General features: G+C 48.3%; 54 protein-coding genes and 2 riboswitches (1 of these 56 running past the window's edge). Of the genes, 20 read left to right on the top strand and 34 right to left on the bottom strand.

Going from position 1 to position 57,671, the window contains the following annotated elements:
- Both htpG and B3M90_RS05880 read right to left on the bottom strand, forming a co-directional pair.
- Positions 1-975 carry the 5' portion of a molecular chaperone HtpG gene (htpG, locus tag B3M90_RS05885; RefSeq protein WP_133208455.1) on the bottom strand. The gene continues 888 nt to the left of window position 1, outside the view, so 975 of the gene's 1,863 nt are visible here — the first part of the coding sequence; it begins with the start codon at positions 973-975; the stop codon falls past the left edge of the window.
- 83 nt (positions 976-1,058) lie between these two features.
- A complete protein-coding gene (locus tag B3M90_RS05880) occupies positions 1,059-1,928 on the bottom strand; it encodes a hypothetical protein (RefSeq protein ID WP_290782958.1) in 870 nt (289 codons plus the stop codon).
- A gap of 135 nt (positions 1,929-2,063) precedes the next feature.
- Between B3M90_RS05880 and B3M90_RS05875 the strand changes: the two genes are divergently transcribed.
- Both B3M90_RS05875 and B3M90_RS05870 read left to right on the top strand, forming a co-directional pair.
- Positions 2,064-2,894 carry an SDR family oxidoreductase gene (locus B3M90_RS05875; RefSeq protein WP_056064722.1) on the top strand — a complete coding sequence of 277 codons (831 nt, stop codon included), beginning with the start codon at positions 2,064-2,066 and terminating at the stop codon, positions 2,892-2,894.
- A gap of 140 nt (positions 2,895-3,034) precedes the next feature.
- Positions 3,035-4,237 carry a M20 family metallopeptidase gene (locus B3M90_RS05870; RefSeq protein WP_290782956.1) on the top strand — a complete coding sequence of 401 codons (1,203 nt, stop codon included), beginning with the start codon at positions 3,035-3,037 and terminating at the stop codon, positions 4,235-4,237.
- A 47-nt stretch (positions 4,238-4,284) separates the two neighbouring features.
- Here the strand turns inward: B3M90_RS05870 and B3M90_RS05865 are convergent, their stop codons facing one another.
- The gene (locus tag B3M90_RS05865; protein WP_290756017.1) at positions 4,285-4,632 is read right to left on the bottom strand and encodes a hypothetical protein; all 348 of its coding nucleotides are present in this window, start codon (positions 4,630-4,632) and stop codon (positions 4,285-4,287) included.
- An 85-nt stretch (positions 4,633-4,717) separates the two neighbouring features.
- Between B3M90_RS05865 and B3M90_RS05860 the strand changes: the two genes are divergently transcribed.
- On the top strand, positions 4,718-5,143 hold the full coding sequence (locus B3M90_RS05860; protein WP_290756015.1) for a DUF1801 domain-containing protein: 426 nt from the start codon (positions 4,718-4,720) through the stop codon (positions 5,141-5,143).
- A 52-nt stretch (positions 5,144-5,195) separates the two neighbouring features.
- On the opposite strand, the gene B3M90_RS05855 is transcribed toward B3M90_RS05860, so the two are convergent.
- On the bottom strand, positions 5,196-6,434 hold the full coding sequence (locus tag B3M90_RS05855) for an MFS transporter (RefSeq protein WP_290780645.1): 1,239 nt from the start codon (positions 6,432-6,434) through the stop codon (positions 5,196-5,198).
- A gap of 26 nt (positions 6,435-6,460) precedes the next feature.
- Positions 6,461-6,916, bottom strand: a complete 456-nt coding sequence (locus B3M90_RS05850) for a CBS domain-containing protein (protein WP_035395501.1) — start codon at positions 6,914-6,916, stop codon at positions 6,461-6,463.
- Positions 6,917-7,098: 182 nt separating this feature from the next.
- Between B3M90_RS05850 and B3M90_RS05845 the strand changes: the two genes are divergently transcribed.
- Entirely contained in the window at positions 7,099-7,521 is a 423-nt protein-coding gene (locus B3M90_RS05845; protein ID WP_035411811.1) for a MarR family winged helix-turn-helix transcriptional regulator, read from the top strand.
- Between the two features lie 70 nt (positions 7,522-7,591).
- Here B3M90_RS05845 and mmuM read toward each other — a convergent pair whose 3' ends face one another.
- The 4 genes from mmuM to B3M90_RS05825 all read right to left on the bottom strand — a co-directional run bounded on the left by mmuM (position 7,592) and on the right by B3M90_RS05825 (position 12,779).
- On the bottom strand, positions 7,592-8,527 hold the full coding sequence (gene mmuM / locus B3M90_RS05840) for a homocysteine S-methyltransferase (RefSeq protein ID WP_290756009.1): 936 nt from the start codon (positions 8,525-8,527) through the stop codon (positions 7,592-7,594).
- The gene (locus B3M90_RS05835) at positions 8,502-9,905 is read right to left on the bottom strand and encodes an amino acid permease (RefSeq protein ID WP_290782954.1); all 1,404 of its coding nucleotides are present in this window, start codon (positions 9,903-9,905) and stop codon (positions 8,502-8,504) included. The genes mmuM and B3M90_RS05835 overlap by 26 nt, the downstream gene beginning before the upstream one ends.
- A 77-nt stretch (positions 9,906-9,982) precedes the next feature.
- Positions 9,983-10,084: riboswitch (SAM riboswitch) on the bottom strand.
- Positions 10,085-10,192: 108 nt separating this feature from the next.
- Positions 10,193-11,659: a polysaccharide pyruvyl transferase family protein gene (locus B3M90_RS05830; RefSeq protein WP_290782952.1), complete on the bottom strand. Its 1,467-nt coding sequence runs from the start codon at positions 11,657-11,659 to the stop codon at positions 10,193-10,195.
- Positions 11,660-11,864: 205 nt separating this feature from the next.
- Positions 11,865-12,779, bottom strand: coding sequence for a ketopantoate reductase family protein (locus B3M90_RS05825; protein ID WP_290782950.1), 915 nt, complete (start codon positions 12,777-12,779; stop codon positions 11,865-11,867).
- Between the two features lie 182 nt (positions 12,780-12,961).
- Between B3M90_RS05825 and B3M90_RS05820 the strand changes: the two genes are divergently transcribed.
- The 6 genes from B3M90_RS05820 to ahpF all read left to right on the top strand — a co-directional run bounded on the left by B3M90_RS05820 (position 12,962) and on the right by ahpF (position 20,333).
- Positions 12,962-13,678: a GntR family transcriptional regulator gene (locus B3M90_RS05820; protein ID WP_290782948.1), complete on the top strand. Its 717-nt coding sequence runs from the start codon at positions 12,962-12,964 to the stop codon at positions 13,676-13,678.
- On the top strand, positions 13,671-15,212 hold the full coding sequence (gene gntK / locus B3M90_RS05815) for a gluconokinase (protein ID WP_290782946.1): 1,542 nt from the start codon (positions 13,671-13,673) through the stop codon (positions 15,210-15,212). Before B3M90_RS05820 ends, gntK begins: the two co-directional genes overlap by 8 nt.
- Before the next feature lie 24 nt (positions 15,213-15,236).
- The gene (locus tag B3M90_RS05810) at positions 15,237-16,583 is read left to right on the top strand and encodes a GntP family permease (protein ID WP_290782944.1); all 1,347 of its coding nucleotides are present in this window, start codon (positions 15,237-15,239) and stop codon (positions 16,581-16,583) included.
- Between the two features lie 20 nt (positions 16,584-16,603).
- On the top strand, positions 16,604-18,004 hold the full coding sequence (gnd, locus tag B3M90_RS05805; RefSeq protein ID WP_290753718.1) for a decarboxylating NADP(+)-dependent phosphogluconate dehydrogenase: 1,401 nt from the start codon (positions 16,604-16,606) through the stop codon (positions 18,002-18,004).
- 221 nt (positions 18,005-18,225) lie between these two features.
- Positions 18,226-18,789 carry an alkyl hydroperoxide reductase subunit C gene (ahpC, locus tag B3M90_RS05800; protein ID WP_012371860.1) on the top strand — a complete coding sequence of 188 codons (564 nt, stop codon included), beginning with the start codon at positions 18,226-18,228 and terminating at the stop codon, positions 18,787-18,789.
- A gap of 14 nt (positions 18,790-18,803) precedes the next feature.
- On the top strand, positions 18,804-20,333 hold the full coding sequence (gene ahpF / locus B3M90_RS05795) for an alkyl hydroperoxide reductase subunit F (RefSeq protein WP_290782942.1): 1,530 nt from the start codon (positions 18,804-18,806) through the stop codon (positions 20,331-20,333).
- Positions 20,334-20,375: 42 nt separating this feature from the next.
- Here ahpF and B3M90_RS05790 read toward each other — a convergent pair whose 3' ends face one another.
- Positions 20,376-20,948, bottom strand: coding sequence for a hypothetical protein (locus B3M90_RS05790; protein WP_290782940.1), 573 nt, complete (start codon positions 20,946-20,948; stop codon positions 20,376-20,378).
- A 250-nt stretch (positions 20,949-21,198) separates the two neighbouring features.
- Here B3M90_RS05790 and B3M90_RS05785 point away from each other — a divergent pair, with 250 nt between their 5' ends.
- On the top strand, positions 21,199-21,741 hold the full coding sequence (locus tag B3M90_RS05785) for an ECF transporter S component (RefSeq protein WP_050678560.1): 543 nt from the start codon (positions 21,199-21,201) through the stop codon (positions 21,739-21,741).
- Between the two features lie 44 nt (positions 21,742-21,785).
- On the opposite strand, the gene B3M90_RS05780 is transcribed toward B3M90_RS05785, so the two are convergent.
- Positions 21,786-23,279, bottom strand: a complete 1,494-nt coding sequence (locus B3M90_RS05780) for a malate:quinone oxidoreductase (protein ID WP_290782938.1) — start codon at positions 23,277-23,279, stop codon at positions 21,786-21,788.
- Positions 23,280-23,523: 244 nt separating this feature from the next.
- Here B3M90_RS05780 and B3M90_RS05775 point away from each other — a divergent pair, with 244 nt between their 5' ends.
- The gene (locus B3M90_RS05775) at positions 23,524-25,053 is read left to right on the top strand and encodes a cryptochrome/photolyase family protein (RefSeq protein WP_290782937.1); all 1,530 of its coding nucleotides are present in this window, start codon (positions 23,524-23,526) and stop codon (positions 25,051-25,053) included.
- Positions 25,054-25,093: 40 nt separating this feature from the next.
- Here B3M90_RS05775 and B3M90_RS05770 read toward each other — a convergent pair whose 3' ends face one another.
- A complete protein-coding gene (locus B3M90_RS05770; protein ID WP_290782935.1) occupies positions 25,094-26,461 on the bottom strand; it encodes an amino acid permease in 1,368 nt (455 codons plus the stop codon).
- A gap of 160 nt (positions 26,462-26,621) precedes the next feature.
- Positions 26,622-26,699: riboswitch (glycine riboswitch) on the bottom strand.
- Between the two features lie 209 nt (positions 26,700-26,908).
- On the opposite strand from B3M90_RS05770, the gene B3M90_RS05765 reads away from it, so the two are divergent.
- Entirely contained in the window at positions 26,909-27,448 is a 540-nt protein-coding gene (locus tag B3M90_RS05765) for a histidine phosphatase family protein (protein WP_290782933.1), read from the top strand.
- 213 nt (positions 27,449-27,661) lie between these two features.
- Here B3M90_RS05765 and B3M90_RS05760 read toward each other — a convergent pair whose 3' ends face one another.
- Together B3M90_RS05760 and B3M90_RS05755 are read right to left on the bottom strand one after the other, a co-directional pair.
- Positions 27,662-28,183, bottom strand: a complete 522-nt coding sequence (locus tag B3M90_RS05760; protein WP_290755984.1) for an NUDIX hydrolase — start codon at positions 28,181-28,183, stop codon at positions 27,662-27,664.
- An 18-nt stretch (positions 28,184-28,201) separates the two neighbouring features.
- The gene (locus B3M90_RS05755) at positions 28,202-28,696 is read right to left on the bottom strand and encodes an LURP-one-related/scramblase family protein (RefSeq protein WP_290755982.1); all 495 of its coding nucleotides are present in this window, start codon (positions 28,694-28,696) and stop codon (positions 28,202-28,204) included.
- A 153-nt stretch (positions 28,697-28,849) separates the two neighbouring features.
- Here B3M90_RS05755 and B3M90_RS05750 point away from each other — a divergent pair, with 153 nt between their 5' ends.
- Together B3M90_RS05750 and B3M90_RS05745 are read left to right on the top strand one after the other, a co-directional pair.
- Positions 28,850-30,457 (top strand): FMN-binding glutamate synthase family protein, encoded by a 1,608-nt coding sequence (locus tag B3M90_RS05750; RefSeq protein ID WP_290782931.1) that lies wholly within the window; start codon positions 28,850-28,852, stop codon positions 30,455-30,457.
- Between the two features lie 107 nt (positions 30,458-30,564).
- Positions 30,565-31,560: a tRNA dihydrouridine synthase gene (locus B3M90_RS05745; protein ID WP_029343007.1), complete on the top strand. Its 996-nt coding sequence runs from the start codon at positions 30,565-30,567 to the stop codon at positions 31,558-31,560.
- 46 nt (positions 31,561-31,606) lie between these two features.
- Here B3M90_RS05745 and B3M90_RS05740 read toward each other — a convergent pair whose 3' ends face one another.
- The 4 genes from B3M90_RS05740 to B3M90_RS05725 form a co-directional block, all read right to left on the bottom strand.
- Positions 31,607-32,119, bottom strand: coding sequence for an SF0329 family protein (locus B3M90_RS05740; RefSeq protein WP_290782929.1), 513 nt, complete (start codon positions 32,117-32,119; stop codon positions 31,607-31,609).
- Between the two features lie 31 nt (positions 32,120-32,150).
- Positions 32,151-34,910 carry a glycoside hydrolase family 3 protein gene (locus tag B3M90_RS05735; protein WP_290782928.1) on the bottom strand — a complete coding sequence of 920 codons (2,760 nt, stop codon included), beginning with the start codon at positions 34,908-34,910 and terminating at the stop codon, positions 32,151-32,153.
- Positions 34,911-34,926: 16 nt separating this feature from the next.
- Positions 34,927-35,991 (bottom strand): alpha/beta hydrolase, encoded by a 1,065-nt coding sequence (locus tag B3M90_RS05730; protein ID WP_290782926.1) that lies wholly within the window; start codon positions 35,989-35,991, stop codon positions 34,927-34,929.
- Positions 35,992-36,183: 192 nt separating this feature from the next.
- Positions 36,184-37,371 carry a DUF4317 domain-containing protein gene (locus tag B3M90_RS05725; protein WP_290755971.1) on the bottom strand — a complete coding sequence of 396 codons (1,188 nt, stop codon included), beginning with the start codon at positions 37,369-37,371 and terminating at the stop codon, positions 36,184-36,186.
- Between the two features lie 206 nt (positions 37,372-37,577).
- Here B3M90_RS05725 and tnpB point away from each other — a divergent pair, with 206 nt between their 5' ends.
- The 4 genes from tnpB (at position 37,578) to B3M90_RS05705 (ending at position 40,553) form a co-directional block, all read left to right on the top strand.
- The gene (tnpB, locus tag B3M90_RS05720; RefSeq protein WP_290782924.1) at positions 37,578-38,750 is read left to right on the top strand and encodes an IS200/IS605 family element RNA-guided endonuclease TnpB; all 1,173 of its coding nucleotides are present in this window, start codon (positions 37,578-37,580) and stop codon (positions 38,748-38,750) included.
- Between the two features lie 204 nt (positions 38,751-38,954).
- Positions 38,955-39,587, top strand: coding sequence for an HNH endonuclease family protein (locus B3M90_RS05715; RefSeq protein ID WP_290782922.1), 633 nt, complete (start codon positions 38,955-38,957; stop codon positions 39,585-39,587).
- Between the two features lie 15 nt (positions 39,588-39,602).
- Positions 39,603-39,842, top strand: a complete 240-nt coding sequence (locus B3M90_RS05710; protein WP_290782920.1) for a hypothetical protein — start codon at positions 39,603-39,605, stop codon at positions 39,840-39,842.
- Positions 39,843-40,178: 336 nt separating this feature from the next.
- Positions 40,179-40,553: a hypothetical protein gene (locus tag B3M90_RS05705; RefSeq protein WP_290782918.1), complete on the top strand. Its 375-nt coding sequence runs from the start codon at positions 40,179-40,181 to the stop codon at positions 40,551-40,553.
- 157 nt (positions 40,554-40,710) lie between these two features.
- Here the strand turns inward: B3M90_RS05705 and B3M90_RS14535 are convergent, their stop codons facing one another.
- The 3 genes from B3M90_RS14535 to B3M90_RS05690 form a co-directional block, all read right to left on the bottom strand.
- The gene (locus B3M90_RS14535) at positions 40,711-40,953 is read right to left on the bottom strand and encodes a GNAT family N-acetyltransferase (protein WP_414655226.1); all 243 of its coding nucleotides are present in this window, start codon (positions 40,951-40,953) and stop codon (positions 40,711-40,713) included.
- Between the two features lie 240 nt (positions 40,954-41,193).
- Positions 41,194-41,907 carry a Fic family protein gene (locus B3M90_RS05695; protein WP_290782916.1) on the bottom strand — a complete coding sequence of 238 codons (714 nt, stop codon included), beginning with the start codon at positions 41,905-41,907 and terminating at the stop codon, positions 41,194-41,196.
- Between the two features lie 42 nt (positions 41,908-41,949).
- Entirely contained in the window at positions 41,950-42,612 is a 663-nt protein-coding gene (locus B3M90_RS05690; protein ID WP_290782914.1) for an SAM-dependent methyltransferase, read from the bottom strand.
- Positions 42,613-42,811: 199 nt separating this feature from the next.
- Here B3M90_RS05690 and B3M90_RS05685 point away from each other — a divergent pair, with 199 nt between their 5' ends.
- Positions 42,812-43,396 carry a helix-turn-helix domain-containing protein gene (locus B3M90_RS05685; RefSeq protein ID WP_214684918.1) on the top strand — a complete coding sequence of 195 codons (585 nt, stop codon included), beginning with the start codon at positions 42,812-42,814 and terminating at the stop codon, positions 43,394-43,396.
- 374 nt (positions 43,397-43,770) lie between these two features.
- Here the strand turns inward: B3M90_RS05685 and rlmH are convergent, their stop codons facing one another.
- The 13 genes from rlmH to rpsR all read right to left on the bottom strand — a co-directional run bounded on the left by rlmH (position 43,771) and on the right by rpsR (position 57,652).
- On the bottom strand, positions 43,771-44,250 hold the full coding sequence (gene rlmH / locus B3M90_RS05680) for a 23S rRNA (pseudouridine(1915)-N(3))-methyltransferase RlmH (RefSeq protein WP_290755957.1): 480 nt from the start codon (positions 44,248-44,250) through the stop codon (positions 43,771-43,773).
- A 72-nt stretch (positions 44,251-44,322) separates the two neighbouring features.
- On the bottom strand, positions 44,323-44,484 hold the full coding sequence (locus tag B3M90_RS05675) for a CxxH/CxxC protein (protein WP_069201504.1): 162 nt from the start codon (positions 44,482-44,484) through the stop codon (positions 44,323-44,325).
- Positions 44,485-44,628: 144 nt separating this feature from the next.
- A complete protein-coding gene (locus tag B3M90_RS05670) occupies positions 44,629-45,918 on the bottom strand; it encodes a S1C family serine protease (RefSeq protein WP_214856543.1) in 1,290 nt (429 codons plus the stop codon).
- 106 nt (positions 45,919-46,024) lie between these two features.
- Positions 46,025-46,816 (bottom strand): MBL fold metallo-hydrolase, encoded by a 792-nt coding sequence (locus B3M90_RS05665; protein ID WP_023469840.1) that lies wholly within the window; start codon positions 46,814-46,816, stop codon positions 46,025-46,027.
- A gap of 10 nt (positions 46,817-46,826) precedes the next feature.
- The gene (locus B3M90_RS05660; protein ID WP_214856542.1) at positions 46,827-47,663 is read right to left on the bottom strand and encodes a two-component system regulatory protein YycI; all 837 of its coding nucleotides are present in this window, start codon (positions 47,661-47,663) and stop codon (positions 46,827-46,829) included.
- Positions 47,664-47,669: 6 nt separating this feature from the next.
- The gene (gene yycH, locus B3M90_RS05655; protein WP_290782912.1) at positions 47,670-48,986 is read right to left on the bottom strand and encodes a two-component system activity regulator YycH; all 1,317 of its coding nucleotides are present in this window, start codon (positions 48,984-48,986) and stop codon (positions 47,670-47,672) included.
- Complete coding sequence (gene walK, locus B3M90_RS05650; RefSeq protein WP_035411745.1) at positions 48,983-50,833, bottom strand: cell wall metabolism sensor histidine kinase WalK; 1,851 nt, start codon at positions 50,831-50,833, stop codon at positions 48,983-48,985. Before walK ends, yycH begins: the two co-directional genes overlap by 4 nt.
- A gap of 2 nt (positions 50,834-50,835) precedes the next feature.
- Positions 50,836-51,543: a response regulator YycF gene (gene yycF / locus B3M90_RS05645; RefSeq protein WP_023469844.1), complete on the bottom strand. Its 708-nt coding sequence runs from the start codon at positions 51,541-51,543 to the stop codon at positions 50,836-50,838.
- 441 nt (positions 51,544-51,984) lie between these two features.
- A complete protein-coding gene (locus B3M90_RS05640; protein WP_056064628.1) occupies positions 51,985-53,277 on the bottom strand; it encodes an adenylosuccinate synthase in 1,293 nt (430 codons plus the stop codon).
- A gap of 212 nt (positions 53,278-53,489) precedes the next feature.
- Positions 53,490-54,842 carry a replicative DNA helicase gene (gene dnaB, locus B3M90_RS05635; protein ID WP_023469846.1) on the bottom strand — a complete coding sequence of 451 codons (1,353 nt, stop codon included), beginning with the start codon at positions 54,840-54,842 and terminating at the stop codon, positions 53,490-53,492.
- Positions 54,843-54,861: 19 nt separating this feature from the next.
- Positions 54,862-55,305 (bottom strand): 50S ribosomal protein L9, encoded by a 444-nt coding sequence (gene rplI, locus B3M90_RS05630; protein ID WP_023469847.1) that lies wholly within the window; start codon positions 55,303-55,305, stop codon positions 54,862-54,864.
- Positions 55,302-57,287, bottom strand: coding sequence for a DHH family phosphoesterase (locus B3M90_RS05625; RefSeq protein ID WP_214856538.1), 1,986 nt, complete (start codon positions 57,285-57,287; stop codon positions 55,302-55,304). The genes rplI and B3M90_RS05625 overlap by 4 nt, the downstream gene beginning before the upstream one ends.
- Positions 57,288-57,421: 134 nt before the next feature.
- The gene (rpsR, locus tag B3M90_RS05620) at positions 57,422-57,652 is read right to left on the bottom strand and encodes a 30S ribosomal protein S18 (protein WP_023469849.1); all 231 of its coding nucleotides are present in this window, start codon (positions 57,650-57,652) and stop codon (positions 57,422-57,424) included.
- Between the last annotated feature and the right edge of the window lie 19 nt (positions 57,653-57,671).

The raw sequence follows: 57,671 nt of genomic DNA, 5'->3' as shown, positions 1-57,671 counted from the left end.
GACGAAACTGAAGTGATCCGGCAACAAGTCGCTGCATTTTTCCATGATCAAGACACCGTTGGCATAGAGTTCAAGACCCTTTTCAAATTCCTTCGAATAATAATCGTACGGTGCCTGCTCTGGAATGAATAAGATCGATTGATAACGAACAGCGCCGTCGACACTGATATGAATGTGTTTCGCTGGTGTGTCGAAACCATAACGCTTCTCTTGGTAGAAGTTCGTATAGTCCTCGTCTGTCAATTCCCGTTTGTTCTTCCGCCAGATCGGCACCATGCTGTTGATCGTCTTGACGACTTCGACCTCTTCCGTCTCGTCACTGCCTTCGATCGGCTGACGTTCGAGTTCCTTCATCTCGATCGGATAACGAATGAAATCTGAGTATTTTTTGATGATACTGCGCAAACGATACGTCTCGAGGTATTCGTCATACGATTCTTCTTCCTCGTTCGCCTTGATGTGGAGTGTAATCTCCGTTCCGACGGTTTCCTTGTCGACTTCCTCGATCGTATAACCTTCGACACCACGCGATTCCCATTTATAAGCGACTGCACTGCCGAACGGTTTCGTAACGACAGTGACGACGTCTGCGACCATGAAGGCAGAATAGAATCCGACACCGAATTGTCCGATGATATCATGACCATCTTGTGCTTCATTCTCTGCCTTGAAGGCAAGCGATCCACTTTTTGCGATCGTACCGAGATTCTCTTCTAGTTCTTCCTTCGTCATTCCGATTCCCGTATCACGAATGATGAGTTGACGCGCTTCTTTATTTGGTTCGATCGTAATTTTGTAGTGTTCCTTTTCGAACGAAATCGTCTCGTCCGTCAATGCTTTGTAGTACATCTTATCCATGGCGTCACTTGCATTCGAGATCAATTCGCGCAGGAAAATCTCCTTATGCGTATAGATGGAATGAATCATCATCTCCAGCAATCGTTTTGATTCCGCCTTAAATTGTTTCGTTTCCATGCTCATTCTGCCTCCCCTTTTTTAGCACTCATTCATATAGAGTGCTAATTCATCTCCTATTATTAGGGAGTTCGAAATATCTGTCAATCTTCTTTCCCGCTATTTTTTACGACTTTTTCACGGACGATTTTTCCGATTTGACGTAAGTGCTCTGCTGACCCGTAGGTGCCATGGCTGACGCCGTTTTCATCTTTTCGATTACCGAGACCGATGAATTGCTCACTTGGTTTGAAGTGGAGACCGACCACGGGCACCTGAAATCGTGACGAAAAGCCGACTTGAAAAATCGCGTCCGGATAATCTGTTGGTTGATACATATGCCAATCGATTGCTGGTTCAAGCTTTGCAAATCGTTTCGTATGTTCCTTCCCGAGCAGGATGATTCCTTTTATCGAAAATAGTTCAAGCAGGCGCATTAGAAATGTTTGACCAAACGGACTATCTTCCAACACGCTGCGTTCTTTGATCGCTCCCATGTAGTGGTGCGTCGGAAACGGAAAAAAGTCCAGATGAACGACTGGATCAAGCGCCTCCTCGTAAAACGACGCACCGAGTCCGTTCAAGAATCCTTCAAGCTTACCGCCACCCGGTCGACCGAACCATGTCCGGTAAATGTTCGGTTGTTTGAAATAATCATTGAAGCGCCGGATTGAATCTGTCAGCGTCTCCTCCTGGAGATAATCCTCCCATGACATCGACTTCGGACGAATAAAGAGCGGACCGGTCTCGTCGAATCGTAATGCGCCCGTCCGGTCTAAAAACTGCGTTCGGGATGGGTTCGTCGCGATCGTCACCCAACTGCTACGCGTCGCATCACCAAACCAAAGGACAGGTGTCGTTTGATCAATCAGTTGATCTGCGAACGCACTTTTCTCGAGCGTCATTTGATACTCGACAGCTTCCTGTAATAATTTTTTGGCAAGTTGCCATTGATCGGATGTCAGCGTTCTCATCTCCCTTTTTACAGCGATTATGCTGTTGTAGATGTACCCCTTATCTTCTATTACTAGACGCATCGATGGGTTTAACCTCCATTTCTCCGGGAATGTTTCATAAGGTGAACGATACGACTTAGGAGGGATTTAGCAATGGGTAGACTGGATCAAAAAATAGCTGTCATTACCGGCTCGGCAACAGGAATTGGACAAGCGACTGCGCTTGTATTCGCAGAACAAGGAGCAACGGTCGTTTGTGCCGATGTCTCACTTGAAAAAGCACAACAAACAGTAGAACAGATTACACAACAAGGCGGGAAAGCGGAAGCCGTCCATGTTGACGTCTCAGACGTCGAGAGTGTTGAGCAACTTGCGAAGCATGTCAAAGAGACGTACGGTACGGTCGACGTCCTCTTCAACAATGCCGGAATCGATGAACAAGGTGGGAAAGTCCACGAGTATCCAATCGATCTCTTCGACCGGATCATCGCTGTCGATTTACGCGGTACATTCCTCGTCAGTAAATTCTTGATTCCACTCATGCTGGATAACGGTGGTTCGATCATCAATACGTCATCGATGTCGGGTCGCGCAGCTGACTTGAACCGGTCTGGTTATAACGCGGCGAAAGGCGGGATCGCGAACTTCACTCGCGCGATGGCAATCGATTACGCGCGTCATGGCATTCGTGTCAATTCGTTATCGCCAGGAACGATTGAAACACCACTCATCGATACACTCGTCGGTGAAAAAGAAAAAGAACAAGGCAAACAGTTCCGCGATGCGAACGCCTGGATCACACCACTCGGTCGACTCGGTAAACCACGCGAGATGGCAACGGTCGCCCTCTTCCTTGCTTCTGACGACAGCTCGTATGTCACAGGTGAGGACATCACGGCGGATGGCGGCATCATGGCTTATACATGGCCGGGAGAGATGTTAATCGATTCGAAGTGGAAAGACGAAGCAGAAAAAAGTGAATGAGCAATGCGCGGTGTAACCCTTTGGTTGCACCGCTTTTCTTTTACCTCAAGACGTTCAGTACCGCAAATTATTTTCTGAATTAGTTTACCTCCCTGAAGTATTTTTATCAGGGTATAGGACAGGTAAAGGGGGAAAAAATCATGCAAACAGCGATTGCTTACTTACAACAGTGTCTTCAAATTCCAAGCGTCAATCCGATGGACGGAGAAGAAGCCGTCGCACGTTACGTATACGATGTACTGGTCGACCATCAGATCTCGACAGAATGGATTGAAGTTTCACCAAAACGAATTTGTCTCGTCGCGACCGTTCCTGCGAGCGAAGATGTTTCACGTCCTGCCGTCCTCGGTCTATCTGGTCATCTCGATACGGTTCCAGTTCAAGGAGACGGCTGGACGAAAGATCCATACGGCGGCGAAATCGAAAACGGCCGCATCTATGGTCGTGGGACTTCTGATATGAAATCAGGTGTTATGGCAATGGTGCAAGCACTGATTCAATATAGAGAACGTCAAGACCGACCAAACACTATCAAACTTCTGATTACATCCGATGAGGAGAATGGAATGACGGGTGCTCGTCATTTGACCGAACAAGGACACGCGGATGATTTAGACGCTTTACTGATTACAGAACCAACAAGCGGAATGATCGGTTATGCACAAAAAGGTGTCGTTGGGATCGAAGTGACATGTCGTGGGAAAAGTGCACACAGCTCTGCCCCTCAACTCGGACGTAATGCGATCGATGACGTCTATCGCGTCATCCAGGAAGTGAAGTCGGAACGCTTCTCGATTACGGCGAATCATCATCCGGCGCTTGGTCCGGTCGTCGCGTCAATCACATCCATAAAAGGAGGCGAAGGACCGAACGTCGTTCCGAGTCAGGCTTCGTTTTATATGGATATTCGGACGATTCCCGGGTTCGATCGAGCGGACGTTCTTGCTGCCTTTACAGCTATCGAACGTCGTCTTGTAGCAGAAGATTCCGAGTTTGATATGAACGTGACCGTCATCAAGGATATTCCTTCTTGTGAAACCGATGAACAGGCGCCTTTCTTGCAACAGGTCGCGGATACGATGGAGCAGGTTAGCGGCGTGACACCACGAAAAATCGCTATTCCAGGTGGAACGGATGGTGCGATGTTCAGCCAAGCGAAAAAGTCATTTCCAATCGCAATCGCTTCATTCCATGATTTCCGTCTCGCACACCAAGTGGATGAATCGATTCCGTTATCCGAATATGAAAAAACGATTGCGTTTTGCTTCAACTTGATCAACACACCATTACATCAATCGCCCCCATCACATAAAAAAAAGAAGGAACGACATTCGATATTGTAACCGAATGTCGTCCCTTCTTTTTGTGTTAGCGCCTTTCATCAGCTGATTCAGTAGACGCCAAGTTGTGCTAACGCCTCACTTAAATAACTTTGATCACTGCGAAACTGGTGACTCGTTTGTCCGTCAGACCAACTGATGAAGACACGACCAAGTCGGTCATAGCGTAAGTGGAGACGAATTACTCCCTGCTCGAATACGACTTCACCGTGTAACGACTCATGGACGTGAGCAAAGTTACGGATGAACGCATCATATTGATTGAATGTAACTGAAAACTGGTGTTCACTATTCCGCCCTACCATCTGAATCGTTAGTTCTTCTTGCGTTGGATGTACGTGTAAGATTTCCCATAGTACACTGCTTTCTTCTCCTCGAAACACGATACGATGCTTCATTCGATTTCCACCTCTGAGCCACAGGATATTTACTAGTACTTCTCGAAAGTAACCCATATCTTCTTCATCCGAAAGGAGTCTGCTTATGCCTGATACGCCAAAGACAGGTCCTACCGAACAGTCCGTTGATGCCTTTCTGGCACAAGTCGAACCGCCGCAACGTCAAGCAGATGGTATCACACTACGTCAGTTCTTCGAAGATGTCACGGGATATGAAGCCGTCCTTTGGGGTTCATCCTTGATTGGTTTTGGTTCCTACCATTACCGCTATGCCTCCGGCCGAGAGGGCGATAGCTTTTATGTCGGCTTTTCTCCGCGGAAGACGAACCTCGTCCTTTATCTCGCACTTGGTGAAGACGCAGTCTCAGAACGACTGCTTGCCAGTCTCGGTACGTATCGACGCGGTAAGTCCTGCATCTACGTCAAACGACTGACTGACATCGACTTAGGCATACTTCGGGAAATGATCGAGCACTCGATCCGCACGTTAAAAACCATGTACCCCTCTTGATTTCAATCAAAAACAGCCGAAGCGAATGCGCTTCGGCTGTCTTGTTATCGAATTAATGTCCGCCTTCCGTCCGATCGATATGGCGAATGTGTTTGAGATTGACCCCGATGATGATGACGGATAAGAGGACGAAGCCACTTCCGACATAAAACGGTAGATTTGCGTTGAAGATTTCAGCCAATTTACCGGCCATGAATGGCGCAATGGCTGCCCCGAGAAAACGTAGGAAACTGTATGCCGCAGATGCTGTCGAACGTTCGACAGGTGCTGCATCCATGACAGCTGTCGTGATGAGCGTGTTGTTATTCCCAAGCACAGCTCCCGCCAAGATGACACAGACGATGACGACGGCTGGAGTTTCCGTGAAGATCCCCATCAACAGAAGCAAGATCGCGAATGTGATCAACATCATGATCATCGCTTTGATCGTTCCGAACCATTGTTTCAGTTTCGGAGCCGTTAAGACTGATGTGATCGCAAGCAACATCCCCCAACCGAGGAAGACGAATCCGAGTCCTTTCGCTGGTAGTTTCATGACGAATGGTGCATAAGCCATGATCGTAAAGAAACCAACGTTATAAAGCGCTGCAACGATTCCGAGTGTCAGTAATGAACGATGTTTCATCGCTTGGAACGGTGCTTTTAATGATAACTTCTGTTTCGGTGCAGCAGATGCTGCTTGTTTTGGCATCAAGAAAAGTAAGACAAGAAACGCGATGATCATGATCGTCGCAACACCCATGAATGGGGCGCGCCATGTGATCGAACCGAGCGTTCCGCCTAATAGCGGTCCGATCGAAATCCCAAGACCAACGGCTGCTTCATATAAAATAATCGCTTTTGCTGTTCCGCCTGATGACAGCGAAACAATCGCAGCAAGTGCTGTTGCGACGAATAAGGCGTTCCCAAGTCCCCATCCACCGCGTAACGCGACGAGCGTCCAAATGCTGTCTGCTTGTGAAGCAAAACCAGCAACAGTTGCGATGACGGCAATCCCGAGCATCAATGTTCCTTTTTGACCAATCCGTGATGAGATCGCGCCTGTAATTAACATCGCGAATGCCATGACGGCGTTATAACTTGTAAATAAGAGCGTTACTTCACTTTTGGACGCTTCTAAATTCTCAGCAATCGTCGGTAAGACGGGATTGACGAGCCCCATTCCCATGAATGCTGTGATACTGGCGAAAAAGACTGCCCAAACAGCAACCGGTTGATGGAATAATCCATGTTTGCTTTCCGCTAATACCGTTTCCGGCTCAAGCGTCGTTGTTTTTTCAGCAAGTGCCATAGTGTCCCTTCTTTCTATTGGATGTGTTACATGAACTGTTTAAACGAATGGCGGATGACGTCACCTCGACTAATGATCCCAACAAGACGTCCTGCCTTGAGGATTGGAAGCTTTTTGATCCGTTTTGCGCCGAGTGTCGCTGCAATCTCTTCCATTTCTGTGTCAGCGTCCGCTGTTACGACTTTCCGGCGTGCAAGTTCCATGACAGGTCGATTCAAGATATGACGAATTCGATCTTCATAATCTTCTTCGTCTCCTTTGATGACATCTACATATAAGAATGTATCGACGATGATGTCCTTGTGTTTTCCGATCGCTCGCATGATATCTCCGTCACTGATATAACCGACGACCTCTTGCTCGGCATTGATGACAGGTACGCCGCTAATACCAGATTGAATGAATCGTTCGATGACCGTACGAATCAGATCTGTATCGTTTACCGTGATGACCTCTTGTTTCATCGACTCATAAGCTTTCATCTGAATTCTCCTTTGTCGTTCGTTTCTCATCTACTAAAGTTGTATGATACAATTAAAAGAACAAAAATAATTGTATAATACAACTACAACTCTGTCAAGCCTCCTGCTTTTCGCATTGACAGCTTATCCACATTGGGTAATCATGAGGGACAGAGAGACTTTTTTGAAAGGGGAGATACCCGATGTCTCAACAATCACTCGAAACCATTGAACTCGAGTTAGCGATCCTGATCCGGCGCTTAACGACGGCGACGGCAGACAATCGTAATTTGGACCGTGCTTCTTATCTCTTACTGCGACAATTAGCGGATTCCGGCAACGTCGGTGTTAAAACACTTGCCCGTGAACTTCAGCTCGATGTCTCGACCGTCAGTCGCCAAGCAGCGGCACTCGATCAGAAGCAACTCGTTGAAAAAGTAAAAGATCCGACAGATGGGCGAGCCTTTTTCTATCATATTACAGATAAAGGACAACAAGAACTCACCATCTACCGAACCGCACGTCTCGCGAGCATCGAACGTCTACTGACAGACTGGCCAGCGGATGATGCAGAAGATTTCGGACGCCTATTGCAACAATTCAATCGCGCCTTGCGCGAACGGTAATGGAATCACACCATAAAAAAAACGGACGCGAAATCGATTGATTTCGTGTCCGTTTTTTCGTCATCATTCATCACGTATGAGAAACCTGGCAAACCGAACGAATTTGCGCGATATGTTCCGGTGAAGTTCTACAACAACCGCCAATCAATCGTGCTCCAGCTTCATACCATGTCTTTGCGATGGCTTGGAACGACGTACACTGATTATTCGTACCTGACCATGTTTTTGCGACCGGATCATAGACCTCACCAGAGTTCGGATAGACGATGATTGGCACATCCGTCAACGCCTTGACGTGACGGATAAAATCGGTCGCGTAAGATGCTGGAAAACAATTTGCACCGATTGCTGCGAGCTGTGGATGTTGTCCGACCGTTTCAATACACGTCGCAAGTGCCGTTCCTTCACTAATGTGCGTCGCATCTTGAAGCGAGAACGTCAGCCAAGCAGATACTTCCGGGAACGCTTCGAGAATCCCGAACAACACGACAGCTTCCTCAAGCGACGGAATTGTCTCGAATGCCAACAGATCAGCCCCCGCTTCAATCAATGCTTCGATGCGTGGTCTGTGGAAGGCTTCTAGCACATCTGCTGACACACCATAATGACCGCGATACTCAGAACCATCTGCTAAGTAGGCACCATAAGGACCAACTGATCCCGCGATCAATGCGGCACTCTTTCCGCTACGCGTCCGTGCATCTTGCGCTAAGGTAACCGTTTGTCGAATTAACGCTTGTGCTTCCTCGGTCGTGATGTGACGTTGCTTGAATCCTTCGATACTTGCTTGATAGCTTGAGGTGATCGCAACATCGGCGCCCACTTCAAAGTAATCGTGATGGACACGCTCAATCTGTTCCGGTGCTTCAATTAAGAGGCGTGCCGACCAAAGTGGATCGTTCAGGTCGAATCCCTTTTGTTCGAGTTCGGTCGCAAGGGCACCATCTAAAATAAGAAAAGGAACTTCCTGTAATCGTTGGTCAACTGGATTTTTGATTCGGGACATCTTCAACACTCCGTTTCTGAGAAGAATTCGTGAACGCATGAACGACATAACAGATCACGATGAATGGGATACCGCAATACAAGGCGACTCGTTGCGTCGGATCAAATCCGATACCAATCAGGGAAATCGAACAGACGACGAAAGCGGCGATCGGTACCAATGGAAAGAGTGGTGTACGATAGACCAATTCGTCGACCATATGCCCTTCGCGGAGGAATTGTTTCCGGAAGCGATACTGCGCAACGCTGATACTCATCCAGACGACGACAACAGCAAGACCGGAAATCGAGACGAGCGCGATATAGACACTTCCTGCTGCATAGATGCTAGAAAGCAAAGCAAGTCCTCCGCCAAGCATGCTGAACAATACAGCTCGAAGTGGAACCCCACTTGGTGTCACCTGGGCGAAGAAGCGCGGAATCATGCGTTCGTTCGCAAGCGACCAAAGCATCCGGGAGGCAGCGTAAAGCCCAGAGTTCGCTGCCGATAAGATCGCTGTCAGAATGACGAAGTTCATCACGTCTGCCGCATACGGAATCCCGATTCGTTCAAACACCGCAACGAATGGACTTTCGAGCACGCCCTTCCCTTCCGTTGGCAATAAGACGGCTAATACGATGATCGTACCGACGAAAAAGAGGACGAGTCGCAAAATCGTTGTTCGGATCGCAAGCGGAATCGTCCGCTTCGGATCGACCGCTTCACCCGCTGCGACGCCGATCAATTCCGTTCCTGAGTAAGCAAAGTTCACGGCAAGCATCGTCATGAAGATCGCAAATGCCCCATTTGGAAACAATCCTCCTTCCGTTAAGGAAGAAAAGAATGGTGCTGGGCTACCATCTTGTAATGGGATGAAGCCAACGATGGCTCCCGCACCAAGTAAAATGAAAGCAATGATCGTTACGACCTTAATGGCGGAGAACCAAAACTCGACTTCAGCAAATACGCGGACCTTCAAGACGTTGATACCAAGGATCATCGCAGCGAATAATGCACTGAACACCCAGACTGGAATCGACGGGAACCAACGTTGCATTAAAATGCCTGCTGCCGTGAATTCTGAACCAAGGGCGACCGTCCACGTCAGCCAGTAGAGCCAGGCCACCGTATAACCGGTACCGGGTCCGATATAATTTGTTGCGTACTTATGGAATGATCCGGTTTCCGGCATGTGTACAGCGAGTTCGCCAAGACTTAACATGACTAAGTAGACGACGACGGCTCCGATTAAATACGACAAAATCGTTCCGACACGTCCCGCTTGTTCCAACGTATAACCTGTACTTAAAAATAATCCTGTTCCAATGACGCCTCCTAACGACAGCATGATCAGATGACGTGATTCCATCTTGCGTCGAAACGCTCCGCTCGTTTTCATGAATCCATTTCCTCCTCGTTCCACCTATTTCAAACAAAAAACGCATCCTCACGGATGCGTCGGTCGACAATTCGGAAATCTTATCGATCGGGTGCAACACCCGCAGGAATTAGCACAGTATCTTTCGACCTGTTGCTGAGGTTTCATAGGGCCAGTCCCTCCACCTCTCTGGATAAGTATGTAATTGTTCCTAACCCTATCAAGTCTTTTCCGAATTGTCAACGCAATTCAGAATACTCCTACCAAAAAACATTCCGTATCGTAATGATCCGGAATGTTAGAACGTTTTATTTTTTAGCAAATAAATCCGCTGTTTTTAAGGCTGCCCGAACCGCTTTCCGGTTCAATGTTCCTTGCTGATGCTTCATTTTCTTCGTTTGAGCAGCAAGTTGTGCTTTGAGTGCCGCAATTTCTTGATCTTTTTGAGTCGTCGTTGTCTGTTTCTGCAATGCTTTGATTTTCTTATCTTTTTCGGCCAATTGCGCTTTTGCCTGTTTTTGCGCATCCGCGATCTTCTTCTCTTGTTCCGGGAAGAACCGTTCGAAACGGGCGACTGCTTCTTCGAGACTCACGCCAGAAATCGGTTGAACCGGTGGAAGTAGTTCCGCTTGCGCCATTTGACGGTCAAACGGCACATTCTCAGGATAATTCGTCTCTTGGTAAATGTGTTCAAGATCATTCACGTTCAAGAAATCAACGAAGTTGTCGAAGTTACGTGCTTGAACACGTGCCGGACTTTGGAAATCAGCATTGGCTACGACGTCGGATAATTGTGTATCCGCTTTGATGTCGTTCGCCCAAATATGCGTCAACTGATGATAATCCGTTAGTTCGCGCATTCGTGCATCCTTTGGAATGAGGATACTCGGCGTACCCGCAAGCGTTGCTGTGATATTTCCATGCAAGCGCGCACCAAAACTGAGGTCTGCCTGCCCGATGAAATCGAACCATGTTTGTGCGTTCAAGAAGAAACGAACACGATCGTTCATGTAAGCAGGATCCGACATCTTCACCGGATAGTTCGTCACGGACAAATCTGCGATCGGATGCGTTCCTGTATACGTCAATTTCAGTTCCTTCATCCATTGGGGAATGAAGTAATGATTCGGATACTCTTCCATTCCGCGCGTAATGAAATCAAGAACATTTTGTGGTGCTAAACGTGACGAGTTGACCGTAATCATCGACTCGGGCGTAATGTTCGTTTCACGAATATGTAAGTCGCGACCAAACGCGTACATCGAAGGACATCCGATGACACGATGATCAATGCCTTCGCGGAAACCGAGACGCGTCAAGTATTTCGACGTGATTTCCCCACGAAGACCAAGCATGCTTGAGCGCTCAAGAACAGCACTGACGAATGCTTTGACATCTTCATCGAACGGGAATCCGCCGTCTAGATCTGGTTCAAACGGTGCATGTAAGCCTACACCGATGACGACGACTGGAATTTTTAATTTCTTGATAAGGCGTGTGTACTTCCGCAATGTCGGTACGAATTCTTTTCGGAATGCGTCCGCTAACGGAATGACGTAGAGATCGAAGTTAGCATTGATCTCATCTGCCCGTTCTTCATCATAATAGTAATAGTCCGGTGTAATCGTCGTTCCTTCTGTCATCAATGTCCGAAAGATACTGTATTGATAAATGAGATTTCCAACGTTTCCTCCAATGGAATTATGTTTCATCAAATAAGGAGCATCGAACTGTTCGAATGGTGTCATACCTGCACGAATAATAATACGTTTCATAATGGATAAACTTCCCCTCTCGTCTGCTTCATTCGTCCTTTTAAGAAAAAAATACGGAAAAATATATTATCACTTTTTTTCAATCTCATTAAGGATAGATTAACTTTATTTCGAAAGTCAACGATTCCTAGGAGAAACAGGTCTTTCGTCATCAAAACGAAACATTAGCATCACCCCATTATTTTTCTAAAATAGAAAAATGTAACTATTTAATCGTTCTAAGATACATGCGTAAGTTTGCTTCGACTAATTTTAAAGCTCTGAACCGTTCTGTCGAAGTAGGTTCTAACAAGGCACTGAAAAAATGTTCCACTTCGACTGGCTGACCTTTTTCCATATCGCGCAACATCGACGATTTCATCGTATCTTCCATCGCATGCATCTGCTTCAATAGCACCGTTTCTGTATCGTCATTGAAGACAGCGCCCTGTTCTTCCATCGCCTGTTTCGCTTCGTTCATGACGTCTACAATCATCTGACGCCCGACAGCTTCTTCCCGAATCGAACCGATCGCTGAACGAAATAGCGTCGTCACACCCGCAAATGTCGAAATGAAAAGATACTTTTGCCACATGTCATCCATGATATGCATCGAGTACGCCATCGGTGCCTTCGCTTTCGCAAAACGTGTTGCGATCTCCTGCAAACGAGCTGTTGGTTTACCGGTTCGTGAGCCGAACAACAGTCGATGTGACGGACTCGTCTGTAAAATGCGTCCTTCTGCATCAAGTGTTGATTCAATGAAGCAAAGACCGCCCAGTACACGCTCTTCTCCGAAGACTTCTGTTAACCGACGAATATGTTGCATGCCATTCAATAAAGGAATGATATACGTCTCGTTCGAAACGAATGGCGTAAGATCCTCTAAGACATCATCTAAGTGATAGGCTTTCGTCGAAAGCAAAACGACATCAAATACGTGATCCGGTCGCATGTCTCGTGTCACTAACTGAGGCGTGATCGTGATATCGCCATGAGGACTAGTGATCTGTAGACCTGTTTTTTGTAATTGTTCATATCGCTTCGGACGGACGAGAAAGGTCACCTGTTCACCTTGCTCAGCAAGACGGCCCCCGAAATAACCTCCGACTGCTCCTGCACCTACAACTAAAATGTTCATATGTACTGTCTCCTCCTTACCCGTTCTGGTTATTGATTACTCCTTCACCCTAACATATTTGGAACCGATTTCCTGATGTCCAGTTGAATCTCTAAGATTTAAGTAAAGCGTTTGCATTTTAGAAAAAAACGTATATACTAACTTGTATACAAGTATACTCACTCTAGAAATCAGGTGATTTTATGTCAGAACTGTTATACCCCTTGAAGTGGTTGTCAAAAGCTTCTGCCGGAGATCGTGTCGCGTACGAACTACGGATGCGGATCATTTCAGGAAAAATTGAAAGCGGTACCATCTTATCTGAAAACAAAATAGCCTCTGATTTTTCAGTCAGTCGCTCACCTGTCCGTGACGCGTTAAAGGTCCTTGCAGCCGAACATTTGATTCGTCTCGAACGAATGGGGGCGGTCGTCGTCGGTTTATCCGAGCGCGACATTCAAGAGATCTATGATGTCCGGTTACTCATCGAAACGTTCGTCTTCGAGCGACTTGTTAAGGTCGAACGGGCAGAACTCGTCCGTGAACTCAGCAAAATTCTCGAAATGATGAAGGTTGCTATCAAATATAAGGATGCTGATGAATTCTCTTTCCAAGACGTACTGTTTCATGAAACAATCATCCGCTCGATTGATCATGGGTATGTCAGCATGATTTGGCAAAATCTCAAACCAGTCATGGAAAGTTTCATCCTCCTATCGATGCGGGTACGATTCGAGGAAGACATCGAAGACTTCGAACGCATCCTCGCGAACCATGCCTTGTATATCGAAGCGATCGAGACAGGAGATCGTGAACGGATGGTTACTTCCTTACATCAGAACTTTGATGATGTTCAGGAAGTCGAAGATCTCTGGAAAACGCAACAAATGATGTCGAAAGGAGTCGATTCACATGACTGAATACATGTTAGGCGTCGATATCGGAACGACGAGTACGAAAGCAGTCTTATTTACGACAAAAGGAGAGGTCATCGGACAAACGAACGTCGGTTACCCACTCCACACACCGAACCGTTCGACGGCGGAACAGGATCCGGAAGAAATTTTTGATGCCGTACTCGAATCCATCCGCTTGATCACAAAACGTCATCCGAGCATGCCACCGAAGTTCGTCGCGTTCAGTAGTGCCATGCACAGTTTGATTGCGATGGACGCACAACATCAACCGTTGACTGCCTGCATCACATGGGCGGACAGTCGGAGTGAAGCATGGTCGAACAAGATTAAGGAACAATATGGTCTCTCGATCTATCACCGGACCGGGACACCGATTCATCCGATGTCACCGCTTAGCAAAATCAGTTGGCTCGTCGAAGATCGTCCGGAGCTCCACGCTCAAACGAAAAAGTATGTCGGGATCAAGGAGTTCGTGTTCCAAAGACTGTTCGGAACATATGTCATCGACCACTCTCTCGCTTCAGCAACTGGTCTCTTTAATATTCATGAATTAGGTTGGGATACGGGCGCATTGCATGTCGCGGGTATCGATGCAAGCTATTTATCGGAACCCGTACCGACGACGTCGTCATGTACCGGACTCAATACTGATTACGCACGACAAATGGGACTATCCGTCGATACGCCGTTCTTAGTCGGTGCCAGTGACGGTGTCCTCTCCAATTTAGGTGTCAACGCGATTCGCAAAGGGGAAATCGCGATCACGATCGGAACGAGCGGTGCCATCCGAACGATCATTGATCGTCCACAGACGGATGAAAAAGGACGAACGTTCTGTTACGCACTGACCGAGGACCACTGGGTCATCGGCGGCCCCGTCAATAACGGTGGAATGGTCTTACGTTGGATTCGAGACGAACTCGCTTCAGCAGAAGTCGAGACAGCAAAACGCCTCGGCATCGATCCGTATGCTGTCCTGACGAAGATTGCCGAACGCGTCCGCCCGGGGTCCGACGGTCTGTTGTTCCATCCTTACTTGTCCGGTGAACGAGCACCGCTATGGAATCCGGACGTCAGCGGTTCATTCTTCGGTTTGACGCTCTCACACAAAAAAGAGCATATGATCCGGGCGGCACTAGAAGGCGTCATCTACAATCTGTATACCGTCTTCCTCGCACTCGTCGAATGCATGGATGGTCCTGTGACGCGGATTCAGGCAACCGGTGGGTTTGCCCGGTCCGAAGTCTGGCGCCAAATGATGGCGGACATCTTTGAATCAGAAGTCGTCATTCCGGAAAGTTTTGAAAGTTCATGTCTTGGTGCTTGTATTCTCGGACTGTATGCGACAGGGGAAGTCGATTCGTTCGAAGTCGTCTCTGAGATGATCGGGGAAACGCATCGCCATGTACCAAATGAAGAAGCGATGCATGAATATCGTCAGCTCTTACCAATTTTCATTAGTCTAGCGCGGACATTGTCTGAAGATCACAAACGAATCGCTACGTATCAACGGAGCTTGATTCAAGAAGAAAACTAACTTAATCTTTTGGGGGAAGTCATCATGCCTTTAGTCATCGTAGGAATTGGGATCGTCGCGTTGCTCGTTCTCATCATGGGGTTGAAATTAAATACGTTCGTCTCACTCATCATCGTTTCCTTTGGCGTTGCACTACTACTCGGCATGCCGCTCGATCAAATCGTCAAGACGATCGAAGCCGGTATCGGAGGAACGCTTGGTCACTTGGCACTGATCTTTGGTCTCGGTGCCATGCTTGGAAAGCTGATTGCTGACGCCGGGGGGGCGCAGCGAATCGCCATGACGCTTGTCGCCCGATTCGGGGAAAAGAACATCCAGTGGGCAGTCGTCGTCGCTTCGTTCATCATCGGGATCGCCCTCTTCTTCGAAGTCGGACTCGTTTTGTTGATTCCAATTGTCTTTGCGATTTCACGTCAACTTCGTGTCTCGATTCTATATCTCGGGATCCCAATGGTCGCAGCACTGTCTGTCACGCACGGCTTCTTACCACCTCACCCGGGTCCGACCGTCATCGCTGGGGAGTATAAAGCCAATATCGGGGAAGTCTTATTGTATGGTTTCATCGTTGCTGTTCCGACAGTCATCATCGCTGGTCCTGTTTTTACGAAGATCGCGAAACGACTCGTACCTGAATCGTTTACACGCACAGGAAACATCGCGTCACTCGGGGAACAAAAAGAATTTGATTTAGAAGAGACACCAGGCTTCGGTATCAGTGTCTTCACGGCGATGCTACCGGTCCTCTTGATGTCGGTCGCAACGATCTTCACGCTTTTACAAGAAACACTCGGCTTGGGTGAGAGTAGCGTCATCTCGGCGATCGAGTTCATCGGGAACGCCTCGACGGCGATGTTGATTTCGTTACTCGTCGCGGTCTACACGATGGGGATCGCCCGTAAGATTCCGATGCAAACGGTCATGGAATCTTGTACGACGGCCATCGCCCAAATCGGGATGATGCTATTGATCATCGGTGGTGGCGGTGCCTTCAAACAAGTCTTGATTGACGGCGGCGTCGGTACATTCGTCGCACAATTATTTGAAGGATCGGCGTTATCTCCGATTCTGCTCGCTTGGTTGATCGCTGCGATTCTCCGGATCTCACTTGGTTCTGCGACAGTCGCTGCCCTTTCGACAGCAGGTCTCGTCATTCCGTTACTGGAGCAATCTGACGTCAACTTAGCGCTCGTCGTCCTTGCGACTGGTGCGGGTAGTCTGATCGCTTCACACGTCAATGATGCGGGCTTCTGGATGTTTAAAGAATATTTCGGTTTATCATTAAAAGAAACGTTTGCGACATGGACTGTGCTTGAGACGATCATTTCCGTTTGTGGACTTGGGTTCGTTCTTCTCCTCAGCCTCGTCGTCTAAGAAAAGGAGTCGTTCTACTTATGCAACATTCTATCGGAGTCATCGGGCTTGGCGTCATGGGACGCAACTTAGCACTGAATATGGCGAGTCATCAAGAAGAAGTCGCCATCTATAACTACACACGTGATTTAACGGACGATCTCGTCGCACACGATGAGGGATTACCACTTCATCCGTACTACGATATCGAAGCATTCGTACAGTCACTCGCCCGTCCGCGTAAAATCTTCATGATGGTCACGGCCGGCAGCGCGATTGATTCAGTCATCGAATCGTTACTTCCACATCTCGAAACAGGCGACATCATCATGGATGGTGGGAATTCCCACTTCCTTGATACGGAACGTCGCTTCGACGAACTCCAACGACACGGCATCGAATACATCGGCGTCGGTGTATCGGGTGGTGAAGTCGGTGCACGGACCGGTCCTGCGATCATGCCGGGTGGATCGAAAGAAGCCTACGAACATGTCGCACCGATCTTGACGAAGATCGCCGCTCATGTCGAAGGCGATCCATGTTGTGTCTATATCGGTCCGAAGGGCGCTGGTCACTTCGTCAAGATGGTCCATAACGGGATCGAGTACGCTGACATGCAACTGATCGCTGAAGCGTATAGCTTCCTCCGTTTCCGTCTCGGACTCGACGTCACGGAAGTCGCGGACATCTTCGCTGAGTGGAACGCGGGTGAACTGAAAAGTTACCTGATTGAGATCACAGCGGACATTCTCCGAAAAACCGATGACGAGACAGGGCAACCGTTGATCGATGTCATTCTCGATCAAGCCGGTCAAAAAGGAACTGGAAAATGGACGAGCCTGCAAGCAATTGATAATGGAATCGCCTCTTCAATCATCACGGAAGCCTTGTTCGCACGTTACCTTTCAGCTGTTAAAGAAGAACGCGTCGCAGCGTCTGCTGTTCTGAAGGGACCTGAAGACTTGTCATCGCTTGAGCGGGACGCGTGGATCGAACGGATTCGTCAAGCGCTTTATATGGGGAAAGTCGCCGCATACGCGCAAGGCTTTACCCAGTACCGGACATCGTCTGAACTATACGACTGGAACTTACGCCTTGAAGAAATCGCCTTGATTTTCCGTGGTGGATGTATCATCCGGGCCGACTTCTTGAATGTCATCAGTGAAGCGTTCAAAAACGACGCGAACCTCTCGAACTTAATGCTCGCCCCATTCTTCGCTGAGAAAGTACAGGCGTATCAAGAATCGTTACGCCACGTCGTTGCCGAGGGTGCGCTATCTGGTTTTGCGCTCCCATGTCTATCGACGTCGTTGACGTATTATGATAGCTACCGGACAGCAAACTCGAATGCCAACATGTTGCAAGCCCAACGCGATTATTTCGGTGCGCATACGTATGCTCGAACAGACCGCGAAGGGATCTTCCACACGGACTGGCAATAAAGAATACAGCTCCCGACTCCTGTTTCATTTAGGAGTCGGGATTTCATTTTTTGTTCACACAATTTTTCCTGAAATAAGAAATTGCCGATTATACCTTGACAAAAGTGTTGGTCTATATGAAATTAGTATTAGATTAGAATTATTCTAGTGTGATAAATACAGATTATCTGTATGCACTAGAACAGATTCTAAAAATAGAACCCTTGAGGAGGATTTTTATCATGTCTTTAATCGGAAGTGAAGTAAAACCATTCAGTGCATCAGCATTCCACAACGGAGAATTCGTTGACCTAACGGATGCCAACCTTCGCGGTAAATGGAGTGTCGTATGTTTCTACCCTGCAGACTTTACATTCGTTTGCCCGACAGAACTCGAAGATCTCCAAAACCAATACGCAACACTCAAAGCGCTTGACGTTGAAGTTTACTCTGTTTCAACAGATACGCATTTCACACATAAAGCATGGCACGAAACGTCAGAAACAATTGGTAAAATCGAGTACGTCATGATCGGCGACCCATCACACGTCATCTCACGTAACTTCGAAGTCTTGAACGAACAAGATGGTCTTGCTGACCGCGGTACGTTCATCATCGACCCAGACGGCGTCATCCAAACGGTTGAAATCAATGCAGGCGGTATCGGTCGCGATGCAAGCACGCTCGTCAACAAAATCAAAGCAGCACAATACGTACGTAACAATCCAGGCGAAGTCTGCCCAGCGAAATGGGAAGAAGGCTCTGCAACACTCACACCAAGCCTTGACCTCGTCGGAAAAATTTAAGGAGCGGATTCGCGATGGCTTTAGCACCAGACATTAAAGCACAACTCGCGCAATACCTCGAGCTTCTCGAAGGCGATCTCGTCCTAGCCGTTAGTGCTGGGACAGACGCCGTCTCGCTTGAGATGAGCGCACTCGTCGAAGAGATCGCAAGCATGACACCACGCATCTCCGTCGAGCAGGCAAGCCTTCCCCGGACACCAAGTTTCACAGTCAACCGTGTCGGTGAGACAAGCGGCATCACGTTCGCGGGAATTCCACTCGGTCATGAGTTCACGTCCCTCGTCCTCGCTCTGCTACAAGTCAGCGGTCGAGCACCGAAGGTCGACGCGGACGTCATCAAGCAGATTCAAGGCATTCAAGAAACGTACCACTTCGAGTCGTACATCAGCTTGAGCTGCCACAACTGCCCGGATGTCGTACAAGCGTTGAACGTCATGAGCGTCCTCAACCCGAACATCACTCATACGATGATTGATGGCGCGGCATTTAAGGCAGAAGTCGAACAAAAAGAGATCATGGCTGTTCCGACGGTCTTCGTCAACGGCGAAGCGTTCGGTAACGGACGGATGTCACTTGAAGAAATCTTGGCGAAGCTTGGCACAGGTGCCGATGCTTCTGATTTCGCTGATAAAGATCCATACGATGTCCTCGTCGTCGGTGGTGGTCCAGCTGGATCGAGTGCTGCCATCTATGCAGCCCGTAAAGGCATCCGGACAGGAATCGTCGCAGAACGCTTCGGTGGACAAGTCATGGATACGATGAGCATCGAGAACTTCATCAGCATGAAGTACACGGAAGGACCAAAACTCGTCGCAAGTCTTGAGGAGCACGTCAAGGAATATGGCATCGACGTCATGAACCTGCAGCGGGCAACTCGCCTTGAGAAGAAGGACCTCCTTGAGCTCGAGCTTGAGAATGGTGCCGTCTTGAAGACGAAAAGTTTAATCCTTTCGACAGGTGCACGCTGGCGTAACGTCGGTGTCCCAGGCGAACTCGAATTCAAGAACAAAGGCGTTGCCTACTGCCCACACTGTGACGGTCCATTGTTCGAAGGAAAACGTGTCGCAGTCATCGGTGGTGGAAACTCAGGGATCGAAGCAGCCATCGATCTCGCGGGAATCGTCAAGCATGTCACGGTCCTTGAATTCGCACCGGAACTAAAAGCAGACGCTGTTCTTCAAGAACGCCTCGCTTCGCTTCCGAATGTCACGGTCGTCGTCAACGCACAGACGAAGGAAATCACAGGAACGGACAAAGTGAACGGTATCACGTACATCGAGCGCGAAACGAACGTCGAACGTCACGTCGAGCTCGAGGGTGTCTTCGTCCAGATCGGTCTCGTACCGAACACGGACTGGCTCGGTGAAACAGTAAGCCGTAACAAGTTCGGTGAAGTCCAAGTCGATCGCCACGGCGCAACGAACGTACCAGGCGTTTTCGCAGCAGGAGACTGCACGGATAGCGCGTATAAACAGATCATCATCTCGATGGGATCTGGTGCAACAGCTGCACTCGGTGCTTTCGATCACTTGATCCGGAATTAAACGAAAAGAGCGGAACTCAGACGAGTTTCGCTCTTTTGTATTTCAATAGTAGATTTCACCGTACCATGAACAATGATATTCTTTCGTGATGTGATGTCTGGTTAAGATGCCTTGCTTTGCGTATGTACCACTGACCGTTACGACCATCGTTTGCAAAGCATCGATTGGAGTACCGGAGAATCCGGTTTGCGTCCACTTTCCACCATCGATCGCAAGAGACGTCATCGAAAAGACATCGGATAATCGTTGGCGTTTACTCTGTTCCAAGAGTTCTGTCTCGAAATCCCCGATAATCCGGACATCGTTTCCACGTTCTGTGCGTTCAAGCGTTCGTTCACTATCCCACTCTAAGCTCGTTTGGACACGTAACGGCTTCAACCGTTCGAGTGCCCGTTCCTGAAAACGTTTTGGTGACACCCAATCCTCATCTGCGAATTGATCTGCTGCAAGCAACGTGACGTCCGCATTTTCATGTGACCGATTCAATTCTTGCACGATTTTTTCGTATGCTGCGTAATAGCGTTGATGTTGTGTTGTCTGGTCCTTTGCCTCTGATATGACTGGTGATGATAATGAAGCAAGTATGACAACAGCTGTTGCGATCTGATATTTCATTGACTTCCCCTTCCCTTCTCTGTTCATTGTATGAAAAAAATGACGGGTACATTCGAAAAGAGCGACTGTTTTATAGATTTTTTCATTCTGAACTGTATCAATAGATCGTATTCTTCTGGAATTAAAAACAGATGAGGATTTGTATTCAAATCTGACCCCTATAAATAATTCAAAGTTGACACTTTTGACTAGTCCAGGCATCTGATAGATTGAAGATATCTTAAAATCTATCATAAAGAAGGTTAGTCACATGCAAAAAGCAGCACCGTATTCTAGCACTCGTACCCGCCAGCTCGTCATCACTGCGATGTCAATCGCACTTGTTCTTGTCGCAACGATGTTAATCAAGATTCAATTACCAATCGCACTAAACGGTGGTCTCATTCATATGGGAACAGCAATGCTCTTTCTCATCGCGATTTTATTCGGTCCACGGACAGCATTGATTGCCGGTGCTGTTGGAATGGGGTTATTCGATCTTCTAACGGGTTATGCGATTTGGGCACCTGGTACGATCATCGCACGTGGACTTCAAGGATTGATCGTTGGTTACATCGCGTGGTCAGGTGGTCGTAACGGAACGAATGTCACATTCAACTTGATCGGGATGATTGCTTCCGTTCCTGTCATGCTACTCGTCTACTTCGTGCATGAAGGGATTATGTTCAGCAACTGGGTCGCACCAGCCACTTCAATTCCAGGAAACATCACACAAAACGTCATCGGCATCCTCGTTGCGATTCCAGTCGGGATTGCACTGAAGAAAACACGTTTCTTCCGTAACTTCCGCTAAATCAAAAAACCGTCCGGCTCCTCGTGGAGTCGGACGGTTTTCGTTTAGCGAATCGGTTGACCTTGTTCAAGCTCAAGCGTTTTAGCTGTTTCGGAATGGATCTGTTCGAACAGCTCCGGATGTTCAACGAGTGAGATGCCGTAAGACGGAATCATCTCCTTGATTTTTGCTTCCCACGCCGGTAGTTCGGATGGGAAACATTTCGCGAGTACTTCGAGCATGACGGGAACCGCTGTTGAGGCACCTGGAGACGCCCCGAGTAAAGCAGCAACAGATCCGTCGGCTGCGCTGACAACCTCTGTTCCGAACTGGAGTGTCCCTTTTCCTTGCGGTGTATCCTTGATGACTTGGACACGTTGACCAGCGACGACGACATCCCAGTCTTCCGTCTTCGCATTCGGGATGAACTCCCGTAATTCATTCATCCGTTGCTCCGTCGACAAGAGGACTTGTTCGATCAGATACTTCGTCAATCCCATCTCTTTCGCTCCCGCAGCAAGCATCGTCAAGACGTTGTTCGGTTTAACGGACGCGATCAAATCAAGATTTGATCCTGTCTTAAGGAACTTCGGTGAGAAGCCAGCAAACGGTCCGAAGAGAAGTGATTTCTTCCCATCGATGTATCGTGTATCCAAGTGTGGTACTGACATCGGCGGTGCTCCGACTTTCGCTTTTCCGTAGACTTTCGCATGGTGCTGTTCGATGATCTCAGGATTTTTACAAACGAGGAATAAACCACTGACCGGGAAACCACCGATTTGCTTCGATTCCTCGATGCCTGTTTTTTGGAGCAACGGTAGACTACCGCCGCCACCTCCGATGAAGACGAACTGCGCCGTATGATGCTCGATCCGGTGATCGCGCTCATTCTTCACTTTGACTTCCCAACCCCCATCAACACGCTTCAAATCCTCGACACCATGCTGATAGTTGATCGCTACATCGTGTTGTGCGAGATATTCAAACAGGATTCGTGTCAACGCACCAAAGTTGACGTCCGTTCCTGAATCGATTTTTGTCGCAGCGATCGGCTCTGGTGACGTCCGACCGTTCATGATGAGTGGAATCCACTCGGCTAATTTCGCTGGATCCTCTGAATATTCCATCCCTGCAAACAACGGATTCGCTGATAGCGCTTCCAATCGTTTTTTCAGGAATTCGACGTTTTCTGTTCCTTCGACCATGCTCATATGTGGAATCGGCATGATGAATTCTTTCGGATTCGGCAAGACACCTTCCTTGACGAGATGCGACCAGAATTGACGTGACAGTTGGAACTGTTCGTTTACTTTGACCGCTTTACTGATATCGATTGAACCATCGGCATTTTCCGTCGTATAGTTCAGTTCGCATAATGCGGCGTGACCTGTTCCTGCATTGTTCCACTCGTTCGAGCTCTCTTCCCCGGCACTCGCGAGTTTCTCGAATACCTTGATGTTGATCTCAGGCGCGAGTTCTTTTAATAAGACCCCTAACGTCGCGCTCATGACTCCGGCACCAATTAAAATAACGTCTGTTTTTTTAGGCATACTGCTCATGATATCCTTCCTATCCCCGTTGATATTATGGACTACCTGTCATGAAAAACTTCCCCCTCATGACGACAACTTACCTTTCCATTATAACCCTATCATAGCTTGCACAGAAAGGAACTTCTTTTACATTCAGAAATGTGTAAAAGCAACGATTCAGGTAAGAAGATTTTCGTCAGCCGGCATACAATCAGGCATGACTTTGACGAAAAACGGTAATCATATAACGAAAGTAAAAGGAGGAACACTCATGGCGACACGCTGGATATTCGGCAATCAATTGAATCACGATCTCCCTTTATTGAAGGAAGCAAACAAACAAGACGACGTCATCCTGATGGTCGAAGCGACCTCACGCTCCAAGTGGAAGACGTACCATAAACAAAAACTTGTCCTCGTCTTCTCAGCGATGCGACATTTTGCGGAAGAACTGCGCGAAAAAGGCTTCACCGTCGATTACCGGGAAGCTGATTCGTTCGATCAGGCATTTAAGGCGCACCGGAAAGATCATGATCCGGATCATGTATTCTATACGGCGATCACGGACGAACCGATGCGAAAGGCGATGCACAAGTGGCAAGACGCTTTACCGAAGAAAATCACAGTCGATATCTGTTCTGACGTACCGTTATTTTTACTGACACAGGAAGAAGCGGTCGAAGCAATCGGCGACAAGCCCTACAAGATGGACCGTTTTTATCGCAAACTGCGCAAGGAACGAAACGTTCTCATGAACGGCTCTAAACCGATCGGTGGAAAGTGGTCGTTTGACGCCGAGAACCGGAAACCGGCGAAGTCCGGGACGACGTTTAAGGGTCCAATTCAGTTTCGTCCCGATCACATCACAAGGGATGTCATCGATAAGGTCGAGCGTGATTTTTCCGATCATCCAGGAGCACTTGATTCCTTTCATTGGCCGGTTACGCGAAAGGAAGCGATGCAGGCTCTCCATCGCTTCATCGAAGAACGACTCGAGACGTTCGGGACATATCAAGACGCTATGCTGACCGGCGAAGATACGTTATCGCATTCGCTCTTATCAGCAGCAATCAATCTCGGTCTATTGACACCGGAAGAGGTCATTCGTCAAGTCGAGGCAGCCCTTGAAGATCAAGATGCTCCGCTCAATGCGGTCGAAGGTTTCATTCGGCAAATCCTCGGCTGGCGCGAGTACATGCGTGCCGTCTACCTAGCCGAGATGCCGGACTATGCTTCCGTCAATGCGCTACGGCATGAAGCGGATCTACCCGACTTTTTTTGGACCGGGAAAACGAACATGAACTGTGTCGCTGAATCGTTACGTCCCGTCGTCGAACATGCGCATAATCACCATATCCAACGCTTGATGGTGCTCGGAAACTTCGCTAATCTGTTTGCGATCTCGCCGCAACAGACAGCAGACTGGTTCAATGAGATGTACATCGATGCCTACGACTGGGTCGTTTTACCGAACGTCCTCGGGATGGCGCTTCATGCCGACGGGGGAACGTTATCGACTAAACCGTACATCGCTTCGGCAAATTACATCCATAAGATGAGTGATTATTGCAAGGGATGTCCGTTCCATCAAAAGGACATGCTTGGCGAAGATGCCTGTCCGTTCAACGCCTTGTACTGGGACTTCATCGACCGGCACGAAAAGCGCTTTGCTGACAATCCGCGGATGTCGATGATGTATCGGCAATGGGGAAAGCGCGATGCGGACAGCAAACGCGATATTCGAAAGAAAGCGAAAGCACTTCGGAAACAACTACAGGATGGTGCTTTCGATACACCATGAAACAAGCCGGTCGGATTAGATCCGACCGGCTTGTTTTGGCTTACGCACTTTTTTGTTCAGCTGCTTGTTGTTTCTTTTTCCGGAGATGATACAGTCCGAATAGTCCGAGGAACCAGACCGGTGTCAGCAACAAGGCTGGACGTGTATCGTCAGCAAACAGCATGACGACGAGAATGACGGCAAACAATCCGAGCACGAGGTAATTGACGAGTGGTGTCAATGGTGCTTTAAATGTCGACGCCGCATGTAATTCCGGATTTTGTTTTTTGTACCGGAGATGACAGACGAGGATGACACCCCAGACCCAGATGAAGCAGATCGCACTGATCGTCGTGACGATACTGAACGCTTGTCCTGGTAACAGTTTACTGAGCAAGGCACCGACCGAGACGACGATCGTCGAAACGAACAAGGCGTTTGCTGGGACATGGTTTTTATTCAACTTCGAGAACTTGTTCGATGCTTGCTGTTGATTTCCCAGGTTATACAGAATCCGACTCGTCGAGAACATCCCGCTGTTACACGCAGAAGCAGCTGATGTCAGTACGACGAAGTTGATGATTCCTGCTGCGAGCGGTATCCCGATCAGACTGAACGTCTTGACGAACGGACTTTCTGTCGCACTTAATCCTGTCCATGGGTTGATCATCAAGAGGACGAGTAAGGCACCGACATAGAAGAATAAGATCCGAAGCGGAATCTTATTGATCGCGGACGGGATGTTCTTCTTCGGATCCGCTGTCTCCGCTGCGGATACCCCAACGAGCTCGACGCCGACATAGGCAAAGACGACCATTTGGAACGAGAGCAGGAATCCAGAAATCCCGTTTGGCATCCATCCGCCATGTGACCAGAGGTTCGACACTGTGACGGGACCCGCATCCGTTTTAAAACCGATTGCGAGCAGGACGATTCCGACACCAATCAAGGCAAGGATCGTCACGACCTTGATCAAGGCGAACCAAAACTCGAGTTCACCGAACAATTTAACAGTCAATAAGTTAAAGCCAAGTAAAATCAAGAGAGCGAGAACGGCTGGAATCCATTGCGGGATATCAAACCAATACTTGACGTATACACCGACGGCGATGATGTCCGCCATCGCTGTCATGATCCAACAGAACCAGTACGTCCAACCGGTCACGAATGCGGCACGTGGTCCGAGATAATCTTCTGCGATATCCGTAAGAGACTGATAACCCGCTTTTGACAATAACAATTCCCCGAGTGCGCGCATGACGAAGAAGATTGCGATCCCGACGAGTAAGTAGGCAAAAATGATCGATGGTCCGGCGAGTTGGATCGCTTTACCTGATCCTAAAAACAAACCCGTTCCGATCGTTCCACCAATGGCAATCAACTGTACATGACGATTCGATAAATCCCGTTTTAATCCTTGCTGTTCCAAACCTGAACTCCTCCTTGTGATGGTTTCTCTACGCTTCAGACCGTTCTGTCGGTCCTGAAAAAGAAAAAAAGAGACTGGACGAATGTCCAATCTCAACAAAATCAAAGGAATAACCCATACACACCACTACGACATTCCATGAATGCCCGTCGCTGCATGTGATTACTCTTCTGTCCGTTTGCCTGAGATTGTGAACCCTTCGGCGCCGTGTCGACACGGTCTCTCCAGAAGCTGCTCCTGCCATAGTGTGACCCATGACAATCATAGCTTTCTCTTTATTTGATTATCCGATGCGTCGCTGCATCGATGAATTGTTTCTAATTCTAGTAATCTTAACAGCATTTGTCAACGCCTTTTTCAAAATCATTTTTCAATCTATGAAAAGGACTTTACCATATTTTCCAGAAATCATACAGCACCACTTGATCATGAAAGGATGAAACATTCATGTCGACGATTTACTTGATTCGCCACTGTGAAACGACCGGTCAGGAACCTGATGCCCTATTAACACCTCGTGGAAAAGAACAGGCACGAAGACTGTCCACACAGTTACTTGAGCTTCCGATCACGCATCTTATTTCGAGTCCGTATCGCCGTGCGCTCGATTCGATTCAACCACTTGCGACTGCCCTGAAACTTCCCATTACACAGGAGGATGCTTTGAAAGAACGACAGTTAAGTGCTGTTCCACTTGACAATTGGCAGGATCACCTCCGACAAACGTTCATCGATCCAAACTATACGTGTCCTGGTGGTGAATCTAGCCGAATAGCAACTGAGCGCATCACGCGTGTCGTCGATGAAACGTTGCAACAGCATGATGGATCCATTCTCATGACACACGGGAATTTGTTGTCTTTATATTTGCATTCGATCGATCCAACATTTGGATTCGAAGAAAGCTTCCAGCTCAAAAATCCGGATATTTTTAAGGTGACACGTATTCAAAAACAAACAATTATAGAACACTTAGTAGCCTTTTGAAATTCTATTTATCTTAGGCATATGAACCGATAGAATCTATTTTTTTATTTATAAAAAGCATAAGAACTACCTATTTTACTTCCCTTCGAAACGGCTTTATATTAAACGAATTGATAACAAAATTAAGTGGTTTTTGATTCATGTATGAAGCGGAACTTCGAAAATCTACTTAATCAATCAACAAGCCCTTCCGGATCACCGGAAGGGCTGTCTTTATACTTCATTATGAGCACCATAGCTATGGCGAAGGACAAATAACAGTCGAATCAATGATTCATGATAACCGATGAACCATCCTTCTTCGATCCCGTTGACAATCGCTTCTTCTGTCATCCAAGCGACACGCTGAACTTCTTCTTCCTGCAGTGTCAAAGTCGTCAGATCCACTTCCCGTTCGACGAGATAATAATCATCAAAACCGATTTCAAATGGAATCGTCAGATGGGGGCGGACACCCGTGAAATCAATATCAAGTCCAAGCTCTTCCGACAGTTCCCGTTGCGCTGCCATCTGACTCGTATCCCCGCTGATCGCACTGCCCCCGACCGTCAAATCCCACATGTTCGACCAACCAGATTTGAACGGTTGCCGTTGTTGGACGAGCATCTCTCCCTTGGCGTTAAAGACACAGACGTGAATCGTCATATGATAATCGCCGGCTGTATGTGGCGTTCCCCGTGTCCAGAGCCGTCCTGTTTTCTTGCGATCTGCTGTGTATACATCCCACTGTTCCATCTTGCATCATTCCCCTTTTTAATTGATGAAAGACGAGTTATTCGAGCTTTCCTCCGCTTTGACGCAATCAATCGCGACGACGAGGGCGATCAATAATTCTTCCATCGCTTCATCTTCGACTTCGATCATGTACTGATCGGTCCAAGAAATCCACTTTTTCTGCACGCGACCAATCCGTTGTCCCTGTTGCAGGACTTCAAAATCGACATCCCACCAGTCGCCTGTGACTTCGAACTGATCCGAGTTAATTGTATAGCGGTCTTTGAAGAACGTGAACTCTTTGATGATTTCAAACGATTGTCCCGCTGCTTCGACATAAAAGACCGGACGAAAACTGAACGTTTTTTTCTCGATTTCAGCGACGACTTCTCCGTTTTGATTCGTTACGGTGAAGGTCTTCGGTAATTTCATAAAACTCCCCTCAATGTGATACGCATCGTTTCCCTCTTCGTCCTGAATCGCAAATCGTCCACGCAAACTGAAGGCTTTTTGTTTCATATAAAGTGTATGCATACCGGTCTCCTCCTTTTAATGTATAGTCTTATTTACGACATTACTGACAGAAAAGATTCAAAATCTGGAAATAGTCAGTTGGTGCAGTTTGTAACAGAAGCTTCAGTGGTATCAAGTTACATAACACGAATCTACGGGAAAGAAGGAATTTTGATGTCTATCGATACGATTGTGCTCTTCATTTTACTCGCAATCGCCCTGTTGATCATCCTTGTCCCACCCATCCTCTTTTGGCACGTCTGGCGCGCCGATCGTCGCCAGCAAGAACATGCGGTTCTGCGCAACTTCCCCGTTCTCGGAAAGATGCGCTATATCCTCGAAAACATGGGACCGGAACTCCGCCAATACTTATTTCTCAACAATAACGAAGGCAAACCCTTCTCCCGCAATGAATACAAGACAGCTGTCCTTTCTGGCAAATACCAAAGTCGGATTCTTGGTTTTGGCTCGGAACGTAATTTTGAAGAAGCTGGTTTTTATGTACAAAACGCCCTCTTTCCAACGAATCGACAGGAATTACGGATCGATCAATCAGAACGTGTCGATACGCACATTTATCAAATTGATCGCGATGAACTGTTTACGCGGAAAGAACATCTTGTTGCCAAGCAAATCTCACCCTATCTCTTGAAAATGGAGGATGCACCGATCATCGGGGCGAAGACATGTCGTCAGCCTTATCAAATCCAAGGACTGATCGGTCAATCGGCAATGAGTTTTGGTGCACTCGGTGACCGGGCCATTACCGCTCTCTCGATCGGACTTGGTCGCGCTAAAGGAAGCTGGATGAATACCGGTGAAGGTGGTTTGTCCGATTTTCATCTCAAAGGTGACGTCGACATCATCTGTCAGATTGGTCCCGGTCTGTTCGGTGTCCGGACGGAGGACGGTGATTTTTCGTTCGACGAATTCCAGAAAAAAGGTGAGTTACCGCAAGTCAAAGCCTTCGAACTAAAGCTTGCCCAAGGGGCTAAAACGCGCGGCGGACATTTAGAAGGCGCAAAGGTCACAGAAGAGATTGCCGCTGTCCGGAAGGTCAAAGTCGGTGTCGGCATCGATAGTCCGAACCGGTTTAATGAATTCACGACACCAGAGACGATGCTCGACTGGGTCGAACGTCTACGTGAGATTGGCGGAAAACCAGTCGGGATCAAAGTCGTCGTCGGTAATCTTGAAGACATGCGTCAGTTGATTGCTTATATGAAAGAATCCGGTCGTCATCCAGACCTCATGACGGTCGACGGGGGCGAAGGAGGGACAGGCGCGACGTTCCAAGAACTTGCGGATGCTGCCGGCCTACCACTCTTTTCCGCATTACCGTTCGTCCATCAACTTTTGACAGAAGCCGGTTTACGCGACAAGGTCAAAGTGTTCGCATCTGGTAAGCTGATCAGTGCTGATAAGATTGCGATCGCTCTCGCCCTCGGCGCTGACTTCGTCAACATCGCGCGTGGTTTAATGTTTAATGTCGGCTGTATTCAAGCCCAAGTCTGTCATACGAATCACTGTCCAGTCGGCGTCGCGACGACTGATCCGAAACTGCAGAAGGCGCTGATCGTCGACGAAAAAAGTTTCCGCGTGACGAACTACATCATCTCGTTACGAGAAGGACTCTACAATCTGACGGCGGCAGCAGGACTCGTCTCACCGACGGAACTTCGCCCAGAACACGTCATCTATAAGGACGAAGCCGGACACCTGATTCCGGGTCCGGACTGGATGTCACGGCATATGATGGATCGCTCTCTTTCCTCACGGTAACGAATAGCACTCACTTGCACTTTTTAGCCAGAGCGCTTAAAGTGTATAGTTGATGAAATTCTTTAACCACACATGTGCATTACCTTAAGGAAAGGGTTTAATATACTATGAAAAAGAACTTTTGGCAGGACCTACCACGACCATTTTTCGTCTTAGCACCGATGGAAGACGTCACCGACGTCGTCTTCCGCCACGTCGTCGCAAAAGCGGCGCGTCCGGACGTCTTCTTCACGGAATTTACGAATACAGAAAGCTATTGTCATCCGAAAGGCAAACAGAGCGTCCGCGGACGTCTCGAGTTCACGGAGGATGAACAACCAATGGTCGCTCACATCTGGGGCGACAAACCGGAATATTTTCGCGAAATGAGCATCGGCATGGCAGAGATGGGCTTTAGCGGAATCGACATCAACATGGGCTGTCCCGTCCATAATGTGGCCGTGAACGGCAAAGGCTCCGGTTTGATCAATCGTCCGGAAGTTGCAGCTGAACTGATCCAAGCTGCAAAAGCAGGCGGTCTCCCAGTCAGCGTCAAAACGCGTCTCGGCTATACGAAGGTCGAAGAGTGGCACGATTGGTTGCGCCACATCCTCGAGCAAGATATCGCGAACCTCTCGATTCACCTCCGGACACGTAAAGAGATGAGCGCCGTTCCAGCGCACTTCGAATTGATTCCGGAAATCAAGAAGTTACGCGATGAGATCGCACCACAGACGTTACTGACGATCAATGGGGATATCAATGATCGCCAACACGGGCTTGAACTCGTCGAGAAATACGGTGTCGACGGCGTCATGATCGGTCGCGGGATCTTCCACAATCCGTTTGCATTCGAAGTCGAGAAAAAAGAACATTCGAGCCAAGAACTCCTCGATTTGTTACGTCTCCAGCTCGATCTGCACGATCATTACTCGGCTCAATTCGAGCCACGTCTCTTCAAACCATTACGCCGGTTCTTCAAGATTTACGTCCGCGGTTTCCGCGGTGCGAGTGAACTGCGGGTCAAATTGATGGAGACGAACTCAACGGACGAAGTGCGTGCCTTACTCGACGCCTTCGTTGAAGAAGAAGGGATTCACGAGGTCAACTCGTTTTCAATCTAACAGCAAAGCACGCCTCCTCGACTTGAGGAAGCGTGCTTTTTTCGTGTCACCAGTGTTCGATAGTTTGACGTGTATCTGCACACCATTGTTCAAAATCAGACTGATGCGTCAGCGATAGGAAACGTCGTTTGCCGAGTCGCCGATCGAGCCGTGCGATACCACGGATGAAAGGATGTGGATGAACGAGTGCTTGTTCAAACGCAAGATTCGGATACTCTAACAAATCTTGTTGCATCTCATAGTTCTCTAGATACCCATCTTGTTTGACTTGTTGTTCGATCTCAGCGGATAACGCATGCGACTGTTCCAACCAGTCGGACTGCCATAACGCTCCGTCAGGTTTTTCCGGTAACTGTGCAGCCCGTAACGCGTAACGCCGATCGACTTCCCGTTCGAAGCGAAAATCGTCTGCTCCAAGAATCTCTTCTCCGTCAAACGTCATCCAGACACGACTGGGGTTATCTTGAATCCGGTAGACAGTTGCATGAAAAGCAATCCGTCCCTGTAACGACGGGGCGAGCAGTTGCTCGACCCGCTTTTTGATGATGGAAAACTGCACGCAATCCGTCCTTTCCGTCCGGCTAATGTGATTAGCCGTTCTTCATATGAAACGATTCCGCAAGCGTGAACGTCAACTCTTTTAACTCCAGACCACCGAGTGCAAAGTAGAGTTTTAAATAGTTATGCGGATTGAAGACGAAGACATCCTTCGTCTGACTGACCCACTCGCCGTTCGTTCCGTTGAAGGTGAAGGTTGCAACCGGCATGTTGTTCGCAAATAGTGTCACCGGCATTTGCGCCCGTTCACCGGCATTCGAACGTGCCGTCAACGTGACCTGGTACATTCCTGTCTCTTCCGCCGTGACAGCGAAGACGTGACTGCTGCCTGTCGTCGTCGTGACGTCCGTTAACGGGAAGGCATCTCCACTGACGAGACGTTGGTGTGAGACGGCTTGATCTTCGAGCGTCTCTTCTTCGACCGGTGCCCCGAGGACCTCAATCGATGTTGCTGTTCCCATCACGCGGTCCATGACTGGTGAACGCAACAGGAACTGACAGATGTTCGCGGCACTGCGCAGTAACTCGGAACGTCGAAGTGTTCCGTCAGCGAGAGCCGTCAGCGTATCATCCTCGAACGGATTCGTTCCTGGTTCACCGACGACCATATAGAGATCGTTTTGCGAACAGACCATCGTCGCCGTTTGCTGACGATTTGCTTCTAACCCTTCAGCGTTGATCTTCGCCCACCAGTCCGTCATGACGATTCCGTCAAAGCCCCATTCATCACGTAGAATGCGCGTGTTCTGATCGTATAAGCCAGCAGTCCAGATGCCATTGACGGCACCATACGTCGTCATGATCGAGTAGGCTTTCCCGTCCTTGACGGCCATCTCGAACCCTTTCAGATACAACTCACGTAACGCCCGTTCTGATACGATTGAATCCAGATCGTGTCGGTGGAACTCTTGGTTGTTGGCACTGAAGTGCTTCAACGTTCCTGTCACACCAACCCGGTGCATTCCGTCGAGCTGTGCCACGGCCATTTTTCCAGTCAGATACGAATCTTCCGAGAAATACTCGAAGTTCCGTCCGTTGAGTGGATGACGATGGAGGTTCATCCCGGGTCCAAGCAACGTATCAATCTCGTTCTTCCGTAACTCGAGACCTGTCATCTCAAATAGATCGGCAATCAATGTTGTGTTGAACGTCGAGGCAAGCAACGTTCCGTTCGGTAACGAGAAGGCTTTCGTTCCGATGTCCATCCGGATCCCAGACGGACCATCTGCGCAACAGCCTGCTGGAATACCGAGTGCTTCGAGTTCTGCCGTCACGCCACCAAAGGCGCCCGCCGTTCCCGGTGTAACGCGCGGTGAGTTCATCCCTTCCCCCCGGACGATCGCGGCGAGATCCGCATTCGTCAATTGATCGAGGAACGTCTCGAGCGTAACACGCTCTTCTTTGACGTCGCGTAACTTCCAACCGGCATCTTCCGTCTGTGTCCGGTCAATAGGACGCTCCTGTTGACGGCGTTGTTCCGGATCGATCGTCCGTAGTGGTGTTGTTTCATACGTCACCGTATATCCCGTTTCGGTCGCTTGCGGTTTGATGCGTTCAAACGCCGTCACCGGTGCCATGTTCTCCGTTAAGACGTCCGTGACGTCAAGCGTCTCGACGGAATGGCTTGCGACTGGAACCGCCGACCGGACGTCCGTTCCGAGATAAAGCTGATACGTGCCAGGTTCGATGACATAAGACGATTTATGCCCGGTGACACCACTATCGTCATAACTCGCGAACGAGGCGAACGGTACGACGAGTGTGAGAGATTCTTGCTCGCCCGGTGCGAGTTCTTTTGTCTTGCCGAACGTCACGAGTTGACGCGTTGGGTTACCGAGTTGTCCTTGTGGTTTCTCGAGATAACCTTGTACGACTTCCTTCCCGCTCGTCTGACCGGTATTCGTCACTGTCGCTGTAATCGTCCAAGCATCAGCTGACGTCGTCACATCTGTCGCAAGGTTGAACGACGTATACGATAATCCGTACCCGAACGGATACAAGACCACTTCCGGTGCGAACGTCTCGAAGTAACGGTACCCGACATAGATGTCTTCTTGATACAACGCGCGATCCGCATGACCGAAGTATGGTGTCGACGGATAATCATCGAGTGAACGAACGATCGTATCCGGTAGTTTCCCAGACGGCGAGACGCGGCCGAGCAAAAGATCACTCAGTCCAGTTCCGCCTTCCATTCCTCCTTGCCACGCGTAGAGGACAGCACTTGGCGTCGTCTCTTCGACCCAGCGCATATCGATGATATTCCCGACGTTCAAGACGACGACGGTCTGTTTGAAGTGTGTCGTCACGAGTCGGAGCATCTCCTGTTCCGTCTCCGTTAAAAAATAACTCCCTGGATCTGCTGTATTGTCGCGGTCTTCCCCAGCCGTACGACCAATCATGATCAAGGCAACATCGGAGTCAAGCGCTGCTTGCTGAACGAGTGTCGCGTCAAGCGGCATCTCTTCTTGCGACCACGGCTCGGCTGCCCAACCTTCCCCTTGGTCAAACGGATGGTCTTCAAGCCAGTTCTCGTACGCCTTGAGGACGTCTGCGTTCAACGTCACGTCTTCGCGTAGCATGTCGAGTGGACTAACGAGGTTCGTGACGTTGACCATCCCGCCTGATCCTGTGCCACTTTTATAGTAGTTGAACTGGTTACGTCCAAAGACTGCGACCGTTGTTTCGGGTTGCAACGGAAGTACACCATCATTTTGTAAGAGGACCGCCCCTTCAGCGACCGTTTGTCGTGCGAGTTTTGTATAGGCTTGCCAATCGAGCGTGTATGTCATGCGTCATCCACCTTTGTTAGTTAGTTTGAGAAAAGAGTCGTTTTAAGTCCTTCGCGATTTCGTCTAAGCTGTCTTCGGCTTGCGGATACAGACCGAGTTTATCAAGAAAGGCATGCTCCATCCCGCGGTAGTGGAGATAACGGGTCTTGACGCCAGCGCGCGCGAGCTTTTTCGCGTACGCTTCTCCTTCGAGACGTAAGTAATCAAACTCTCCCGTAATGACGAGTGCCTCTGGTAAATCGGTGAGCGTCGCGAACAACGGCGAGATCCGTCGATCCTTCGAATCACTTGCTTGGACATACCATTGCTCGAGAACACCCTCTTCATCTTGCAGCGACAAAATGATCCGTTCGAGTAGCTCCGGTTCCGTCTGTCGGTCATACGCTTCAAGCGTCCAGTCATATTCCGAATTCGGATGTTCCCCGACATTGACGACCGGATAATATAAGACTTGATAGCGAATATACGGCGTCGGACGCTCGCGGTCGAGTAGACAACAGACCGTCGCTAAGTTCCCACCGGCACTATCACCGGCGACAGCGATCGCATGTGGATCAATCCCAAGTCGATCAGCGTGTTCGACTGCCCAATCGATCGCTGCATGACAATCCTCAAGTCCTGTCGGAAACGGATGCTCGGGTGCCAATCGGTAGCCGACCGACAAGACGGCGACGTTCCCTTTATCGGCTAATGCCTTACATGGATTCTCGACCGTCTCGAGCGTGCCACCGAAAAAACCACCGCCATGGAAATAGACGACAAGCGGGAGCGGACGCGCCGCTTCCGGACGATACAGCCGTGCTTCGATCGTGGTATCGGGTCTTGGGATCGCGAGGACATCTGTTGAGATTTGCCGAGTCGTCACGTCTTCGTTGTCCCACCCCATTACGGCACGTGCCAGTTCGACTGGCGACGCCCCTTCTGGAATCGAGACCGATGGACGCTGCGTGAGGACGACCTCACGGACACGCGGATCGAGTGTTCCCGGAGTCGAGACGTCAGGAATCGGCTTATCGACGATTTCGAGTCCGTCCTGATGGATAGATGAACGATTTCGTAACGTCCGCAGTAAATCTTGCATCGAGGCGGTAGACAAATGGATCGCTTCCTTTCTGGTTAAACCGTTATCGAAAGCGCTTTCGATAACCGCTAAAAAAATTTCGAATGCCTCTTTTTCAAAAAAGAGACCGCTTACATCACAATATACCTGTCTTTGATAGGAGAAGCAAATATTTCACCTAAAAAAAATCAGCGCAGTCGCCTGCGCTGGTCCTCATCGTAATTGTTCTTGTGAAACGATTGTAAATCCATCGATGACCGTGTCTTCCTCGACCTCGATCAACAGGCAGCGTTTCCCTTGATAGTTGACTTGTTTGACGTACTTCAAGTCTTGCGGACTGATCGCGATGTTTGCGACCTTCGTATTGATTTTAATCGATTTCGCTTCATAGTTCGGGACGATGTTACTCGCCTTCATCTCGTACGTCGGATCGTCAACGACCGTCTTGAACGCCCGTTCGACCTGTTCCGTGCTGACGTCTTCGACACCACTTGCCTTGAGCACACGCTCGACTTCTTGGACGTCGAGCATCGGTACTTCTTCCTCATCTTGATCCTCTTCGACGACGATCAACTGGTTGATGTTTTCATAGACACCGGCTAACGTCTTCGTATCCATCGATTCACCGACGACTGATTTGACGATTTCCTCGAAGATCGCTTTATCCTCATCTGCTGTGACGATCGGTTGACCGTTCAAGACATTTTCAAGGAAGCCGAAATCCGGTTTATTCGGCTTACCTGCCGCATACAAGACATGATTGACGTCTGCCGCATTGTCGGTGAAGGTCGGGAAGAGGAATCCACTGATCGGCGACGCCAGTTTGATGACCGGATTGATGAACAAGTTCGACTTGAATTCGCGTTCAACGAAATCAAAGACGAGCGATTGTTTCGGTAACTCCGTTAAGTTAAGACTACCGAGAATGAACGGCGTCGTATAGACGTCGTCATTCGGATCGATCTCCGTCTCGTCCGCTTGGCGCTTCGTCGTTTTATAGTATTGTCCGCGAATGAACGTGACGACGAGGTCATTCTCGTACTGGACGTCCTGAACCATCTTCAACGCCATCGTCTGCATCTGTTCGACCCAGTCCTCCGGCTCTTCCGCATACAGTCCTTCATAAAGAAGCTGCTGTGTATGACCCGTCTCTCCTTCTTCCGGATGGGTGAACTTGACCTCGAACAGCTTGACGTCGAGTTTTCCACCTAGTACCTTCTTGAAGTTCGCAAGGAACAGTTCCTGTTGCTCCGGATCAAGCAACGGAAACGGTCGGGCTTCCTCATGATAGATTTCGCTCGTCTCTTTTCGGATATAGACGTTGTAGATTTCATGGATTTTTAGTAAATCGGCATCCATCTTGAAGTGACGACGGATGTCAGCGATGTCTTTTTTATTCATGCATACCAGCTCCTCGAATCATTAAAATCCTGCTTCCTGAAAAGCGTACCATATGCGAGATGACCCGACATCTTTTCGAAGGATTTGATTGGCTTTAGAACACCTTAAATTCTAACATCAGACCCTTCTATCTAAATTAAGTGAAAGTGAGAGGTGAATCGTCCCCTTCCATTTCGGGTATAAACTCTTCATAGGAGGTGAAAATCATGTTGAAGCATAAGGCATACAAATTCAGGATATACCCGACAAAAGAGCAGGAAATCCTGATTGCGAAGACCATTGGTTGTTCGCGCTTCGTCTTCAACCACTTCTTAGCGAAGTGGGATGAAACGTATAAAGGGACAGGCAAAGGACTGTCTTACGGTTCTTGTTCAAAAGAAATCCCGGTGCTGAAGCAAGAGTTCGACTGGCTGAAAGAAGTCGATAGTCATTCGCTTCAATCGAGTGTCAAACACCTGATCGATGCGTATGACCGCTTCTTCAAGAAGCAGAACAAACGGCCTCGATTCAAATCGAAGCGAAACCCTGTCCAATCCTATAAGACGAACATCCAAGGTAAGTCTCAACTTCCGGAAGTCTCGATTTTAGGCAATATGCTTAAACTCCCTAGGCTGAAGTGGGTGCGTTTTGCCAACTCGAGGCAGGTAGTAGGACGAATCTTGAACGCCACGATCCGACGAAACGCTTCAGGGAAATACTTTGTCTCCCTGCTCGTCGAGCAAGAAATCCACGAACTGCCGAAGACGGGTTCATCCATCGGCGTCGATGTCGGGTTGAAGCACTTCGCCATCCTGTCGGACGGCATGGTCTACCAAAACGACCGTTACTTCCAAACGCTTGAGAAAAAGCTGGCACGCGAGCAACGCAAGCTCTCTCGACGTCAGCGCATGGCCTTGGCTAAGAAAGTTAAGCTGTCCGAGGCGAGGAACTACCAAAAGCAGAAACGAAAGGTCGCACGCATCCACGAAAAAATCGCAAACAAGCGAACCGACTTCCTGCACAAGGTATCCACCGAGATCGTCAAAAACCACGACGTCATCGGCATCGAGACCTTGCAGGTGAAAAACATGCAGAAGAACCGCAGGTTGAGCAAGTCCATCTCCGAGGTCAGTTGGTCAACGTTTTTCCTCATGCTGGAGTACAAGGCAGGATGGTACGGGAAGACCATCGTGAAGGTTGGGAAGACTTTCGCTTCTAGCCAACTGTGCTCCGGTTGCGGTCATCAACACAAAGACGTGAAATATCTTGGCTTGCGTGAATGGACATGTCCGAATTGCGGAATCCACCACGACCGTGATGTGAATGCAGGACTGAATCTCAAAAAAGAAGCCGAACGCATCTTAGCTTCTTCAACCGTCAGGACGACGGGGTTAGCCTGATCAGGTTTCGACCGTTAGGTCGGATCACTCAGGAATCCTCTATCTCTAAGGAAAGCGTAGGTGGAGGTAGTTCAAATAATGACAAAAGTTTAATTTTGATAACATTTACACGATGTTCATTTTCTCCTAAATAAGTGATGGCATACTAAAAATTGTGAAGGGTGTCTTCACATCATCTCGTCTCATACATAGGAGGAATGACACGTGTTCAAAGCCATCAAGTCCATCGTCATCACTGTACTCGTCTACCTGACCGCTTTCCAATTCGATACGACGTCTGTTTCCGCGTTACCATCGGGCATCTCATCGAAAGCGACGGCCCAGTCTCAACTCGATGCCTTAACGGTTAAAACAGAAGGCAGCATGACCGGTTATTCACGTGATTTGTTCCCGCACTGGAGCAGTCAAGGAAGCGGCTGTGACACACGACAAGTCGTCTTAAAACGTGACGCTGATTCATATGTCGGATCGTGCCCCGTTACATCCGGTTCTTGGTATAGTTACTATGACGGACTGACATTCACGAACCCGTCTGACCTCGACATTGATCACGTCGTACCGCTTGCGGAAGCATGGCGCTCAGGAGCAAGCAGTTGGACGACAACGACACGTCAAGCGTTCGCAAACGATTTAACAGGTCCGCAATTGATTGCTGTCTCTGCGAGCTCGAACCGTTCAAAAGGGGATCAGGATCCGTCGACATGGAAGCCGACACGGGCAGGTGCGAGCTGCGCTTACTCGAAGATGTGGATCAATACGAAGAGTCGCTGGAACCTCAGCTTACAGTCGAGTGAAAAAACTGCCTTACAAACGATGTTGAACACATGTACATACTAAAAAGGAGTCGATTCGATGGAAACGAAAACCTCTACCTTTACCGCCACACATGGTGTCATGACGCAAGAAGTCGGTGTCATCAGCGGTGAACTCGAACTCCGGACGACCTGTCAGGAGGGTGGGACGTTGGAACTGAAGATTGCTTACGTCGGAGCGATAGACGTCTATACGTTACCCGGAAGTTATCGTGTCCATGACGTTCGTGATCATGACGTCATCCATCAGATGCTCGTCAATATACTAGAGCGAACATAATGAAGAACAGACGCTGTCCAAGTTAATGGGCGGCGTCTATTTTCGTTCTATATATTCAAAATCAGATTGTCATTATTTACTAAATCATACACTTTATCTGACGTTCTATCCGGTATAGTGAGAACAACGTCATCATCTGTTTAGGGGGGTATAGCTCATGCGAAACGTTTTGATCCCAACGGCGTCATCTTAAGTGGTGCAGGTCTCTATATGGCACTAGAAAGTCACGTGCCTGCGTTACTCGTTACGGGCATCATCATGTTGTTTGGTTGCGGTATCGGTCTCATCACAAAAGAAAAGTCGGAGTAATCTATATATCCAGTCAGGGGGATAACTATGATTCAACAATTCATCAAGGAACAACAGTCGCACCGTACTATTGGCGGTTTTATCGCTAAGTCTGCCGACCCGATCCTAGCCCACGTCAATCCATCGCGTTTACAAGACAACGATCTTGTACTGTTGATTCAAGCGGACCAATCGATTATTGTCTCTTTCGCTAATTCACAAGATCAATCAGATTGGACGCCACTATCACGAGAGCAGATTCATCGATCGAAAAGTCTACTTGCACCTAAGACATGCTATTTCAAAATTAAGCACGGTGAATATGCCGGAACCTATTTGATTTCACCAGATTTGATTGTGAATGATCAATTCAAGAGTGAGAAGGATTATTTAGAAGTTCTATCATCAACAACGAATAAGTAACTCATAAATGTTTTATCAAGACGATTTCGTCTTTAATCGAAACTCCCTTTTCATTGTACAACGGAATTTCCGGTTTTATTTTGCGTGCAAGTTCTACAGCATTCGGAATCACCTGCGATATTGTATATCCCCGATGTTGATAGAAACGTATCGCACGTTAATTGTCGTTTGTCGTAACGAGCGTCAGCAAGTTGCATTGTTGCTGTGTTGCCTTTTCTTCTACCATTTGCATCAATTGTGAACCGATTCCTTTATTTTCTTCAAGACTATCCAGTGAAATGATTTCGCACGTCTGTGAAGTAATATGATAGGTGATTAGTCCAATGATTTCATGATCATCATTCGTAACATAAAATCCATCCAACAGACTGCAATCATGAACACCTGTTGACGTTACCATTTGTGAACTGCCCCAGTGCACAGTAAAAAAGTCTTTAATCTGACTACGTGTTTTCTGTTCTATAATCTGAATAACCATTATGTATACCTTTCATTTATATTTATTATGTTAATTGTGATATAAGGGTTGATCTTATTATTTAAAAAAGACCACCTCGAGTATCAGTTACTCCACTTAAGGCGGTCATCTAAATACTGTTTATTTATGATAAGGCTCTCCGTAATGTAGTTAAGTGCGGTTTTAAATTGCGCTTAAATATAAATCTAATGAAGCTTCTACTTCCTTCGCAACAAGCTCTATAAAATCAGCATAATCCTTCGTTGTATGTACTTTATTTAAAGCATTATAGTAAGCTAATCTGTTTTCTACACGAATAATTATTGGTGGATAAGCATTATAGTAAGCTAATCTGTTTTCTACACGAATAATTATTGGTGGATAGCCTGACTTCATTAACTCTAAGTTTAATAAAAGTCGTGAAGTTCGACCATTTCCATCAATAAATGGATGAATGCCCACAAATATTGCATGCAACATCGCACCAAGTACGATTGGATGTAAGCTTTGCGCCTTTCCGTCATACCAAGACATTAATACATCCATTTCTTCTTGAATTTTAAATGGTGGCGGAGGTGTATGCACTGCTCCTGAAATAAATACTTGCTGGTCTCGGTAAACACCGGCATAGCTATCGTCAATGCCTTTTAATACAAGACGATGTAAATTTTTGATTTGCCACTCTGAAAATGGCTCCTCTTTATGCATAACATCTTCAACATAAGAAATTGCATCGCGGTGGTTAATGACCTCTAAATGTTCACGCATTGTTTTGCCACCAACTGTAATACCTTCTAACACAACTTTTGTTTCGTTAATCGTTAAAGTATTACCTTCGATCGCCTTTGAGTTATATGTCCAGTCTAAAAAAAGCTTTTCTCGCAAACTGGGAAGCATGTCATTAAAAGCATTTATGTTTTTATATTAGCTGAACAGTTGCTATTTTTTACGAACAACAATCATGACAAAGTTTAATAACTCCTTTAAGCCACGGTTTAAAAATTTCTCATCATTTATCGCATATTCGTTGCCCGTATTGATCCAGTCCTGCCAACATGCTTCGAATTGATCCGATTCATACACCGTCACTTCGATTAAATCCTCACAGCCTTGTTGAATATGTTTTTCCCACCAATCGGCACTGTGGAAAGTATCAACCGCATCTTCCAGCCATTCACTCATCACCTCAGGCACTTGCTCAAGCTCTGTTTTCAAACCAGGAACACTAATGAGTACGTACCCACCACTTTTTAAAAGGGGAAGCATTTTTTTCGCAAAAAATTCCTCCTCACAGCCGTAATAATGGTAAGAGTCGATGCTCACAATTGCATCAAAAAAATCATTCGCAAAAGGTAAGTCTAGTGCATTCGCATGAATGGGAATCATTTTATCCTCAAGCTTCCACTCCTGTATTGCTTCCCAGTTTTCTGTTGCAGAAATCCATAAATCTGTTGCATAAACAGTCTTTGCATTCGTTTCATTGGCAATATAAACCGATGTTAGTGCTTTACCACAGCCAAGATCAAGAACTGTTCCACCCGTTATGGCATCTGGATTTTTAATTAGAAGTTCCTCGACAAGTCGTACCGAATTCGGCCCCATCAAATAATTACATACCAAAAAAAACAAACCATCAACTACAAGAAAACTACTGCAATTGATACTTTATTAAATCGTACTTACTAATGATACGGCTCTCCGTGAATTGTTTGAGTATCTGGTACCTAACACCAAACTCTACTCTCCGTTTGTTGTCACAAATCACGATTGCTCTTATGATAAGGAAGTAGGAGGAGAAAAAATGGATAATGAAAAAATTGGTCAATTAATTTATACATTACGGAAGGAAAAGGACATGACGCAAAAGCAATTAGCTGAGGCGTTATATTTATCGGACCGTACCATTTCAAAATGGGAAAGAGGCATTGGATGTCCCGATATTACACTTCTTCCTCATCTAGCAACCCTCCTTGATATTCCAATAGAAAATTTACTAACTGGTGAAATCAAAACAGTAGATGTAGTAGGAGGAAATATGAAAAACTCAAGTTATTATGTATGTCCAAACTGTTCAAATATAGGATTAGCAACAGGAAATTTCGTCGTTTCTTGTTGTGGAAGAAAATTAGATGCTTTAGTCGCAACAAAAGCAAATGATGAACAAAAATTAAAAATAGAAGAGATTGATATGCAATATTCGATTTCAGCCGAGCATCCTATGACAAAGGATCATTATGTATCATTTATTGCACTTGCAACAGGAGACCAAATTCAAATATATAAACAGTTTCCAGAATGGGCGTTACAAGTAAATATTCCAAAGAAAAAACATGCGAAATTACTTTGGTTTGATACACGAGACGGATTGCTTTATCAATATATTTAATGGTTAAAAAAATTAATTATAAACACCTAGAACAAATTTATTTGCACCGTTAAAGATTTCTCCACCTTTTGCTGGACCCTCAGTAAAAGCTGAATTATCACCGATGTATAATGTAATTACCTTACATTTAAAGACATATTAAACATCTAATAAGGTTCATGAAAAACCCATAAATGATTTGTAAAGGCCGATTTTCTATAAAAAGAAAATCGGCCTTAGTTTTTTCTTTTTTCGGAATCCTCAACTTAAATATCTATTTAGAATATGTTACGCCCTCCTCTAAATCACCTGCAAATCTTCAATCTCTTACAAACAAAAATAAACCACCAACTACAGTAAAACCACTGTCATTGATGATTTATTTAAAACCGCACTTACTTGTGATACGGTTCATTCCGATTAATCCGGTACGCCCGATAAATCTGTTCACAGAGAATCATCTTCATCAATTGATGCGGGAATGTCATCTTTGAAAACGAGATTGTATCATTCGCACGCTGCATCACTTCTGGTGCAAGACCGAGTGATCCGCCGATGACGAAAGCAATCTTGCTCTTGCCGTATGTCGCGAATTGATCGAGTTCTTTTGCAAACTGTTCACTTGTCCGTTGTTTTCCTTCGATAGCAAGTGCGAGGACATGAACATCCGGTCCAATCTTCGCTAAAATCCGTTCGCCCTCTTTTTTCTTCACTTGCGCCATCTCCGCTTCACTCAACTGCTCTGGTGCCTTTTCGTCCGCGACCTCGATTTCTTGGATCGAGCAGTAGGCGCCAAGACGCTTCGTATATTCGGCGATGCCTTGCTTCAAATACTTCTCTTTTAGCTTTCCGACCGTAATGATGGTAATTTGCATCTTTTTTCTCGCTTTCTGACAGAAAATTCAGGAGTTATCCACAGAGTTATCCACAAATCCACATGTTGATATTTATTTTTTGCTTGACACAAGATATGTTGCCGGTGCCTCGCAGTATTCACACGTGATGTTTTTTTCTGGATTTAGCTGATCGAGAATCGGGTATTGTTCTGTTTCATCTACGATTTCGTCAAGTGCGAGCTCGACATGTTCTAAACAAACGTACTTATCCACAGGTTGTCTCCTCCTTTCACTTATCCACATTTATCCGTTTCCAGTATAACAAATATCGACCTTCCTGACCGGAAAAGGCGCAGGTTTCCTCACTCAAAAAACCATCCACAGGTCGGACCTGTGGATGGTTTTTCAGGTTATGCCTTATTGAACAGTTGGTGACTGAGCCGACAACTTCACATCTGCTGTCTGTTTTTCACCGCCTCGGTAGAACGTGACTTTGACTGTTTCACCGACTTTTGCATCCCGGTACAGTACACTTTTTAAATCGGCGAACGATGCAATTGCTTTTCCGTTGATCTCAACGATGACATCGTTTGCCTTCATTCCCGCTTTTTCGGCTCCACTATTACGTGTCAGACCGACGACGACGATTCCTTTCGTGACATCATCCGGTAATTTCAGACGATCTTCGCGATATCCGCTTGGGAATTCCTGCACGTCACGAATCTGAATCCCGAGCTGTGGACGTACGACTTCACCGTTTTGCTCGAGGTCACGCATGATCGGTAACGCTTCGTTGATCGGAATCGCAAATCCGACTCCTTCGACACTTGCTTCCGCAATCTTCATCGAGTTGATTCCGATTAATTGACCGGCTGTGTTGATGAGCGCTCCACCGGAGTTCCCCGGGTTGATTGCTGCATCGGTTTGAATGACTTCTGTATTAAAGTCTTGCTGCCCATCCTTGTTCGTATCAACTGGAACCGTCCGTTCCTGCGCACTGATGACACCGCGTGTGACCGAGTTCGCGAAGATTCCGAGCGGGTTCCCGATCGCAAGCACCGTTTCACCGGCACGTAACGTATCCGAATCCCCCAGTTTTGCGACTTGTGTCACTTTCGATGAATCAATCGACAGGACCGCTAAATCGTACGTCGGATCTTCGCCGAGGACTTTTGCCTCGAGTGCTGTTCCGTCAGATAACGTGACAGACAGGCGGCTCGCGCCTTCGACGACGTGGTAGTTCGTGACGACGTAGGCTTTATTGCCGTCTTTTTTATAGATGACGCCGGACCCCGCACCCGTTTCCTGATCGGTTCCTTGGAACGAGCTCTGGAGGTTCGTCACGCTCACGACGGCTTCCTTCGTCTTACCGACCGCACCGACGATGTCGGCTTCATCCTCTGTCGTCTGTGTCGCAGTCTGTTCCGCTGTCGTCGACGAAACCGGAGTCGGACTCGTCATCTCATCGCGGACGAACGGCCACGCGACGAGGGCGATCAATAAGGCTCCGACGATTCCGCCGATTAGACCGACGAAAAAGGCTTTTCCGGCACCGCGACGCCGTGGTGGTTCTGGTTGTTCTTCATATGGTTCACGATAAGGGCTGACCGGTTCGCTCGTTGCCGGCTGACGGGGCGGGAAGCCGCTCTCATCGGATGATTGTTCGTATCGTTCGGATTCGTTCCGTGGTTCTTCGGGTCGATCCATCGACATACGCCTCCTTTATGACTCTCTTTACACAAGTATACCCCCATCACGTGGCAAGTGAGCCAAATGTGGGGGTCTTTTGAGCATATTCAGTAATTTCCCATAATCAAAGCTTCAGGAGCGGCGTCGGAATGACCGGATCCGTGTCGAGAAGCTGAATCTTACTCAGATCGACGTCACGGCTTGCGAGCGTCTGGGAGACACTCATCCGGGCGAGTTCCTTCATGTTGTTATCCTTGCTCAAGTGGGCCATGTGGATCCGTTTCGTCCGGTCGTCAAGGACCTCGCTCATCGCGATCGCAGCGTCTTCGTTCGAGACGTGTCCGTAATCCCCGAGGATCCGTCGTTTGACGCTCCACGGGTAATGTCCCATCTGGAGCATACCGATATCATGGTTCGCTTCGAAGATATAGGCATCGGCGCCCCGAATGACACCTTTCATCCGGTCCGAGACGTATCCGGTATCCGTGATGTGTGCCAACCGTTTTCCCTCATGAGCGAACTGGAAGAACATCGGATCCGCTGCATCGTGACTGACGTTGAACGATTCGACTTCGATGTCACCGAACTGCTTGACCTCTCCGACTTCCCAGAGGAACTTCAGCGCCGGATCAATCTTACCGATCTTCGCTTCCATCGCTGCCCACGTCTTTTCATTCGCATAGAGCGGGATATTGTACTTCCGTGCCATGATGCCGACGCCTTTGATATGGTCGGAGTGTTCATGGGTGACGAACAGACCATCGATGCCATGCGGCGACCGATCAATCTGGTCGAACAAGGCGAGCATCGCCTTTCCAGTCAGTCCGGCGTCGACGAGCAAACGGGTCTGTTCACTTTCGATATAGAGGGCGTTCCCCGTCGAGCCACTGGCCATGACGCTGTAGTGTAGGCTCATCGTGCATTCCTCATTTCTCTGAGACTGTATCCAATCGTTCAACGGTTTGGACACCGCCATCAATTGCATTGACAAAGTAGACTTCCTCGTTGTCGAGCTCGATTTGCCACGTCGGCGGCAGGATTTGAACGGATTCCGTGCCTTCCGTGACGAGACAGAAATATCCGAGCTTATGACTCGTCAACCGTTTCGATACCGGGAACAAACCTTGCTCCGACAACTGGACGATCGCTTCACTTGCCGATAACAACGTCACGTCCTGTGCTTGCCGGACGACCTTGTTCAAGTGGCGTTGTTTGTAGCTGACGATTTCCTTCGCATCGTTGAGCTGCAAGACGAGCAGGGACGGTCCGATCATCGCATCGTCCTCACGCGACTGCTGTGGTGTCGAATAGAGCGGCTGTCCCTTATACGTCTGAACGAATGTCATCTCCTGATACTTACTATCATACTTCCAAAATGTATATTCGGCACCATACCGAACGGACGCTTGAACGAACGATGAAGCGGAATCCCGCATCGTCTTCGTTTCGAGTCGATACGGTTTCGTCAACCGGACCGACCACTCGACATCGTTCTTGACGGAAGCGACCGCGTCACGAATCGGTGAACTCGCGAGTGGCGCTAGCGTCCGCGCATCGACTTCGGCTGTTAAATAGCCGATGTCTCGCGTAACCGGTTGTAGTTTTTTCTCATCGATTTGACGATCCTTCAAGATCGATTTACCGGTCGCACTCGTCGCGACGATCCGCGGTTCGACCATCCGGTCCATCAATTGAATGGCAAGGTAGACGTTCAGGATCAAAAAGGTCAGCATCAATAAGGTCTTCGCTTTACTCCAGTCCATTCATCCTCACCCCTCATTCCCGACAGCTTGATTGATCGATTGCCAAACCCCATCGATCTTGATGAACCACGTCGGCTCAAAGACAGCGTAGCGGCTCGTTGAAATTTTATACGTCATCTCATATCCGACCCGGATCCCACTGATTTCTTTTAAGAGATCGGCGCGTCTTAAACGTTCAAGAACCGTTTCGACAGCCGGCACCGTCTCTTCCCGAAGGATCAACTTCCGCTTCGCTCGAAGCATGCTGCGGCTGAGCGACCGGACTTGATTTTCTTCATACATGATCTTCAGTGTCGCGAGATCGAACTTCGTCTGTTCGAGCAACGGACCGCTCTCCCCGAACACCGGATATCGGTTCAAGTACAACCGGAACGTCGCCGTCTGTTCCTCGCCCTTCTTACTCATCTGATCGAAGTAATAGCGGAAACCACTCCGTTGCGTCTCTTGATCAAGCCAGCCTCCATGAATGTTGACGTAGCTGACGAGCGTGCTGTAATCGACGGTCGAGCTTTGGGTGTTCGGCGATAACGTGTTGAAGCGATAGACATTGTAGTTTCGGTCGTACGTCGAGACGCTGACGCCATCCGTCAAGACGTCGAGATCATCGCGACTCTTGATTTGCTGGACGTTCGAATTTTCGGCAAAGAAGGCACTCCGGATGCGATCGAGTGGTTGCGGCGATTGCCCGACCTCGTCATAGACGAAGACTTGTTCCAGCCGTGTCGTACCACTCGCGACATACGTATAATCGCCCCCTTTGAGTTCGACGCGCGTCATCGGTTTTTTCCTATCGTACGCGAACAGTCGTTTCAGAACCGTCTCATCGCCGACGAGTTTAAAGTCCTTTAGGCGCCCCGTCGCCGACTCAAGACGGAGAATCGGACCATCGTAATCGAGGAGATAGAGCCGTTTGATCGGTTCTGAGAACGCGATCTGTTTTTCTCCGAGTAACTCCTCAAGCATCGTTGCGCTGATCGGTGTCGGAAAAATCATCTCGACGCTCCGATCGCCGACCGGGATGTTCTTTGCTTTATCCGTCAGGACAAGGACCCCGATATTGAACGATGCACCGATCCGGTTGAGGAAGGTCCGCCCGATGATTTGCGTTTGGTACGTCCCTTCCTGATCCGAATAAACAAGTAATTCCGGATTAATCAGCTGGTTGCTTTCAATCGTCTTTGAGGCATCGATCTCGTTGAACGAGACTTGTTCCCGCTCGATCGATTCACTGCTTGGATGATAGGTCCAGAGCATCGCTGTCTGAGCGATCGAACCGGCGACGAGCAGGACGAGTAACAGCGAACTCCAGTGTTGTTTCTTCATCCGGCATCCACCTCTTCGATCACCTCATACGGAAGCGTGAAGTAAATCGTCGTACCGCGTCCCCATTCGCTTTCTGCCCAGATGTCGCCACCGTGAGCCGAAACGACGTCTTTCGCGATCGACAGACCAAGACCAGTCCCGCCGATTTTACGGGCACGGGCTTTATCGACACGATAGAAGCGTTCGAAGATTTTTTGGAGATTCGCTTTCGGGATTCCGACACCTTCATCCTTGATGCTGATGACGATCCGTTTTGCCCGGAGCATCGTCCGGACGGTGATTGTTCCGCCTTCCGGTGAGTATTTGATCGCGTTCGTCAGGATGTTATCTGCGACCTGAATCAATTTATCCTGATCTCCACGGATATAGACTTTCCGCTTCATGATCTTACGACGGAAACGAATCCGTTCCGGCTTCGTCATGTCATGGCGATCGAGAATCTCATTCAAGAACTGAATGTAATCGAAGCGGACTTTGTTCATCTTGTATTCCTTACTGTCCATCTTCGACAGCTGTAAAAGATCGGTGACGAGGCGGATCATCCGCTCCGTCTCATTTTGTGTCGTCTCAAGGAAACGCGGTGCGAGTTCCTCATCCTGATAGGCGCCTTCTGCCAAGGCTTCGAGGTAGCTGCGCATCGTCGTCAGCGGTGTCCGGAGCTCGTGACTGACGTTCGCGACGAATTCACGTCGATCCTGTTCGACCTGCTCCTGTTCCGTGACGTCATGTAGGACGACGATCATCCCGGTAATCGGTCCACTGTGTTTCTTGACGGGCGAGAAGAATGCCCGGACGAGGAACAGTTCGTCCTCACTACTGAAATCGAGCAGACGCGGTGGCATCGTGCCGTCTTCCGGAATCATGAAATCGTCACCGAGTGCCAGTAGGTCCTTCAAGTTCGTTCCGACGACGCTCGCATCGTCAGCGCCGACGATATCCTTCGCTTGATCATTCATCAAAATGACGCGCAGCGTCCGGTCCGTCGCGATGACCCCGTCGGTCATGTTCTCAAGGACACTCGTCAACTTCCGCCGTTCGGCTTCCGTCGTCGCGTTCGCTTCGAGCAGCTCATCCGTCAATTCATTGAACGAACGAGCGAGTTGCCCGATCTCATCATCCGAATAGACCTTAACCTTCCGCGAGAAGTTCCCGCGTCGCATCTCGATCGCTTGACGCCGCATATCCGAAATCGGACGCGTGATCGTCCGCGACAGCAAGACTCCGAGAATCGACGTGATGACGAGGGCGATGACTGTTCCGGTCGCCAAAATCCGCGTGACCTGTTGCATCTGCGAATAGATCGACTCCATCGAGGCACGGACATAAATCATCCCGGTCGTCACACCGTCTCGTTCCGAGGTGACGGGTACGGCAAAGATCCGGATCTTATCTTCTGATTCCGGATCGAGTACGGTGTCCGTCCGGGTCGAGCTCGTTGCCTGCGCTTTTTTAATCAGTGAATTCGTCGCCCGTTGACCGACCGCCGACTGGTTCTCGTCATCCGATGTCGCTTGGATGATCGAGTCCTGATCGATAATCTGGACTTCGAGGATGTCGTTCCTTGAGGTGGAGCCATTACTAAACTCAGACAGCAGTTGCCCTAATGATTGGGACAACTGCCGTTTGGAGGCTTCATCATCGCCTGTTTTATCGAATTCCTTCCCGACGTTATAGGCGACAAGACCTGCCCGGTCCTCGACCGACTTCGAGAAGTTCGTAATGTACTGCTTTTCAAGGGAACGAACGAAGTAGACACCAATGACCTGCATCGCCACTAAAATCAATAAGGCATAGATGACGACAAGTTTCCATTGGATGGATTTAAAGAAGTTCGTTCCTTTTAACATCGTTATTCATTCTCCCCGTCTTGGAGATAGTAGCCGACCCCACGACGCGTCATGATATAGACCGGCGTACTTGGGTTATCTTCGACTTTTTCACGAAGACGGCGCACTGTCACGTCGACTGTCCGGACGTCACCAAAGTAGTCATAGCCCCAGACCGTCTGCAACAAATGCTCACGCGTCATAACTTGACCGATGTTTTTCGCGAGGTAATGCAACAATTCAAACTCACGCTGCGTCAATTCGATCTTTTGATCCTTACGCGTCACGGTATGTGAATTCGTATCGATATACAGTTCTCCGACTTTGAGTGGACCTGGTCCAACCGGTTGTGGTGTAGCTTCCGGACTCGTGTTGCGCAAGTGGACTTTAACGCGGGCGAGTAACTCGCGCGAGCTGAATGGCTTCGTCACGTAATCATTCGCACCAAGCTCAAGACCAAGTACCGTATCGATTTCGGAATCCTTCGCTGTCAGCATGATGATTGGAATCTTCGACGTCTTCCGGACTTCCCGGCAGACTTCCATCCCGTCCATTAGTGGAAGCATGATATCAAGTAACATCAAATCCGGTTTGAACTCCTCGAATTTTTCTAATGCCTCCACGCCGTCGTTTGCGATCGCGACCTGGTAGCCTTCTTTTTCTAATTTAAACTTGAGTATATCTGCAATCGGTAACTCGTCATCGACGACTAGAATTTTACGTTCCGTCACTGGGTGTGCCCCCTTAAAAATTTCTATTCAATCTATTTTACCTGTTTTTTCGGCATATAGAAAGGTGGCGACGGAAACTCCCGGCGCCACTCGCTCTACTGTTCGTCGTCTCACGGGAGAAGTTCCACGTGAAACACTGTATTTAGTATACCTGTTTTTGCTTCCGTTTGTGAACCATTTCGCACAAAAAACGGTGCTGACTCAAAAGTCAGTCTCGACAAAGAGAGGGGTGGCAGAATAATGATCTGCCACCCCTATTCCGTAACAAAAAGAATGACGCGTCACACGCCACTCCTACAGGAAAAGCGCATTTATGCGCTATCAGAGACGAACAAGACCCGCTTTCCTGCTTAAATGAAGCAGGAAAACTGGCTTGTGTCTCGCCTGAGGAAAGGGCGTGAAAAGACACGTCATTCTTTTTTTAGTCAGTCCTGTTGAGACTTATGCTTCTTCGTAGAGATCACGCAAGACGACTGTCTGTTCACGACCCGGTCCGACCGAGAACGTGACGAGCGAGATACCTGTCAGATCTGCAATCCGCTTAACGTAGTTCTGTGCGTTCAACGGTAGATCTTCAAAGCGACGGACACCTGTGATGTCCTCTTTCCAGCCTGGAAGCTCTTCGTAAACTGGAACACATGCTTCGAGATCACGGAAGCTTGCTGGATACTCATCGATCTGTTTACCGTTGAATTCGTATGATGTACAGATCTTCAATGTTTCGAGTCCTGTCAGAACGTCGATCGAGTTGAGCGAAAGATCCGTCAATCCACTTGTACGACGCGAGTGGCGAACAACGACAGAGTCGAACCAACCAACACGACGCGGACGTCCTGTCGTCGTTCCGTATTCACGACCGACTTCACGGATTTGATGACCGATGTCATCGAACAATTCCGTTGGGAACGGACCGTCACCGACACGTGACGTGTACGCTTTACAGACACCAACGACGTGGTCGATTCGGGCTGGACCGACACCGACACCTGATGCGACACCGCCAGCTGATGCGTTCGATGATGTAACGAACGGATAAGTTCCGTGGTCAAGGTCGAGTAAGACACCTTGCGCGCCTTCGAATAACACTTTTTCACCGTGGTCGAGACTATCGTTGACGACGACGGATGTATCACAGACATATTTCGCGAACTCTTGTCCATAGGCATAGTACTCTTCGAAGATATCGTCGAACGCGATTGGTTCAGCGTCATACATCTTCGTGAACATGCGGTTCTTTTGGTCGAGAACGATCTTCAACTTCTCAGCAAACGTTTCTTTGTCGAGTAAGTCTGCCATCCGGATACCGATTCGTGCGGCTTTATCCATGTAGCACGGTCCGATTCCTTTTAGCGTCGTTCCGACTTTTGCGTCGCCCTTCGCTTCTTCTTCCAACTGATCCTGCAACTGATGATACGGCAAGATGACATGCGCCCGATTCGAAATTAACAAGTTATCCGTTGAGACACCACGATCGTGCAGATACTTCAATTCCTTGACGAGTGATTTCGGGTTGACGACAAGACCGTTCCCGATGACACATTTCTTATCCGAGTAAAAAATACCTGATGGGATCAAGTGCAATTTGTACGTCTCGTTATTGAATACGATCGTATGTCCTGCATTGTCTCCACCTTGATAACGTGCTACGACGTCGGCTTGTTTCGAAAGAAAATCGGTGATTTTCCCTTTTCCTTCGTCGCCCCACTGTGTTCCGACTACTACTACTGATGACATCTTATCATCCACCTCCACGTACGATTCAAAACCACGACTAAGTGTAACGCGATAAAAAAAAGAAGTCAACCAAATACCGAACAATTAATTGTTACAATTCTCTTTCGTTCGTTTAATTATTGTTTTTTAGCGAATAAACTGAGAATCTTTAGGTGAAAATAAAAAAAGCTACGTTTTGCCTCCGATTCATCGAGGGCAAGACGTAGCTTGGATTAAGCAGGTGGCGCGTACGAGTTACTTGGCTCGAGATCCACGAACTTGTTGAATTCTTTTCGGAAGGCGAGCTTGACGGTACCGGTTGGACCATTCCGCTGTTTCGCGATGATGATCTCAATCGTATTCGCATCTTCCGTTTCTTTATTGTAGTAATCATCACGGTACAAGAAGGCGACGATATCGGCATCTTGCTCGATCGCTCCCGATTCCCGGATATCCGACATCATCGGTCGCTTATCTTGACGACTCTCCACCCCACGCGAGAGCTGCGATAAGGCGATGACGGGGACTTCAAGTTCACGCGCGAGTGATTTCAAGGAACGGGAAATTTCCGAAACCTCTTGTTGACGGTTGTCGCTAGAGCGACCATTCCCTTGAATCAACTGCAAGTAATCGATCATGATCATCCCAAGACCATGCTCCTGCTTCAAACGACGGCATTTCGCCCGGATATCATTGACCCGAATACCTGGTGTATCGTCGATGTAGATACCGGCTTGAGACAAGTTACTCATCGCAAGCGATAACTTCCCCCAGTCTTCTTCTTCGAGTTGACCGGTCCGCAGACGCTGCGCATCGACGTTTCCTTCGGCACAGAGCATCCGCATGACGAGCTGTTCGGCACCCATCTCAAGACTGAAGATGGCGACGTTCTCGTCAGCGCGTGTCGCGACGTTTTGCGAGATGTTCAAGGCGAACGCGGTCTTCCCGACCGACGGACGTGCTGCGACGATGATTAGATCGTTGCGCTGAAAGCCGGCCGTCATCTTATCGAGATCCTGGAAACCGGTCGGAATCCCCGTCGTCTCGCCGCTTTGCTTATGCAATTTATCAATCGTTGCATAGGCACTCGTCAAGACGTCCGAGATCGGGATGAAGCTCGCGCTTCCTTTTCCTTGTGATACTTCGAGAATCTTCCGTTCTGCCTCATTCAGCAGGACATCGACCTCATTTTGCCGTTCGTATCCATCAGTGACGATCTCGCCTGCCGTCCGAATGAGACGCCGGAGCGTCGACTTCTGGTCAACGACGTTGACGTAATAATTGATGTTGGCTGCAGTTGGTACCCCTTCTGCCAGTTCCGCTAGATAGGGTAGACCACCAATCTCATCTAGAATCCCGAGCGTACTGAGCTCGGCTGTCACCGTAACGAGGTCGATCGCTTCGCCTCGGTCGGACAGCACGAGCATCGCTTCAAAGATCCGTTGGTGAGAGGCACGGTAAAAGTCCTGCGGTAACAGACGTTCCGATGCACTGATCAAACGATCCGCATCAATCATGATCGCCCCTAGGACGGCTTGTTCTGCCTCGATACTTTGGGGAGGCATATTTTGCATGACTTCACTCATCACCGTTCCCCTTTTCTACTCACGCCTCTTTGACCTGAACGTTCAGCGTCGCTGTCACTTCGTTGTGTAGCTTCAATGGTACCTTCGTAAAGCCGAGTGCCTTGATTGGGTGCTCGAGCTCGATTTTACGTTTGTCGATTTTGTAACCCATGCTCTTGAGTGCTTCCGCAATCTGTTTGCTTGTGACAGAACCGAAGACACGACCGCCTTCACCGGCTTTCGTCGAGACGACGATCGTCTCTTTTTCGATTTTCTCTTTTAACGCTTGTGCGTCAAGCAAGTTTTGTTTCGCTTCTTCTGCTGCTTTACGTTCGTGTGCTTCATGTTGCTTCAAGTTGCCAGTCGTCGCAGGGCGCGCCAACTTTTTCTTGAAGAGTACGTTATTTGCATAAGCATCGGCCACGTCTTTGACGTCTCCTGCTTTCCCTTGTCCTTTTACATCCTGTAAGAAAATAACCTTCATTCTGATTCCTCTCCTTTTGTCTCATCTTCTAGATATTGATCGATTGCTTTACGCAACGCATCCGCGACGGTGACGACTGATTCTGACATCTGTGTCGCCGCGTTCGTCAAGTGACCGCCGCCACCGAGCGTCTCCATGATCAACTGAACGTTGACATCCCCAAGCGAACGGGCGCTAATTGCCGTTCGTCCGTCTTGAAGTTCCGCGATGACGAAAGCGGCGCGAATGCCTCGAAGCGATAACAATTGATCGGCTGCTTGCGCGATCAAGACTTGATCGTGAATGACGCCAGGTTCCGCTGTCGCAATCGCCATCCCTTCCGTATAGACCTCGGATCGCTCGAGAATATGTGACTGCTCGACGTACGTCTCAAGATCCTGACTGAGGAACTCTTGTACGAGCACCGTGTCAGCACCTTGTGAGCGTAAATAGGATGCAGCATCGAACGTCCGAGAACCGGTCCGCAGGGCAAAGCCTTTCGTATCGACGATGATCCCAGCGAGTAACGCCGTCGCTTCAAGCATCGCCAGTTTCTGATTCGTCGGTTGATACTCGATCAGCTCGGTGACGAGCTCCGACGTCGAAGAAGCATACGGCTCAAGATATACGAGAACCGCATCTTCGATGAAATCTTCCCCCCGACGGTGATGATCAATCACGACCATATGCTCGAATCGGTCGAGTAATGCCGGTACGACGACAAGTGACGGTTTGTGTGTATCGACGACGACGAGTAACGTCTGATCGTCGATCAATTGATCGGCTTGAAACGCATTGACGAACCGTGTCTCGAGTTGTGGTACTTCAGCGATCTCATCCATCATCCGGCGAATCCCGCGTCCGATTTCTTCCGGTGGTAAGACGATATGTGCTTCCTTATCGTTCATTTCCGCAAGCTTCAAAATGCCGATTGCTGATCCGAGTGCATCCATGTCTGGATTCTTGTGACCCATGATCAGGACACGGCTCGATTCCTGCATTAAGTCACGAAGCGAGTTAGCGATGACCCGGGCCCGGACGCGCGTCCGTTTTTCCGTCGGATTCGTCTTACCACCGTAAAAGCGGACCTTCCCATCGCGTTTGATGACGACTTGGTCGCCACCTCGTCCCAGCGCAAGATCGAGACTCGACTGAGCCATCTGACCAAGCGCCGGAATCGGGTCACTTCCGCAACCAATTCCGATAGATAACGTCAACTGGACGCCGCGTTGACTCGTCTCTTCCCGAACCGTATCCAGAATCGTGAACTTCGATCGTTCGAGAATCCGCAAATTTTCTTCTGTCGTGACGATGAAATACCGATCGGACGCAGTCCGTTTGATATACGTCCCGTGTTCGGCTGCCCAGTGATTCAATAACTGCGTGACCCGGCTGTTCAGTTCACTGCGTAACTGATCCTCGATGCCTTGTGTCATCTCATCGTAGTTATCAAGATAGATGACACCGATGACCGTCTGATTATCGACGAGTTGTTGTTCGACTTGTGCTTCTTCCGTCATATCGAACAGGTAAAAGGTCCGGTTCTCATGATTCGAAAAGACACGATACACGGCATCGCCGATTTCAAGCGTCGCTTGATCCTCATTCGTCGCGACCATTTCGATGAATAAGGGATCGAGCTCATTGAGCGTCTGTCCCATTGCTACATCATCAAAGATATCCCGCATTGGATCATTGAACCAGGTGACAAGTGTTTCCTCATCGTATAACAAAATTCCGATCGGCATGTTCGTCAACGCATCTTGTCCCGTCTCCTCGACCTGCATCGAGATTCCAGCGACGTACGTCTCCCATGCCCTGCGTGCACGACGTTCTTCGTATAGGTGCAATCCGAAGAGGAGGGCAGTCACGACGGCTCCGATGGCAGAGATGATCGGTTCGCGGACAGCGACGACGAGAAGTAGACCGACGATTAATAGATACGGAATAAAGCGAACGATACGTCGTTCGCGTTCCGGTGATACTTGTTGACCTGACTCCATCGTGTCCTCCTTATATGCTCTATAGGGTTCATTAAAATTTTTAGTAACTTGTTTATTATAACCGAAAAGCAGGAGGTGATGAAAGAGAAGCGAAAAAAAGCACCACCCTCACGCTTGAGGATGGTGCTACGAAATCAGTCAGCCACGTATGGGATTAAAGCCATTTGACGTGCGCGTTTGATTGCGATTGTAAGTGGACGTTGGTATTTCGCTGAAGTACCAGTCACACGACGTGGAAGAATCTTACCGCGTTCCGAAATGAAACGTTTGAGAAGTTCTACGTCTTTATAATCGATATGAGTGATGTGGTTCGACGTGAAGTAACATACTTTACGACGACGTTTTCCACCTGGACGACGTGCCATGTGATTAACCTCCTTTTTA

It is taken from the genome of Exiguobacterium sp. UBA6309 (assembly GCF_002439205.1).
Lineage (GTDB): Bacteria > Bacillota > Bacilli > Exiguobacteriales > Exiguobacteriaceae > Exiguobacterium_A.
The sequence above is the reverse complement of the archived record's forward strand: the minus strand, read 5'-3'. Positions and strand labels throughout refer to the sequence as shown.

Coding starts and splice junctions, on each gene's coding strand:
- B3M90_RS05750 (WP_290782931.1), top strand. CDS start 28,850: ATGTCTATCGATACGATTGTGCTCTTCATTTTACTCGCAATCGCCCTG.
- B3M90_RS05780 (WP_290782938.1), bottom strand. CDS start 23,279: ATGAGCAGTATGCCTAAAAAAACAGACGTTATTTTAATTGGTGCCGGA.
- rlmH (WP_290755957.1), bottom strand. CDS start 44,250: ATGCAAATTACCATCATTACGGTCGGAAAGCTAAAAGAGAAGTATTTG.
- B3M90_RS05875 (WP_056064722.1), top strand. CDS start 2,064: ATGGGTAGACTGGATCAAAAAATAGCTGTCATTACCGGCTCGGCAACA.
- B3M90_RS05820 (WP_290782948.1), top strand. CDS start 12,962: ATGTCAGAACTGTTATACCCCTTGAAGTGGTTGTCAAAAGCTTCTGCC.
- B3M90_RS05665 (WP_023469840.1), bottom strand. CDS start 46,816: ATGAGCCTACACTACAGCGTCATGGCCAGTGGCTCGACGGGGAACGCC.
- B3M90_RS05730 (WP_290782926.1), bottom strand. CDS start 35,991: ATGCAAGATTTACTGCGGACGTTACGAAATCGTTCATCTATCCATCAG.
- B3M90_RS05760 (WP_290755984.1), bottom strand. CDS start 28,183: ATGGAACAGTGGGATGTATACACAGCAGATCGCAAGAAAACAGGACGG.
- B3M90_RS05865 (WP_290756017.1), bottom strand. CDS start 4,632: ATGAAGCATCGTATCGTGTTTCGAGGAGAAGAAAGCAGTGTACTATGG.
- B3M90_RS05785 (WP_050678560.1), top strand. CDS start 21,199: ATGCAAAAAGCAGCACCGTATTCTAGCACTCGTACCCGCCAGCTCGTC.
- ahpF (WP_290782942.1), top strand. CDS start 18,804: ATGGCTTTAGCACCAGACATTAAAGCACAACTCGCGCAATACCTCGAG.
- B3M90_RS05685 (WP_214684918.1), top strand. CDS start 42,812: ATGGATAATGAAAAAATTGGTCAATTAATTTATACATTACGGAAGGAA.
- B3M90_RS05705 (WP_290782918.1), top strand. CDS start 40,179: ATGATTCAACAATTCATCAAGGAACAACAGTCGCACCGTACTATTGGC.
- yycH (WP_290782912.1), bottom strand. CDS start 48,986: ATGAAGAAACAACACTGGAGTTCGCTGTTACTCGTCCTGCTCGTCGCC.
- walK (WP_035411745.1), bottom strand. CDS start 50,833: ATGTTAAAAGGAACGAACTTCTTTAAATCCATCCAATGGAAACTTGTC.
- B3M90_RS05640 (WP_056064628.1), bottom strand. CDS start 53,277: ATGTCATCAGTAGTAGTAGTCGGAACACAGTGGGGCGACGAAGGAAAA.
- B3M90_RS05860 (WP_290756015.1), top strand. CDS start 4,718: ATGCCTGATACGCCAAAGACAGGTCCTACCGAACAGTCCGTTGATGCC.
- gnd (WP_290753718.1), top strand. CDS start 16,604: ATGCAACATTCTATCGGAGTCATCGGGCTTGGCGTCATGGGACGCAAC.
- B3M90_RS05765 (WP_290782933.1), top strand. CDS start 26,909: ATGTCGACGATTTACTTGATTCGCCACTGTGAAACGACCGGTCAGGAA.
- B3M90_RS05775 (WP_290782937.1), top strand. CDS start 23,524: ATGGCGACACGCTGGATATTCGGCAATCAATTGAATCACGATCTCCCT.
- B3M90_RS05710 (WP_290782920.1), top strand. CDS start 39,603: ATGGAAACGAAAACCTCTACCTTTACCGCCACACATGGTGTCATGACG.
- mmuM (WP_290756009.1), bottom strand. CDS start 8,527: ATGTCCCGAATCAAAAATCCAGTTGACCAACGATTACAGGAAGTTCCT.
- B3M90_RS05835 (WP_290782954.1), bottom strand. CDS start 9,905: ATGAAAACGAGCGGAGCGTTTCGACGCAAGATGGAATCACGTCATCTG.
- tnpB (WP_290782924.1), top strand. CDS start 37,578: ATGTTGAAGCATAAGGCATACAAATTCAGGATATACCCGACAAAAGAG.
- rpsR (WP_023469849.1), bottom strand. CDS start 57,652: ATGGCACGTCGTCCAGGTGGAAAACGTCGTCGTAAAGTATGTTACTTC.
- B3M90_RS05725 (WP_290755971.1), bottom strand. CDS start 37,371: ATGAATAAAAAAGACATCGCTGACATCCGTCGTCACTTCAAGATGGAT.
- B3M90_RS05825 (WP_290782950.1), bottom strand. CDS start 12,779: ATGAACATTTTAGTTGTAGGTGCAGGAGCAGTCGGAGGTTATTTCGGG.
- dnaB (WP_023469846.1), bottom strand. CDS start 54,842: ATGAGTGAAGTCATGCAAAATATGCCTCCCCAAAGTATCGAGGCAGAA.
- B3M90_RS05735 (WP_290782928.1), bottom strand. CDS start 34,910: ATGACATACACGCTCGATTGGCAAGCCTATACAAAACTCGCACGACAA.
- B3M90_RS05870 (WP_290782956.1), top strand. CDS start 3,035: ATGCAAACAGCGATTGCTTACTTACAACAGTGTCTTCAAATTCCAAGC.
- rplI (WP_023469847.1), bottom strand. CDS start 55,305: ATGAAGGTTATTTTCTTACAGGATGTAAAAGGACAAGGGAAAGCAGGA.
- B3M90_RS05660 (WP_214856542.1), bottom strand. CDS start 47,663: ATGGACTGGAGTAAAGCGAAGACCTTATTGATGCTGACCTTTTTGATC.
- B3M90_RS14535 (WP_414655226.1), bottom strand. CDS start 40,953: ATGGTAACGTCAACAGGTGTTCATGATTGCAGTCTGTTGGATGGATTT.
- B3M90_RS05745 (WP_029343007.1), top strand. CDS start 30,565: ATGAAAAAGAACTTTTGGCAGGACCTACCACGACCATTTTTCGTCTTA.
- B3M90_RS05880 (WP_290782958.1), bottom strand. CDS start 1,928: ATGAGAACGCTGACATCCGATCAATGGCAACTTGCCAAAAAATTATTA.
- B3M90_RS05810 (WP_290782944.1), top strand. CDS start 15,237: ATGCCTTTAGTCATCGTAGGAATTGGGATCGTCGCGTTGCTCGTTCTC.
- B3M90_RS05790 (WP_290782940.1), bottom strand. CDS start 20,948: ATGAAATATCAGATCGCAACAGCTGTTGTCATACTTGCTTCATTATCA.
- B3M90_RS05690 (WP_290782914.1), bottom strand. CDS start 42,612: ATGGGGCCGAATTCGGTACGACTTGTCGAGGAACTTCTAATTAAAAAT.
- B3M90_RS05845 (WP_035411811.1), top strand. CDS start 7,099: ATGTCTCAACAATCACTCGAAACCATTGAACTCGAGTTAGCGATCCTG.
- B3M90_RS05830 (WP_290782952.1), bottom strand. CDS start 11,659: ATGAAACGTATTATTATTCGTGCAGGTATGACACCATTCGAACAGTTC.
- B3M90_RS05855 (WP_290780645.1), bottom strand. CDS start 6,434: ATGGCACTTGCTGAAAAAACAACGACGCTTGAGCCGGAAACGGTATTA.
- B3M90_RS05695 (WP_290782916.1), bottom strand. CDS start 41,907: ATGCTTCCCAGTTTGCGAGAAAAGCTTTTTTTAGACTGGACATATAAC.
- B3M90_RS05755 (WP_290755982.1), bottom strand. CDS start 28,696: ATGCATACACTTTATATGAAACAAAAAGCCTTCAGTTTGCGTGGACGA.
- B3M90_RS05670 (WP_214856543.1), bottom strand. CDS start 45,918: ATGGATCGACCCGAAGAACCACGGAACGAATCCGAACGATACGAACAA.
- B3M90_RS05625 (WP_214856538.1), bottom strand. CDS start 57,287: ATGGAGTCAGGTCAACAAGTATCACCGGAACGCGAACGACGTATCGTT.
- ahpC (WP_012371860.1), top strand. CDS start 18,226: ATGTCTTTAATCGGAAGTGAAGTAAAACCATTCAGTGCATCAGCATTC.
- B3M90_RS05850 (WP_035395501.1), bottom strand. CDS start 6,916: ATGAAAGCTTATGAGTCGATGAAACAAGAGGTCATCACGGTAAACGAT.
- gntK (WP_290782946.1), top strand. CDS start 13,671: ATGACTGAATACATGTTAGGCGTCGATATCGGAACGACGAGTACGAAA.